This is a genomic window from Aequorivita sp. IT1282, from assembly GCF_058068205.1.
This window is the reverse complement of the sequence record NZ_JBYRHR010000006.1, coordinates 172,360-230,030: the sequence shown is the minus strand read 5'-3', so window position 1 is coordinate 230,030 and position 57,671 is coordinate 172,360. Positions and strand designations below refer to the sequence as shown.

Annotated in this window: 47 protein-coding genes and 1 tRNA gene (1 of these 48 running past the window's edge); 29 read left to right on the top strand and 19 right to left on the bottom strand. The window is 37.5% G+C overall.

What is annotated here, in order from left to right; all coding sequences use genetic code 11:
- Positions 1-935, bottom strand: partial view of a zinc-dependent metalloprotease gene (locus tag AC3RVG_RS14355; protein WP_489692159.1) — the 5' portion only. Its footprint begins 1,312 nt before the window's first position; 935 of the gene's 2,247 nt are visible here — the first part of the coding sequence; its start codon is at positions 933-935; its stop codon lies off the left edge, out of view.
- A 181-nt stretch (positions 936-1,116) separates the two neighbouring features.
- On the opposite strand from AC3RVG_RS14355, the gene lipB reads away from it, so the two are divergent.
- Positions 1,117-1,830, top strand: a complete 714-nt coding sequence (gene lipB / locus AC3RVG_RS14350) for a lipoyl(octanoyl) transferase LipB (protein WP_489692158.1) — start codon at positions 1,117-1,119, stop codon at positions 1,828-1,830.
- Between the two features lie 33 nt (positions 1,831-1,863).
- On the opposite strand, the gene AC3RVG_RS14345 is transcribed toward lipB, so the two are convergent.
- On the bottom strand, positions 1,864-2,553 hold the full coding sequence (locus tag AC3RVG_RS14345) for a TapB family protein (RefSeq protein WP_489692157.1): 690 nt from the start codon (positions 2,551-2,553) through the stop codon (positions 1,864-1,866).
- A gap of 167 nt (positions 2,554-2,720) precedes the next feature.
- On the bottom strand, positions 2,721-5,168 hold the full coding sequence (locus AC3RVG_RS14340; protein ID WP_489692156.1) for a hypothetical protein: 2,448 nt from the start codon (positions 5,166-5,168) through the stop codon (positions 2,721-2,723).
- A gap of 192 nt (positions 5,169-5,360) precedes the next feature.
- On the opposite strand from AC3RVG_RS14340, the gene AC3RVG_RS14335 reads away from it, so the two are divergent.
- Both AC3RVG_RS14335 and AC3RVG_RS14330 read left to right on the top strand, forming a co-directional pair.
- Entirely contained in the window at positions 5,361-5,591 is a 231-nt protein-coding gene (locus AC3RVG_RS14335) for a hypothetical protein (protein WP_489692155.1), read from the top strand.
- Positions 5,585-5,878 (top strand): type II toxin-antitoxin system RelE/ParE family toxin, encoded by a 294-nt coding sequence (locus tag AC3RVG_RS14330; protein WP_489692154.1) that lies wholly within the window; start codon positions 5,585-5,587, stop codon positions 5,876-5,878. Before AC3RVG_RS14335 ends, AC3RVG_RS14330 begins: the two co-directional genes overlap by 7 nt.
- A 33-nt stretch (positions 5,879-5,911) precedes the next feature.
- Here AC3RVG_RS14330 and rnhB read toward each other — a convergent pair whose 3' ends face one another.
- The gene (gene rnhB / locus AC3RVG_RS14325; protein WP_489692153.1) at positions 5,912-6,523 is read right to left on the bottom strand and encodes a ribonuclease HII; all 612 of its coding nucleotides are present in this window, start codon (positions 6,521-6,523) and stop codon (positions 5,912-5,914) included.
- 124 nt (positions 6,524-6,647) lie between these two features.
- Here rnhB and AC3RVG_RS14320 point away from each other — a divergent pair, with 124 nt between their 5' ends.
- The gene (locus AC3RVG_RS14320) at positions 6,648-8,534 is read left to right on the top strand and encodes a putative porin (RefSeq protein WP_489692152.1); all 1,887 of its coding nucleotides are present in this window, start codon (positions 6,648-6,650) and stop codon (positions 8,532-8,534) included.
- Positions 8,535-8,610: 76 nt separating this feature from the next.
- Here the strand turns inward: AC3RVG_RS14320 and AC3RVG_RS14315 are convergent, their stop codons facing one another.
- On the bottom strand, positions 8,611-9,753 hold the full coding sequence (locus AC3RVG_RS14315; protein WP_489692151.1) for an acyl-CoA dehydrogenase: 1,143 nt from the start codon (positions 9,751-9,753) through the stop codon (positions 8,611-8,613).
- A gap of 246 nt (positions 9,754-9,999) precedes the next feature.
- Here AC3RVG_RS14315 and AC3RVG_RS14310 point away from each other — a divergent pair, with 246 nt between their 5' ends.
- The 13 genes from AC3RVG_RS14310 (at position 10,000) to AC3RVG_RS14250 (ending at position 22,371) form a co-directional block, all read left to right on the top strand.
- A complete protein-coding gene (locus AC3RVG_RS14310) occupies positions 10,000-11,067 on the top strand; it encodes an anhydro-N-acetylmuramic acid kinase (RefSeq protein WP_489692150.1) in 1,068 nt (355 codons plus the stop codon).
- Positions 11,068-11,104: 37 nt separating this feature from the next.
- A complete protein-coding gene (locus tag AC3RVG_RS14305; protein ID WP_489692149.1) occupies positions 11,105-11,668 on the top strand; it encodes a DUF922 domain-containing protein in 564 nt (187 codons plus the stop codon).
- 177 nt (positions 11,669-11,845) lie between these two features.
- A complete protein-coding gene (locus AC3RVG_RS14300; RefSeq protein WP_489692148.1) occupies positions 11,846-13,072 on the top strand; it encodes a Glu/Leu/Phe/Val dehydrogenase dimerization domain-containing protein in 1,227 nt (408 codons plus the stop codon).
- 22 nt (positions 13,073-13,094) lie between these two features.
- Entirely contained in the window at positions 13,095-14,474 is a 1,380-nt protein-coding gene (nhaD, locus tag AC3RVG_RS14295; protein ID WP_489692147.1) for a sodium:proton antiporter NhaD, read from the top strand.
- A 48-nt stretch (positions 14,475-14,522) separates the two neighbouring features.
- Positions 14,523-15,221, top strand: coding sequence for a MotA/TolQ/ExbB proton channel family protein (locus tag AC3RVG_RS14290; RefSeq protein WP_489692146.1), 699 nt, complete (start codon positions 14,523-14,525; stop codon positions 15,219-15,221).
- Entirely contained in the window at positions 15,221-15,613 is a 393-nt protein-coding gene (locus AC3RVG_RS14285) for an ExbD/TolR family protein (RefSeq protein ID WP_489692145.1), read from the top strand. Before AC3RVG_RS14290 ends, AC3RVG_RS14285 begins: the two co-directional genes overlap by 1 nt.
- Before the next feature lie 93 nt (positions 15,614-15,706).
- Complete coding sequence (locus AC3RVG_RS14280; protein ID WP_489692144.1) at positions 15,707-16,525, top strand: energy transducer TonB; 819 nt, start codon at positions 15,707-15,709, stop codon at positions 16,523-16,525.
- A 62-nt stretch (positions 16,526-16,587) separates the two neighbouring features.
- On the top strand, positions 16,588-19,089 hold the full coding sequence (locus AC3RVG_RS14275) for a T9SS type A sorting domain-containing protein (RefSeq protein WP_489692143.1): 2,502 nt from the start codon (positions 16,588-16,590) through the stop codon (positions 19,087-19,089).
- A gap of 12 nt (positions 19,090-19,101) precedes the next feature.
- A complete protein-coding gene (locus tag AC3RVG_RS14270; protein ID WP_489692245.1) occupies positions 19,102-20,319 on the top strand; it encodes a bifunctional folylpolyglutamate synthase/dihydrofolate synthase in 1,218 nt (405 codons plus the stop codon).
- Positions 20,320-20,466: 147 nt separating this feature from the next.
- A tRNA-Val gene (locus AC3RVG_RS14265) sits at positions 20,467-20,544 on the top strand.
- A gap of 35 nt (positions 20,545-20,579) precedes the next feature.
- Positions 20,580-20,831 (top strand): GIY-YIG nuclease family protein, encoded by a 252-nt coding sequence (locus AC3RVG_RS14260; RefSeq protein WP_489692142.1) that lies wholly within the window; start codon positions 20,580-20,582, stop codon positions 20,829-20,831.
- 129 nt (positions 20,832-20,960) lie between these two features.
- A complete protein-coding gene (locus AC3RVG_RS14255) occupies positions 20,961-21,212 on the top strand; it encodes a GIY-YIG nuclease family protein (protein WP_489692142.1) in 252 nt (83 codons plus the stop codon).
- A gap of 178 nt (positions 21,213-21,390) precedes the next feature.
- Positions 21,391-22,371: a YitT family protein gene (locus AC3RVG_RS14250; RefSeq protein WP_489692141.1), complete on the top strand. Its 981-nt coding sequence runs from the start codon at positions 21,391-21,393 to the stop codon at positions 22,369-22,371.
- Positions 22,372-22,431: 60 nt separating this feature from the next.
- On the opposite strand, the gene AC3RVG_RS14245 is transcribed toward AC3RVG_RS14250, so the two are convergent.
- Both AC3RVG_RS14245 and gldJ read right to left on the bottom strand, forming a co-directional pair.
- Complete coding sequence (locus tag AC3RVG_RS14245) at positions 22,432-23,712, bottom strand: UDP-N-acetylmuramoyl-tripeptide--D-alanyl-D-alanine ligase (RefSeq protein WP_489692140.1); 1,281 nt, start codon at positions 23,710-23,712, stop codon at positions 22,432-22,434.
- Between the two features lie 68 nt (positions 23,713-23,780).
- Positions 23,781-25,454, bottom strand: a complete 1,674-nt coding sequence (gene gldJ / locus AC3RVG_RS14240) for a gliding motility lipoprotein GldJ (protein WP_489692244.1) — start codon at positions 25,452-25,454, stop codon at positions 23,781-23,783.
- A gap of 220 nt (positions 25,455-25,674) precedes the next feature.
- Here gldJ and porU point away from each other — a divergent pair, with 220 nt between their 5' ends.
- The 6 genes from porU (at position 25,675) to AC3RVG_RS14210 (ending at position 34,955) form a co-directional block, all read left to right on the top strand.
- Positions 25,675-29,508: a type IX secretion system sortase PorU gene (porU, locus tag AC3RVG_RS14235; protein WP_489692139.1), complete on the top strand. Its 3,834-nt coding sequence runs from the start codon at positions 25,675-25,677 to the stop codon at positions 29,506-29,508.
- A 34-nt stretch (positions 29,509-29,542) separates the two neighbouring features.
- A complete protein-coding gene (gene porV / locus AC3RVG_RS14230) occupies positions 29,543-30,703 on the top strand; it encodes a type IX secretion system outer membrane channel protein PorV (RefSeq protein WP_489692138.1) in 1,161 nt (386 codons plus the stop codon).
- Between the two features lie 87 nt (positions 30,704-30,790).
- Positions 30,791-31,273, top strand: coding sequence for a cytidine deaminase (gene cdd, locus AC3RVG_RS14225; RefSeq protein ID WP_489692137.1), 483 nt, complete (start codon positions 30,791-30,793; stop codon positions 31,271-31,273).
- Between the two features lie 259 nt (positions 31,274-31,532).
- A complete protein-coding gene (pdhA, locus tag AC3RVG_RS14220) occupies positions 31,533-32,531 on the top strand; it encodes a pyruvate dehydrogenase (acetyl-transferring) E1 component subunit alpha (protein ID WP_489692136.1) in 999 nt (332 codons plus the stop codon).
- Between the two features lie 3 nt (positions 32,532-32,534).
- A complete protein-coding gene (locus tag AC3RVG_RS14215; protein ID WP_489692135.1) occupies positions 32,535-34,220 on the top strand; it encodes a pyruvate dehydrogenase complex dihydrolipoamide acetyltransferase in 1,686 nt (561 codons plus the stop codon).
- Positions 34,221-34,274: 54 nt separating this feature from the next.
- On the top strand, positions 34,275-34,955 hold the full coding sequence (locus AC3RVG_RS14210; protein WP_489692134.1) for an SDR family NAD(P)-dependent oxidoreductase: 681 nt from the start codon (positions 34,275-34,277) through the stop codon (positions 34,953-34,955).
- On the opposite strand, the gene AC3RVG_RS14205 is transcribed toward AC3RVG_RS14210, so the two are convergent.
- Entirely contained in the window at positions 34,945-36,099 is a 1,155-nt protein-coding gene (locus AC3RVG_RS14205) for a PepSY-associated TM helix domain-containing protein (RefSeq protein WP_489692133.1), read from the bottom strand. The two genes, AC3RVG_RS14210 and AC3RVG_RS14205, sit on opposite strands and share 11 nt — an antisense overlap.
- Positions 36,100-36,196: 97 nt before the next feature.
- Positions 36,197-38,578, bottom strand: coding sequence for a TonB-dependent siderophore receptor (locus AC3RVG_RS14200; protein WP_489692132.1), 2,382 nt, complete (start codon positions 38,576-38,578; stop codon positions 36,197-36,199).
- Between the two features lie 242 nt (positions 38,579-38,820).
- Here AC3RVG_RS14200 and AC3RVG_RS14195 point away from each other — a divergent pair, with 242 nt between their 5' ends.
- From AC3RVG_RS14195 to AC3RVG_RS14185, 3 genes are all read left to right on the top strand, one after another.
- The gene (locus AC3RVG_RS14195; RefSeq protein WP_489692131.1) at positions 38,821-39,420 is read left to right on the top strand and encodes a SprT-like domain-containing protein; all 600 of its coding nucleotides are present in this window, start codon (positions 38,821-38,823) and stop codon (positions 39,418-39,420) included.
- A gap of 134 nt (positions 39,421-39,554) precedes the next feature.
- Positions 39,555-40,634, top strand: a complete 1,080-nt coding sequence (locus tag AC3RVG_RS14190) for a mannose-1-phosphate guanylyltransferase (RefSeq protein WP_489692130.1) — start codon at positions 39,555-39,557, stop codon at positions 40,632-40,634.
- Positions 40,634-42,070, top strand: coding sequence for a DUF389 domain-containing protein (locus AC3RVG_RS14185; protein WP_489692129.1), 1,437 nt, complete (start codon positions 40,634-40,636; stop codon positions 42,068-42,070). The genes AC3RVG_RS14190 and AC3RVG_RS14185 overlap by 1 nt, the downstream gene beginning before the upstream one ends.
- Before the next feature lie 6 nt (positions 42,071-42,076).
- Here AC3RVG_RS14185 and AC3RVG_RS14180 read toward each other — a convergent pair whose 3' ends face one another.
- The 4 genes from AC3RVG_RS14180 to AC3RVG_RS14165 all read right to left on the bottom strand — a co-directional run bounded on the left by AC3RVG_RS14180 (position 42,077) and on the right by AC3RVG_RS14165 (position 45,786).
- Complete coding sequence (locus AC3RVG_RS14180; RefSeq protein WP_489692128.1) at positions 42,077-42,841, bottom strand: ABC transporter ATP-binding protein; 765 nt, start codon at positions 42,839-42,841, stop codon at positions 42,077-42,079.
- Complete coding sequence (locus tag AC3RVG_RS14175; protein ID WP_489692127.1) at positions 42,838-43,578, bottom strand: MlaE family ABC transporter permease; 741 nt, start codon at positions 43,576-43,578, stop codon at positions 42,838-42,840. Before AC3RVG_RS14175 ends, AC3RVG_RS14180 begins: the two co-directional genes overlap by 4 nt.
- Positions 43,579-43,646: 68 nt before the next feature.
- A complete protein-coding gene (locus AC3RVG_RS14170; protein WP_489692126.1) occupies positions 43,647-44,753 on the bottom strand; it encodes an alkaline phosphatase in 1,107 nt (368 codons plus the stop codon).
- 169 nt (positions 44,754-44,922) lie between these two features.
- Complete coding sequence (locus tag AC3RVG_RS14165) at positions 44,923-45,786, bottom strand: glycosyltransferase family 2 protein (RefSeq protein ID WP_489692125.1); 864 nt, start codon at positions 45,784-45,786, stop codon at positions 44,923-44,925.
- A 53-nt stretch (positions 45,787-45,839) separates the two neighbouring features.
- On the opposite strand from AC3RVG_RS14165, the gene AC3RVG_RS14160 reads away from it, so the two are divergent.
- The gene (locus AC3RVG_RS14160) at positions 45,840-47,396 is read left to right on the top strand and encodes a T9SS type A sorting domain-containing protein (protein ID WP_489692124.1); all 1,557 of its coding nucleotides are present in this window, start codon (positions 45,840-45,842) and stop codon (positions 47,394-47,396) included.
- Here the strand turns inward: AC3RVG_RS14160 and AC3RVG_RS14155 are convergent, their stop codons facing one another.
- The 3 genes from AC3RVG_RS14155 to gcvP all read right to left on the bottom strand — a co-directional run bounded on the left by AC3RVG_RS14155 (position 47,397) and on the right by gcvP (position 51,989).
- Positions 47,397-47,918 carry a class I SAM-dependent methyltransferase gene (locus tag AC3RVG_RS14155; RefSeq protein ID WP_489692123.1) on the bottom strand — a complete coding sequence of 174 codons (522 nt, stop codon included), beginning with the start codon at positions 47,916-47,918 and terminating at the stop codon, positions 47,397-47,399. It lies immediately after the preceding gene.
- 42 nt (positions 47,919-47,960) lie between these two features.
- Positions 47,961-49,019, bottom strand: a complete 1,059-nt coding sequence (locus AC3RVG_RS14150; RefSeq protein ID WP_489692122.1) for a 3-oxoacyl-ACP synthase III family protein — start codon at positions 49,017-49,019, stop codon at positions 47,961-47,963.
- Between the two features lie 120 nt (positions 49,020-49,139).
- Complete coding sequence (gcvP, locus tag AC3RVG_RS14145) at positions 49,140-51,989, bottom strand: aminomethyl-transferring glycine dehydrogenase (RefSeq protein WP_489692121.1); 2,850 nt, start codon at positions 51,987-51,989, stop codon at positions 49,140-49,142.
- A gap of 131 nt (positions 51,990-52,120) precedes the next feature.
- Here gcvP and AC3RVG_RS14140 point away from each other — a divergent pair, with 131 nt between their 5' ends.
- The gene (locus AC3RVG_RS14140) at positions 52,121-52,939 is read left to right on the top strand and encodes a UbiA prenyltransferase family protein (protein ID WP_489692120.1); all 819 of its coding nucleotides are present in this window, start codon (positions 52,121-52,123) and stop codon (positions 52,937-52,939) included.
- Here AC3RVG_RS14140 and AC3RVG_RS14135 read toward each other — a convergent pair.
- Positions 52,936-53,190, bottom strand: a complete 255-nt coding sequence (locus tag AC3RVG_RS14135) for a hypothetical protein (RefSeq protein WP_489692119.1) — start codon at positions 53,188-53,190, stop codon at positions 52,936-52,938. The two genes, AC3RVG_RS14140 and AC3RVG_RS14135, sit on opposite strands and share 4 nt — an antisense overlap.
- Before the next feature lie 5 nt (positions 53,191-53,195).
- Positions 53,196-53,741, bottom strand: coding sequence for a sigma-70 family RNA polymerase sigma factor (locus tag AC3RVG_RS14130; RefSeq protein ID WP_489692118.1), 546 nt, complete (start codon positions 53,739-53,741; stop codon positions 53,196-53,198).
- 255 nt (positions 53,742-53,996) lie between these two features.
- Between AC3RVG_RS14130 and AC3RVG_RS14125 the strand changes: the two genes are divergently transcribed.
- The gene (locus tag AC3RVG_RS14125; RefSeq protein WP_489692117.1) at positions 53,997-55,457 is read left to right on the top strand and encodes a M20/M25/M40 family metallo-hydrolase; all 1,461 of its coding nucleotides are present in this window, start codon (positions 53,997-53,999) and stop codon (positions 55,455-55,457) included.
- Positions 55,458-55,616: 159 nt separating this feature from the next.
- Here the strand turns inward: AC3RVG_RS14125 and AC3RVG_RS14120 are convergent, their stop codons facing one another.
- On the bottom strand, positions 55,617-57,632 hold the full coding sequence (locus AC3RVG_RS14120; protein ID WP_489692116.1) for a M3 family metallopeptidase: 2,016 nt from the start codon (positions 57,630-57,632) through the stop codon (positions 55,617-55,619).
- Between the last annotated feature and the right edge of the window lie 39 nt (positions 57,633-57,671).

Below are 57,671 nucleotides of genomic sequence, written 5' to 3'. Positions count from 1 at the left end.
CCACCACCAGTACTAAATACGTGGCCAATATCATAATCAGCATTACCAATAAGAGCGTCGCATGTAGCTTGGTTTTGAGCCAACATAGCACCTCCGTTATTATTAGTGTAAGGATCGGTGTTAGCATCAAGGAAAATAATATCTGTATTGTTTGCAACAATAACCATAGTTAAAGAAGCATCTCTTTCATAAACTCCGTTCACACGTGTCATTGCAACGTTCATTGCAGAAAGTACAGCAGCTTTCTTTACTGCATCTGTTGCTCCTGGATCTATTCCTTGATCGTTAAGGTGAAATTGTGAATATTCCCCAGTAGATGCTAAAGCAAGTCTAAAAGTTCTAAGTATGCCGTCATCTGCATTTCTGTTATTTGCAGGCATATCCATAATTTCAGTCTCTACAGTCAAACATGCGGGGGCGTCAAGATTAGCAGGAACACTATTGATGTTATAAACTATGTAATTATTTCTATCCTGAGTATAAGGATCTATGTAAACAGTAGAATAGTTTACAGATGAAATCATAACATGAACTCCTACGCTAGAAACACTAAAACGAGCAATAGCAGAGCCATCCTCTATACCTTGCGCAACGTATGAACGTATGTTTGGGTGTTGTGCCTGAAGCGCTGGCTCCATTATAGAAGCTTCATAAACTCTGAAACGTTGTATTTCACCGTTATTTGTAGGCAACTCTATAATTACGTTTGACTGCCCACTAAATCTTTGTGGAGCGCTAAGCAATTGGCTTTTTAAAGCTGAAGTATTCAGTGAAAATAGGTTAAAGTCTTGCGGTATAGCATTGCGCAAGGCTTTTTGTCGGTTTTGCAACTCTGTGGGAGAAACTTTTGTCCACAGCGCGCTCTGAGCTTGTAGTCCGAAGCTTAAAAGCAAAAGACATACAATCAGAAATGGTTTTAAAGTACTTTTTTTCATTTGTATTGTAGTTTTTATGAATGTTTAGAACCGTAAATATAATACCCTTTAAGGAATTTAGTAAATATTTAAGATGTTAACTTTAATATATATTGCAAAATATTTCAAAAAAGCACAAAATTTATAGAACTCAATATTTTTAATCAATAGCTTTGTAGCGCCAAATAAAATCGGCATTGTATTGAATAAAAATTTGCAAATAACGGACCTCGGGCTTAGAGATTACAAAGAGATTTGGGAATATCAAGAAGCGCTATTCCAAGGCATTCTACAGATAAAAAGTAACAACAAAAAAGAAGCACTGCTGCAGGAAACGCCCAACTACTTTTTATTTGTTGAGCATCCACACGTATATACACTCGGAAAAAGCGGGCATGTTGAAAATTTGCTTATTTCAGAAGAAAAGCTAAAAGATATAAATGCTACTTTTTATAAAATAAACCGAGGTGGCGATATAACCTATCACGGTCCAGGGCAGATAGTGGGCTACCCTATTTTAGATTTGGAAAACTTCTTTACCGACATTCACAAGTATTTGCGATTATTAGAAGAAATGATTATCCTAACCCTCGCTGAATACGGATTAAAAGCAGAACGCAGCAAAGGCGAAACAGGCGTATGGCTAGATGTGGGCACTCCCTTTGCTAGAAAAATTTGCGCAATGGGCGTTCGCGCAAGCCGTTGGGTAACTATGCACGGTTTTGCCTTAAACGTAAATACCAATTTAGGTTATTTTGACAATATGATTCCCTGCGGAATAAAAGACAAAGCTGTTACTTCTTTAAATGTGGAGTTGGGTAAAGTTGAAATTTCTACGGAAGAAGTAAAAGCAAAATTAACAAAGCATTTTCTCGAACTTTTTGAAGCTGAAATAAATGAAAAAACCGAAGCTTAAGCCTCGGTTTTTGAAATTTGAACTTGTATCCTTTTATTCTGAAAACATAGTAAGAACAGTGCTAGAGGTAACCTTCCCTTTTTTATAATCTTCTTGTTTTACCATGCCCACGCCTTCTGCAATCCATTGTTTTGAGTTGCTAGTTTGGGTCATTCCCAACTTGGTACTCATGTCATAAGTTATTACAAAACAATTAAATGTACCGGCAGGGGTAGTTACATTTTCTTGGCCAATAACTTCTCTATTTGTAATTGTAACATCCATATTCATGTTTATACCGCTCATGCTAATTTTCATATTCATTTCGGCATCCGGAAGTTTCTGACCCACAGAAAGATTGTTTGGAATTTCTAAATCAATTCCGCTTATTTCATAATCCATGTTTTTAAATTGCTCCATCATCATTGGGCTAAACATCGAATTGTAGTCTATCGAGATTTTTGAACCGTCGCAGGTAACATTGTATTCAGTTTCGGCTATTAGTTTTCCTTTATCATCTTTTACAGAAGATTGCATAGTTGCAACTTCCCCTTCAGCAGTCTTCGTTTTGCTTAAAACTGTATAAGATACAACTGCTGCTATTTTTCCTTTTTTATCGTAAGATGTTATCTCAGCTTTAGTGCCTTCCTTAAACGGATAGAATTTGCTGCAACTAGATTGTGCGTTTGCCACAGGTAATACTATTGCTACTAGCAATACCGAAATGATTAATGATTTTATCATAATTATTGGTTTTAAGTTATCAAACTATCTTGTCCCAAGGCGATGTTCTAAATACAATGCATCTCTTTGTAAATAAAGAAATTACTTTACAATTTAAATTTACAAAAATTCTTCGAACTAATGTGGAAATTGTTCTGCTAGTGAATTAATATGCAGGTCGTTACGGATTAATTGATGTTATAAAAAACCACATTATTGGCTTCTCCTTTAACAACCAGACCTGTAGAACTGCCTTCGGCCATTGCTGCTGCAGAGGTTCCGTACACTGGAAAACCGTTTAAAGGGTCTCCATTTTTATCAAAAACATATACCTTTTTCTCTTGGGTTTCGGTAATGGTAACGTATGTTTTTCTATTAATATTGAAAAGCTGAGGTTTAGAATAAAGACCTAAAGGTAGTTCGGCTAATTTTCCGTTAATGCGTAAAAGGTTATCGTCCAGCGTTACTTTTGTACTTCCCAGGATTGTAAACCAATACGTACTGCCTACATCGAGTTTTAGCGATGAAATTTTTCCATCCTGCGAAATGCGCTCTTTAGTATTCTCTTTCGTAATTATCACAAAAGTGTCATCTTCATCTACAATTGGAATTTCAGAGAATTTGAAGTTTTTTGAAACCGTAATCCGCGATTTACCCACGCGACTTAAAATGTTGAGTTTGCCGTTTTCTTCAGCAATAAGTATGTAATCTTTATTGCCCATTCTTAGGTGTACCGGCGATTGTGCAATTGAGCTCTTCGCTTTATTGAAGCCAAAACCTTTAACCGTTTTACCGTTTTTATCGTACATTAAAACTTCTTTGTCTTGTACAATTACAAAGCGATAGTTTCGGTTGTTATCGTAATCAAAAACCGAGAGTGGTTGTGTAATTTTATCTTTAAATTTTATAGGAAATCCGCTCGCATCCTTTCCGTTTCGGTCCAAAATATAGAAAGCATCTTTAGTGGCAAAAGCTATCTTTTTGCTGCCAGAAATTTCAACTTCCTCTACTTTTCCTAAAATAGCCGACTCGAGTTTTTTGGTCCAAAGAATTTTCCCACTTTCCGAAATAAAATAGAGGGTATTACTCATATCCTGCGCCACCACTTTAATACCTCCGTTATTGGTTTCTATTAATTGTGGATTGCCTAATATGCTGCTTTCAAGTTTTATGTTGAATTTTTCCGAAACATTACCCGAAACACTCTTTGCAGAGGCGCCAGCTTCTTTGCAGCTTAGGGTTACGTGCGCAAAATTTCTATCGAAACTAAATTGAAGGACTGCCAGCGGAAATTTATCCAACGAAACATTTTTAATATCCGCTCTACTTTTCGAATTGAAAAAACCAGCGATAGTTTCAGAAAATTCGCCCTGCATTTTAAAAATTAATAGCGAAGACGCAGAGCTTAAACCTTTCGCAGTATTTTCAAAATACGAAGTGTTTTTTAAAGTTGCATTGTTTTGAAACGAACCTATTAATTGTTCGGCAGCGTTTTCAGTTTCGGTAAAAACGAAGAAATTGTCAAGTTGAAAAACGTAGTTTGCCTTTTCAGAATTAATAATTGGCGAAAATGTTTTTTGAAACAATTGCGGCTCACTGAAGCTGCTTATTTCAACTTCGCGAAACATGCTTTTTGAAGTTACAAAACGCGCCAAAGCATCGTTTGTTAAAGAGGCATCAATACTTTTTATAAAAATGGCGGTTTCATTATTAAGCTGAATACTTCCAACTTCACTTACAGATCCGAAAATTCCCGTTGTTTTGTCGGCTACTTTTTCACCTCTAAAAGTGCGTAAATTATTCTGAAAAGTTTCAGCATCGTTAAATGTAAAACTCAAAGCACCCAAAGCATCTGTGGGTACCAAAGCCGAAACATCGTTCTGCTGCGGCACTTGGTCTTTAAAAACGCTAAGTAATTGCGGAATGCTGTCTGTGGCGAGTGTAATTCCCGTAGCGGTAAAAGACTCGGGGGCAATAGCAACGTCCAAAACGCTCCACGAAGTAAAATCTATTTTGGTAGAATCGTTTATAACAATTTTGTTTCCGCGCATTAAAGCCGTTAGACCATTTGCAGAGGGCAGATTAAAGACTTTTTTGAAAGTTGCGTCGCGTTCGGTTTTTCCTTTTAGAATGTTTTGCAAAAGTTGTTGCGAAGACGATAATACAAACACGCTGTCGATAATTGCAGAGTAACTAATCTCTTTGTCAATCGTAATTCTCTGAAATGATTGGTCGTCAAACGTTAGCGTTTCAATGGTTTTATTTTTTATGGAATCTGATAGGAAAAGGTTCTTAGTGTGTTTTGAAATAAAAGTATATGCCGAAACGGAATCATTGATTTCATTAATACACAAAAGACTTTGCGAAGTGGGATGCAAGTTTTTAAGCAGCGACATTCTTTCGGTAAAAAAGGAATAGGGTGCAGTTTTTTCGAATTTGGAAAGCAACGAATTGGCTTTAATATCCGCCTGTAGATTTTCTAGATTTGAAATCTTAAAAACCATTGCAGCATTTTCGGGAACGAAATCCATTAAAGTGCCGGTTTTTTGAGGAGTGTTGTCGCAGCTTCCCAAAACTCCGAAAAGAATAGCAACCAAAAGTAAAAGCGTAACTGTTTTTCCTTGAATTTTTCCCATAAAACAAAAATAGCATGGAATAATGATGGTTCAATGCATTGTAGGAAATGTTTATTGACGGGTTTTCAACAGTCCCCCTCCGCCTTTGGCACCTCCCCCTGAAAAAGGGGGAGGAAAATTCTTGTCTCAAAAGAACAAGATGTTTTTAAGAATTGATTTTTCAGTATATTTATAAAATTAAAGCTGCTTATTATGAATCTGACAGACGATAAAAAATGGATACAAAAGGAGTTGGAATCTGTAACAGATCCAGCCTTTTTAGAAATTATCAAAAACATGTTAGAATACAGAAAGAAAATCTCTGAATCTGAACGCATAAGTATTGAGCAATATAATAAGGAAATTGACGAGGCCGTGGCAGCTATTGAAAGAGGTGAATTTTACACCCAAGCAGAAGTCAAAAAAATTGTGGAAAGTTGGTAAGAGTTGTTTGGCAGAAAAGAGCCCTTGCTCAGTTAAGAAAGATATTTGAATATATCCGTGAGGATTCATTAGAGTCTGCAAGAAAAGTGACAAATAGTATTCTTGACACTGCTGAAAGTCTGGGTGATAATCCTGAAAAATTCCCGCCAGATAAATACAAACTAAATAATGATGGTTCGTTTCGTGCTTTTGAAATATCCAGCTATCGCATTGCCTACCAAACTACTTCAAAAGAAATAAGGATTTTAAGAGTGCGACATATTCGAAGGGAGCCTTTGGAATTTTAAATTCAAAATTTTCAAGAATAATTTTTTCTCCATTTAGGATTTAAGTTTGCCTTCAATTGCCGGGTTTTCTGGGAGTAATCTAAAACTCTTTCGATGAAAAATAGTACTGCCGTGGTTGCGAATGGCTTCGCGGTGCTGTTTAGTGGGGTAGCCTTTATTTTGTTTCCAATTGTACTGCGGAAAATCGTTGTGAAGCGCAGTCATATATTCATCGCGATATGTTTTTGCTAAAATGGAAGCTGCGGCAATATGCAGAAATTTTCCATCGCCTTTTACAACACATTCAAAAGGTGTTTTTCCGAAAGGTTTAAAACGATTGCCGTCAATGGCAATAAATTGTGGAATGGACGTAAGCCCTTTTATGGCGCGGTGCATTCCTAAAATGGAGGCGTTTAGAATATTTATTTTGTCAATTTCATCCATCATTACGTGGACCACTTTAAAACAAATGGCTTCCCGTTCAATAATCACTTTTAACTCCAAACGTTTTTTTTCTGAAAGCTGTTTGCTATCGGTCAAAAAAGGGTGTTGAAAATTATCGGGAAGAATCACCGCGGCGGCGGTAACAGGGCCAGCCAGACAACCGCGACCTGCTTCGTCTGTACCGCATTCTAGTAAATTGGGATTGATTTTTAGCTGCAACATTTGCCAAAGTTACTAAGTTATTCAGTTATTGAAAGAGGAAGGTTGAAATGTATTCAATAACCTAAAAACTCAATATCCCTTTCAGCTAAAAAAAATATACCTTTGCCCGAAAGTTATATCACGGATGAAAAAGACACTTTTGCTATTCCTATTGTTTTGTGCCTCGACAACTGTGTTTTCGCAAACTACTCCCGCAAAAAAGGATAAGCCGCCAATTGATTACTACAAAATAATTTCGGCAGCCCGCGATACTACTTTTATAGACACTACGCTTTCTATTGCGAAAAAATACAAATTCAATTATTTAAGAAAAGATAATTTTGAATTGCTTCAGTTTTCAAACGTTGGGCAGACATATAATTCGCTTGCGTATTCTTTTGACAAATTGAATCTGAAACCGCTTTTTGTAGCGCAGTCGCATCATTTCAATTATAAAGAAATTGAGGATGTGAATTACTTCAACGTTCCAACACCTTTAACCGAGCTATATTTCAAAACAGCTTATGCACAGGGGCAGCAATTAGATGCGTTTTTTACAGTAAATACTTCGCCTCAATTTAATTTTTCAGTGGGTTATAAGGGCGTTCGTTCTCTTGGGAACTATCAACATATTTTAACGAGCACGGGTAATTTACTTTTCACTTCAAATTATCATACAAAAAGCAAGCGCTACAGTGCCCGCATACACTTAGCTGCGCAGGATATTTTAAATGAAGAAAACGGTGGATTGACGGACAATTCTTTACAGCTTTTTATAAACGATGATCCCGAATTTAGTGATCGTGGAAGACTTGATGTTAACTTTGAAAATGCCGAAAACAAACTGGAAGGGCTTCGTTTTTATGCCGATCATTATTACGAATTACTAAGCACTCGCGACAGTACGGGGTATTCCGTATTAACGATTGGGAATGTTTTGAGTTATGAAGATAAGTTTTTTAGATACAACCAAACTGCACCTTTTTCGGCATATGGGCCATCTTACGAAACTGCGAATTTGTTCACGAAAACAAAACTGGAAGATTTTAATGTAAAAGCATACGCAGATTTTAATAATTCGCTTATCGGAAAAATTACGGCTTGGGCAGGTTACAATGATTTTAATTACGGATATGATTCGGTTTTAATTTTAGATGACGAACGTATTCCCAACAGAATTAAAGGAAATATTATTGAAGCTGGCGCGGCATACGAAAAAGAATATAGAGGCTTTAAACTTAGTGGAAAAGGAGCCATAAATGTTGCCGGCGATTTTGATGGAAATTATTTGCAGGGCGCAGCATCGTACGATTTAAACGAAGATTACAATGCAAGAGCATCGCTAACAATACATTCTGTAGCGCCCAATTTTAACTTTCTTTTGTACCAAAGTGATTACCAAAATTACAATTGGAAAAACGAGTTAAACAATATAAAAACTCAGGAATTAAACTTTGAAATTAATACTAAGAAATTCGGGAATGCATCTGTTAGTTATACTGGAATTGACGATTATACGTACTTTGGGATAAAGGAAAACGATAGCACGCCATCGCCAATGCAAGCTTCGGAACGAGTTGATTATTTAAAAATAAAAGCTGCAAAAGAATTTAAGTACGGCAATTTCGGATTGGAAAATACGGTGATGTACCAACAAGTTTTAACTGGCGAAAACGTACTTAATGTTCCGCAACTCATTACACGAAATACCCTTTATTTTGAGAATCACTTATTTAAACGTGCATTGTTTTTGCAGACTGGAGTTACTTTTAAATACTTCACCAAATACAATATGAATGGGTATGATCCTGTACTTGCAGAATTTTATGTGCAGAACGATCAGGAATTGGGTGGTTTTCCGTTGGTAGATATTTTCTTTAATGCGAAAATACGGCAGACACGCATTTTCTTGGTTTATGAAAACTTTACTAATTTATTTAGCAGTGGAACAAACGATCATTTTTCAGCACCAGGTTATCCGTATCGCGACGCCGTGTTGCGCTTTGGTTTAGTTTGGGATTTCTTCCTATAAAAAAACCCGTCGCTTGGACGGGTTTAGAATTTTAATGATTACCCCTCGACTGCGCTCGGGGAGACATTTCAAAGTATTAATCTCTCAAAAGTCCTCTTGAAATAACGATTTTCTGAATTTCTGAAGTACCTTCGTAAATCTGTGTAATTTTCGCATCGCGCATAAAGCGTTCTACGTGATATTCTTTAACGAAACCATTTCCACCGTGAACCTGAACTGCTTCCACAGAAACATCCATTGCTACTTGGCTGGCGTATAATTTTGCCATTGCGCCGCTCATATCGTAATCGTTGCCTTGGTCTTTATCCCAAGCTGCTTTCATTACCAAAAGACGCGCAGCTTCAATGCTAGTGTGCATATCTGCAAGTTTAAAAGCGATAGCTTGATGGTTGCAAATTTCTGTTCCAAAAGCTTTGCGAACTTTAGAATATTCTCGTGCAAGATCGTATGCTCCACCGGCAATTCCCAAAGCTTGGGCAGCTATACCAATTCGGCCACCAGCAAGGGTTTTCATTGCGAATTTAAAACCGAATCCGTCTTCGCCAATGCGGTTTTCCTTTGGTACTTTTACGTCGTTGAATATTAAAGAATGCGTATCGCTTCCGCGGATACCCAATTTGTCTTCTTTTGGTCCAATTTCAAATCCTTCCCAGCCTTTTTCAACAATAAAAGCGTTGATTCCTTTGTGTTTTTTTTCTCTATCGGTTTGTGCAATTACTAAATAATAATCTGCAGTTCCACCGTTTGTAATCCAGTTTTTGGTGCCGTTCAGAATGTAATGGTCACCTTTATCTATAGCGGTAGTTTTTTGCGAAGTTGCATCACTACCAGCTTCTGGTTCGCTCAAGCAAAATGCGCCTAATTTCTCGCCAGTTGTAAGTTTTGTTAGGTATTTCTGTTTTTGATCTTCAGAGCCATATTTTTCAAGTCCGAAGCAAACTAATGAATTGTTTACAGAAACGATTACTGAACACGAAGCATCAACTTTGCTGAGCTCTTCCATTACCAAAACGTAACTAGTAGTGTCCATTCCGCCTCCGCCGTATTTTGGATCGACCATCATTCCTAGAAATCCGAGTTCGCCCATTTTCTTAACTTGTTCGGTAGGAAATTTTTGAAGGTTATCGCGTTCTATAACCCCCGGAAGTAATTCGGTGCGGGCAAAATCGCGTGCGGCGTCGCGAATCATTAATTGTTCTTCAGAAAGACTGAAATCCATAAGCTTGAGTTTTGAAAAAATTCGTTTTAGAGAATTGCAAAGGTACTTTAAAATTAAAGCAAAACCCAAATTCCAAATAACAAAGAAGGACCAAACCCCATCCCGATAGTTATCGGGGCCAAAAGGGATGAGAAGGTTTGAAATTTGATGCTGTCATTTTCTTGAAATTTATTTGGAATTTGTTGCGTGTATTTTGGAATTTTTTAAATCTTCTGTGTTATCTTTAAAATAATAACATTTCGAAAATTGGAAAATAACAGTTACCATATTATTGGCGTAATGAGCGGCACTTCGCTAGACGGAATTGATTTGGCAGAAATTATATTTAGCTTATCTGAAAAAAAATGGAATTTCGAAATCCTCGCAGCGGAAACAGTTCCATATTCTACCTTTTGGAAGGACGAATTGCGAGACGCTATCAATAATTCTGAAGAGCAACTAGAGCGACTCGGTTTTAAATACACCGAAAAGCTTTCCGAAGAAATTTCTAAATTCATTAAAAAACACAATATTCAAGAAATTGATGCGGTTTGTAGCCACGGGCACACAATTTTACATCAGCCAGAGAGAGGATTTACGTACCAAATTGGCAATTTGCCACGTATTTCAAAAACACTCGGACAAACGGTGGTTTGCGATTTTCGGGTACAGGATGTTGCCCTCGGCGGACAGGGGGCGCCTTTAGTTCCAATTGGCGATAAATTACTTTTTCCGGAATACGATTATTGCTTGAATTTGGGCGGTTTCGCGAATTGTTCTTTTGAAAAAAATAGAGAAAGAATCGCTTTTGATATTTGTCCTGTGAACATTGTTTTAAACAAGTACGCCGAAAAACTTGGGTTTGATTTTGATGAAAGCGGAAAAATTGCGGTTTCGGGAAAAGTAGATGAAAAGCTACTTCAAAAATTAAATTCGATTTCTTTTTACAATGAAAAACCACCGAAATCTTTGGGATTGGAGTGGGTTAAAGAACAGATATTTCCACTTTTGGATGACTTCAAAATTACTTCCGAAGACATATTGCGCACATTTACGGAGCATATTGCGATGCAACTTGCTAAACAATTTCCATCGAATGCTTCAGTATTTATAACTGGCGGAGGCGTGTATAATTCTTTTTTAATTGAAAGGTTAAAAAACCTCGCAGAGATTAAAGTAATTATTCCTTCCTCAGAAATTGTAGAATATAAAGAAGCGTTGATTTTTGGACTTTTAGGCGTTCTTAAACTTCGAGATGAGGTTAATTGTTTGGCGAGTGTTACTGGGGCTTCAAAGGATCATTCAAGTGGAAAAGTTTACAACTTATATTATTAATAGTAACTTTCGGGCTTTATTTATAATAGATTGATTTATGAAAATTTTTTGGTTTCTGCTTTTTATTACATTTCAATTATTTTCACAAAATGGGCCTGATAAGCCAGATAGGGACCTTATTATCTGGGAGCTCGATAAAAAATTAGAATGGAAAGACTTTTCTGGGGAAATCGATCCAAATTTATTCGGAAATGCACTAACAACTTACACGATTGAAATTGTGCCAGAAAATGTCATGGTGGATGAAGAGGATAATATTCGAGGATATGAAAACTTGACGGTAGTAGCAAAATTTTATAGAGATAAATCTTGGTCGGTAACACATACCGATAATTTGCTTGAACACGAGCAGTTACACTTTGATATAGCCGAGCTTTACGCCCGAAAAATTCGAAAAAAGTTTGCTGAATTAATAAATTTAGAAGAAAAGAAATTTGATACTTACGCTAATGCCTACGAAGTCTTATGGCAAGAGTGCAGACAATATCAAAAAAAATACGACTTTGAAACCAAAAATGGAATACTCGAGGACACGAATAGAATTTGGATAAACAAAATTAAACAGGAAATCGAGGTGCTTGAGGATTATAGGTGGAATTAATAATTCAAAAAATGAAATATTAGCCGAATGATTTTTGAGCTTGTAAATTTTAGAGAAAATAAATCTAAACCCCTCACAAGTTTTTTATATTTGTCGTCACTATCCGAAGTCTTGACCACGGACAGCAATCATAACCCGAAGCTTTGGCAATGGGTATTCTAAAAGACTCCATAATTAATGAAGGAATTACTTAAAAAGTACGAAGAAAAAGAACCCGAAATAGTTTTTCATTGGAACGATCCCGAAACCGAAGCCGAAGGCTGGACGGTTATCAACTCGTTACGCGGCGGTGCTGCTGGCGGTGGAACCCGTATGCGAAAAGGACTTGACATGAATGAAGTGCTTTCCCTAGCAAAAACAATGGAGGTGAAGTTTTCAGTTTCTGGCCCTGCTATTGGTGGTGCAAAATCTGGAATCAATTTCGATCCTTCCGATCCTCGTAAAAAAGGAGTTTTGGAACGATGGTTTAAAGCTGTGGCCCCTTTGTTAAAAGGATATTACGGCACGGGTGGCGACTTAAACGTAGATGAAATACACGAAGTAATTCCGTTTACCGAACAATGTGGAATTTGGCATCCGCAGGAAGGTGTTTTTAATGGTCACTTTGTTCCAACCGAAGCAGATAAAATAAACCGAATTGGCCAATTGCGTCACGGCGTTATAAAAGCATTAGAAAGTCCGCAATACTCACCAGATATTACTAGAAGATATAAAGTAGCAGATATGGTAACTGGCTTTGGCGTTGCAGAAGCTGTTAAGCATTATTACGATATTTATGGCGGTACTGTAAAAGGAAAGCGTGCAATAGTTCAAGGTTTTGGAAACGTTGGCTCTGCAGCAGCTTATTACTTATCGCAAATGGGAGCCAAGATTGTTGGTATAATTGACCGCGATGGTGGCGTTATCAACAAAGACGGTTTTTCTTTTGAAGAAATAAAACAATTTTTCCTTACAAAGGATGGAAATACGCTTGTTGCGGATAACATGATTCCTTTTGAAGAGATAAATGATAAAATATGGAAACTCGAGGCAGAGATTTTTGCACCCTGTGCCGCCTCGCGCTTAATTACAAAGGATCAGATCTCCGAAATGATTAAATCTGGATTAGAGGTTATAAGCAGTGGTGCGAATGTGCCATTTGCAGATAAAGAAATTTTCTTCGGACCTATCATGGAATACACCGATGAACGTGTAAGCCTGATTCCAGATTTTATAAGTAACTGCGGAATGGCGCGTGTTTTTGCATATTTTATGGAACGCAAAGTACTAATGACGGACGAGGCTATTTTTAACGATACCTCTATTACCATTAAAAACGCAATTCAAAATACTTACGATAATAACAGTTCTAAAACGAACATCAGCAAAACTGCTTTTGAAATAGCATTGAAACAATTGTTATAATTTTCAATATTAAGCAAACACTATGGAATCAATCATTATTTTAATTTTCGTAATTGGATACCTTTCCATTACACTGGAACATCCATTAAAACTGGATAAAACTGTACCTGCGCTTATTATGGCAGCACTTATATGGGCTGTTTTGGCTATAGGTTTTGTCAGCGGATGGTTTGATGTAATTAATACTGAAGAACAAGCATTCAGTTTTCTTACTGGAGGCGAGCTTGCCATGGAAGGCTTTGAAGGTACGCTGCTTCACCATTTAGGGAAAACAGCAGAGATACTCATTTTCCTTATTGGAGCAATGACGATAGTGGAGATTATAGATCTTCACCGTGGTTTTGAAGTATTAAAAAGCGCTGTTAAAACAAAAAGCAAGCGAAAATTATTATGGATTATAGGGATACTTGCATTTTTCCTTTCAGCAATAATAGATAACCTTACCGCTACCATTGTGCTAATTACGCTTTTGAGAAAATTGATTCACAGAAGAGAAGACAGGATTTGGTACGCATCTATGGTAGTAATTGCTGCAAACGCTGGTGGGGCTTGGTCTCCAATTGGCGATGTAACAACAACTATGTTATGGATTGCTAAGAAAGTATCTGCTGGTGGTTTGATGGAATTTGTTGTATTGCCATCTATTGTATGTTTTGTAATACCGTTCATAATTGCCAGCTATTTGCCAGCTTTCCGAGGAAATATAGCGATGGATGATAGTGAAGATAAAGAAGGAGAAGCTTTATTAAGCAGTAAAACAATGCTTTTCCTAGGTTTAGGAATGATTGTTTCCGTACCAATATTTAAAACCTTGACGCATTTGCCTCCGTATATGGGAATGATGCTTGCTTTGGGTGTGGTATGGCTTGTTTCTGAATATATCCATCCCGAAGAAGATTTCAGCAAAGAAAGAAGGCATTTATATTCTGCACACAAGGCGTTATCGCGAATTGAAATTTCGAGTATTCTATTTTTCTTAGGTATTTTAATGGCTGTTGCAGGACTCGAAAGTCTTGTTTATGGCGTTGTAAATGGTGAAGAAGTAGGAACTTTAAGATATTTAGCTGAAGTATTACAAAGCGCAATCCCCAATCAAGATGTGGTGGTAATATTGCTTGGTATATTTTCTGCTATTATAGACAACGTGCCACTAGTAGCTGCGTCTATAGGAATGTATGATATGCCAATAGACTCTGTGCTGTGGCACTTTATAGCGTATTCTGCCGGAACGGGTGGAAGTATGCTTATCATCGGCTCTGCCGCTGGTGTTGCTGCAATGGGAATGGAGCGAATAGACTTTATCTGGTACTTAAAGAAGATTGCATGGCTTGCCTTTGTAGGCTTTATTGCCGGAGCAGGTGTCTTCCTTTTATTCGAAAGAGTGTTATTTCACCACACCTAACAATTTCTGAAACCTAATACCGTTATTCACTAAAACAAAACCTTTTTTATGCTAAATTTCTTTATTCAAGAAGGTGCAGAAGTCGCACAAAATCTTGAACCAGTTTCTGAAGAAAAAACCTTATCCATAATGGATCTCCTTCTAAATGGAGGTATGGCAGGACAGATAATAATATTTGTGCTTTTCATACTTTTATTTGTTGCGGTTTACATTTATTTTGAACGTCTATTCGCCATAAAAGCGGCTTCCAAAATGGATAGCAATTTTATGAACCAAATTCGCGATCACGTAGCCAAAGGAAATATACAAGCTGCAAAAGTACTTTGCGCACAGAATAACACGCCGGTTTCACATTTAACTGAAAAAGGAATTTCACGAATTGGAAGTCCTTTGGAAGACATCAATACCGCAATTGAAAACGCAGGTCGTCTTGAAGTTTATAAACTAGAGAAAAATGTAAGTGTGCTAGCAACAATTGCCGGAGCTGCGCCTATGATTGGTTTCTTAGGAACAGTAATCGGGATGGTTTTGGCATTTCATCAATTGGCGACCAGCAGTGGTCAAGCCGAAATGGGAAGCCTTGCAGAAGGTATCTACACAGCGATGACAACCACGGTTGCTGGATTGATAGTTGGTATTATTGCATATATGGGCTACAACCATTTGGTTGTAAAAACAGATAAAGTGGTGCATCAAATGGAAGCCACAGCAGTAGATTTTCTAGACATGTTAAACGAGCCGACTTAATGAACTTAAGAGGAAGAAATAAAGTAAGTGCCGAATTTAGCATGAGTTCCATGACAGATATAGTATTTCTGTTGTTGGTATTTTTCCTGCTAACTTCGCCTGCCATAACCCCAGACGCTTTGGATTTAATACTTCCAAAGGCAAAAGGGAAGACTTCAAATGTGCAAAAAGCTTCCGTTAGTATAACTAAAGATGGAGCTTATTACGTAGACAAAGAGCGCGTAAGCGAATACAGCATTGAAAGCGAACTTAAAAAGGTGCTTGCTGGCCAAGATGAACCTACAATTATTCTTCGCGCTGAAGAAGGTGTACCAATTGAAGATGCTGTTTTTGTGATGGATATTGCAAACCGAAATAGCTTCAAAGTCGTTCTCGCCGTCAGACCTAACTAAAGTAAGCAAATTTAGAAGCAGTATGCAGTTGCTTTTGTTCACAATGGCACTGAAATTGTAAATGCCTTTAATCACTATAATAAAACTTCAGCCTTGAAAATTCTAGATACAGAATATAAACGAAAAAGTATGACTATCACGGTAATCGTGCATGTTATCATTCTTATTCTGTTGTTTTATGTAGGGATGAAATATATGGATCCGCCATTGGAGCAGGGCATAGCGATTAATTTTGGGACTACTGAAACGGGTAGTGGTGAAATTCAGCCAACAGAAAAAATTCAATCTGCACCTCAAAAAACAACATCAGAACCTATTGCACAACCTAAAACCGATATAAAGGAAGATGTTGTTACGCAAGAAAATGTAGATGCTCCCGTAATTAAAAAAGAGCAACCTAAAAAGGAACAAACGGTAACTCCAGTAAAAGAGCAGCCCAAAAAAGAAGTAAAAAAGCCAGATCCAAAACCCGATAAATCTACAACAGATGCACTTTCAAGTATTTTGAACGGGCCAAAAAGTGATGGCACGGCAAAAGGTGGCGAAGGAGATGATAAAAGTCCTGGCGACAAAGGAAGCCCCGATGGCGACCCAAATGCGAGTGCCTATTACGGAACAGGTAAAGGTTTGGACGGAGATGGCAATTATTTGTTGGGCGGAAGAAAAGCTCTTAACAAAGAAAAATTTGTGCAAGACTGTAACGAAGCGGGAACAGTGGTTGTGAGCATTGAAGTAGATAGAAACGGAAGAGTAATAAGCGCAACTCCTGGAGTACGCGGAACTACAAATAATACGCGATGTCTTTTAGAGCCTGCCAAAAGAGCTGCATTAGCAACAAAATTCAATGCTGATGATAAGGCGCCTGCAAAGCAGATTGGCAAAATTATCTATAGATTCAGTCTTTCTCAATAGCCTTTTTCTCTTTTAAAAATACCTTGAATTTTTCAGTATCTTTAAACTTCTAAAAAGATACTATGCTTCGAAATTTTACCTATCTCTTTCTTATATGCTGTTTAGCGGGTTGTAAAAATACTTCCAAAGAAAATAATGACTTTGCTTCCGAAGAAATTAAGGATGAAAAGTATCCGCACGATTTTATGTTTATGCAAAGGGCCTATCCAAACGGTGAATTAAACACTGCGGCATATTCTGAAGCAATCCGTTGGAAACAACAAGCTGCACACAAAAGTAATGCAACCGAAGTATGGCAGTTCAGCGGCCCCTTAAATGTAGGCGGTAGAATTACAGATATAGAAATTCCCTCTACCCAGCCCGAAGTGTATTATGTGGGTGCCGCTTCTGGAGGAATTTTTAAAACCATTAATGGTGGTGACGATTGGATCCCAATTTTTGACGAACAGGAAATGCTTTCCATTGGCGATATAGAAATTTCAAAAAATAACAATAATCTAATTTGGGCTGGCACGGGCGAAGTAAACGCTGGCGGAGGTTCATTGGTGTACGATGGCGATGGAATCTATAAAAGTACAGACGGAGGAACCACTTGGCAATCCAAAGGTTTGCCAGAGATTGGCAGCGTTGGTAAAATTGTTTTAGATCCAAATAACGATAATATAGCTTTTGTTGGCGCAATGGGTCCATTGTTCAAAAAAAGTACAAATCGCGGTGTTTATAAAACCACAAACGGCGGCGATAGTTGGCAGCAAGTATTGTTTGTAAGTGATTCTACGGGGGTTGTAGATATGTCAATTCATCCCACCAATGGAAATATTGTTTACGCTGCAAGTTGGGAGCGCATCAGAAGACCTAATAATAGGCAATACGGCGGAATTACTTCGGGAATTTACAGAACTACAGATGGTGGTTCTAATTGGACAGAGCTAACAAATGGACTGCCAAACTTAGCTTCACAAAAGGGAAGAATCAGTATAGATATTTCAGCATCGAACCCAGATGTACTTTATACCCGTTACGCAGATGCTTCGGGAAATATTCAAGGAGTTTATAAAACTAATAACGGTGGAGATTCTTGGACGGCCGTTAATTCTAGTCAGTTGAACAATGTAGGTTTTCATTGGTGGTTTGGCGGGATTTATGTAGATCCCACAGATGAAAATATAATTTATAATGTAGATTTCGTTGTTCAAAAATCTATAAATGGTGGTACTAGTTGGTCAAATGCTTTTTCAAATGTACACGTAGATCAACATGCGCTCGCGTTTAATGCATCGGTGCCAGGAGAAGTACTTCTCGGCAATGACGGCGGACTTTATTACAGCAGTAATGGTGGTGCTTCGTCGGTTAAAGATTTAAAGCTGCCCATTACACAATTTTATAGAATGCATGTTGATGCACAGAACGAAAATAAAATATACGGCGGAGCGCAAGATAACAGCACCAGCCGCACACAGACGGGTGGATTGACAGATTGGAGTATCATTTTTGGGGGCGACGGTTTTCAACCGCTGGTTGATCCTACAAATACAAACGTTATTTATGCGCTCGCTCAAAATGGAACTTTGGGAAAATCTACCAACAATGGCAGCTCTTTTTCCAATGCCACTTCTGGTATTTCTAGTGGCGATCGCAAAAATTGGGACACCCCAATTACTTTTGATCCATCAAATTCACAAACGCTTTATTTCGGAACAAATAAACTTTACAAAACCACGAATGCCGCTGGCTTTTGGTCGGCTATAAGTCCGGATCTCACGGATGGGCCACACGCTGGCAACCTTACATTTGGCACCATAACAACGATTAGTGTTTCGCCTTTAGACAACGAAATTATTTTTGTGGGCACAGACGATGGCAAAGCGTGGGTTACGCAGGATGGTGGTTCAAATTGGATTGATATTTCGGCAGGAGTTCCCAACAGATGGGTTACAAGAGTTTTGGCTTCGCGTGAAGATCCAAATATTGTTTACTTAACGCTTTCGGGATATCGGTTTGGTGATGAGGTGGGCCATGTGTATAAAAGCAATGATTTAGGAACTAATTGGTTCGATATTTCTGCGAGTTTGCCAGATATTCCAGTGAACGACTTGGAGCAAGACAGTTTTGGAAATCTATTTGTAGCAACAGATGTAGGTGTTTTGGCGACAAGTGATGAAGGTGTAAATTGGAGTGTTTTAGGCGAAAATTTGCCTTCGGTTGTGGTTACAGATTTGTTTATTCACGAAGATTCACAATTCCTTTTTGCCGCTACTTATGGTCGGTCAATTTATAAAATTGATATTTCAGATGATATTTTGAATTTAGATGAAAATAGTTTTTCTTCGGAAGTGAAAGTTTATCCAAATCCCGCTACGGAAATGGTGACTATTTCGCTTAAAAACACTTCAGAAAAAGCTTCATTAATAGTTTATGACGTTATGGGAAGACTTGTAAAACAACAGGCTTTTAAGGGTGAAAAAGATCTTCGTCTTTCTGTTGAAAACCTTCAGCCGGGAATCTATTATTTGAAAATTTCCGAAGGAAAAAAGCAGACCACAAAAAAACTGATTGTAAAATAAAAGAATTTAGCTATCAACTATTCAGAAACCATTGCTTGGCTTTTTGCGCAACTCCCAATGTACCAAAGGGTGGGGCAGAGCGCTTATAAAGCAGATTTGGCAGCAACGATTAGCCTTGCCAATCATTTAGATAATCCCGAGAAAAGTTTTAAAAGCGTGCACGTTGCCGGTACAAATGGCAAGGGTAGTACGAGCCATATGCTGGCTTCAGTTTTTCAGGAAGCGGGTTATAAAACGGGGCTTTACACTTCGCCACATTTAAAAGATTTTCGCGAACGGATAAAAATTAATGGCGAAATGATTTTCGAATTTTACGTTTCAGAATTTGTTTACAAACACAAGTCGTATTTTGAAAGTAATCAACTGTCTTTTTTTGAAATGACCGTGGGTTTGGCTTTTGATTTTTTCAGAAATGAAAAGGTAGATATCGCTATAATTGAAGTTGGGATGGGCGGAAGGCTGGACAGCACAAACATTATTACTCCGGAAGTGTCCGTAATTACGAATATTGGTTTAGATCACACCCAGTTTTTGGGCAGCACTTTAGACAAAGTAGCTTCAGAAAAAGCTGGGATTATAAAAGCTGGAATTCCTGTTATAATTGGCGAATCCCTTCCAGAAACTAAAGCTGTCTTTCAAAATGTTGCTTCGGAAAGAAATGCACCAATTACTTTTGCCGAAACAATGGATGTGGTTGATTATACTTCAGACTTAAAAGGCATTTATCAAAGAAAAAATATAAAAACTGTTTTAACAACTTTGAAAATTTTACAAGAAAATGGTTGGAATATTTCTGAAGAAAATATAAAAGATGGTTTATTAAATACCGTTAAAAACACTGGATTGATGGGGCGTTGGCAGGTTATAAAAGAAAATCCAAAAGTAATTTGCGATACAGGACACAATAAAGAAGGGCTGCAATTGGTAATGGCACAGCTTGGAAAAGAGGATTTTCAAAACCTTCACATTGTGCTGGGCGTTGTAAGTGATAAGGATTTGGCGTCTGTATTACCGTTGTTTCCTCAAAATGCGACTTATTATTTTTGCAAACCAAATATTCCTAGGGGCTTGGATGCTTCACTTTTACTCACTAGAGCTCGCGGATTTGGACTAGTTGGAGATGAATATATTTCAGTATCAAAAGCTTATAAGTCCGCGCTTGATGCCGCAACAGCTCAAGATTTTATTTTTATTGGGGGGAGTACTTTTGTGGTTGCAGAAGTTTTATAATTTTTTTCAAATAAATGTTTGCGGGAATTAAAAACTAGCTTATATTTGCAACCTCTAAACAATGAGGGCGATTAGCTCAGCTGGTTCAGAGCATCCCGAATTAACTTCGGGAGGTTCGGGGAAAAGTTTAAAAATATTGTTTTAAGAGGGCGATTAGCTCAGCTGGTTCAGAGCACCTCGTTTACACCGAGGGGGTCGGGGGTTCGAACCCCTCATCGCCCACCAGATTTAAAACCGAAGCTTTCGCTTCGGTTTTTTTTATGGCTTATTTTATCTACATACTATATTCTGGAACTTTAGATAGATTCTATGTTGGCGCTACAGAAAATATCTTGTTTCGGTTAAAAGAGCATCTTTGGAAGCATAAAGGATTTACGTCAAAAGCTAACGATTGGGAACTTAAATATTCCGAAAGCTTCGCGACAAAAACTGAAGCGTTCTTACGTGAAAAACAGATTAAAAAATGGAAAAGTAGAAAAATGATTGAGAGATTAATAAAATCATTGAATTAGCTCAGCTGGTTTAGAGCATCCCGAATTAACTTCGGGAGGGTCGGGGGTTCGAACCTTCCGAAGTTAATTCGGAACAGGCTCTCATCGCCCACCAGATTTAAAACCGAAGCTTTCGCTTCGGTTTTTTTTATGGCTTATTTTATCTACATACTATATTCTGGAACTTTAGATAGATTCTATGTTGGCGCTACAGAAAATATCTTGTTTCGGTTAAAAGAGCATCTTTGGAAGCATAAAGGATTTACGTCAAAAGCTAACGATTGGGAACTTAAATATTCCGAAAGCTTCGCGACAAAAACTGAAGCGTTCTTACGTGAAAAACAGATTAAAAAATGGAAAAGTAGAAAAATGATTGAGAGATTAATAAAATCATTGAATTAGCTCAGCTGGTTTAGAGCATCCCGAATTAACTTCGGGAGGGTCGGGGGTTCGAACCTTCCGAAGTAAATTCGGAACAGGCGCTCATCGCCGACCAGATTTTTTTATTTTAATACACCGCGTTTTATATTAAAAGGAATAAGTCTAACTTTGACCGCATCACTAATTAAAACCAAAATACTTGATTCCATTTATCCATAAAATTATAATCGACGTAGTAAAAAAGCGGCAAAAGAGCGGAAAATCAGCAAAAGCTTCTGAGCCTTTCGAAAAGCGCGTTAAAAATCTTGAGGTTGAAATTACGCACGAAGTCGTAGATATTTTCTATCTACTTCTCGGAGTTCTATCGGCGTCATTTGGTTTAAGAGGTTTTTTGATTCCCAGCGGTTTTATAGATGGTGGAGTTACCGGAGTTTCACTAATGGTGAATGAATTGGCGGGTATTTCATTTTCGCTACTGTTAGTGTGTTTCAACCTGCCCTTTTTAGCATTGGCTTATTTTTCCATAGGAAAAAGATTTGCCGTTAAAAGTGTTTTAGGAATAGTGCTTTTAGCGGTTGCTGTGGCTATAATGCCTTATCCAACTATTACGGACGATCAAATATTGGTCGCTGCTTTTGGAGGATTATTCCTTGGATTAGGGATTGGATTGGCAATTCGTGGAGGTGCAATAATAGATGGAACCGAAGTATTAGCCATTTTCATTAGCCGCAAAACTAGCCTTACAGTTGGGAATGTTATAATGATATTTAATGTAGCAATTTTTACTACTGCGTCTTACTTTCTTTCTACTGAAATTGCGCTGTACGCAATACTCACTTATTTCGCAGCTTCAAAAACAGTCGATTTTGTAATTGACGGTATTGAAGAATTTATGGGGATTACTATTATTTCTGAGAAAAATGACGAAATACGAATAGCTATTATTGAAAAAATGGGACGTGGATGTACTATTTTTAAAGGCGAAAATGGCTTTTCAATAAACGGCGAGCCAAGAAAACCAGTAGATATTGTTTATACTGTAATTACGCGTTTGGAAATGAGTAAGCTAAAAACTGAAGTAGATAAAATTGACGCGCAGGCTTTTATGATTATGACTTCCGTTAAAGATGCTAAAGGAGGAATGATTAAAAAGAAACCCATCAAAAAATTCGACAAGTAACGCCGAAAGAACTGTTGGTTTAGAGATATTGCCAACTATGATTTGCTTGCAGATTTTTTTTTACAATAATTCTAAAATTCTTTCTAAAGCCATTCCGCGAGAGGCTTTAATTAAGATTGTTGAATTTTTCGGCACATTAGTTTCAATCTCTTTTTTCAATTCTTCAAATGTTTCAAATTGCTTTATGTGTGAAGCATTATTTTTTGATTTATAAAAATTACTTCCTACGAAAACCGCTCTTCCGAACGGGTTTTCTCTTAAAAAGTCAACGATGTTTTGATGCTCTGTTTCGGCTTCTTTTCCCAATTCAAACATATCGCCTAAAAACATAATTTTGTTTTCGCCTTTAGCCTGTTTAAAGTTTTCTAAGGCTGCGAGCATACTTGTTGGGTTGGCATTATAGGCATCCATTAAAACAGTATTACTACCTTTATCAACCAATTGTGAGCGATTGTTGGATGGAATATAGCTTTCTATACCAGCCTTTATCTTTTCGGTTGAAACATTTAAAAAGGCGCCCATAGCGATAGCAGCAGAAAGGTTTGCGAAATTGTAGGCGCCAACTAAATTGCTTTGTATTTTAGTGCCTTCAAATTCTACTAAAAGGTGGTGCGAGCTATTTATTAATTTAATGTTGTAAGCGCTTTCAGGTGTTCCAAAAGTTATTCGAAAAATGCCTTGCGAATTTTCTATTTGCTTTGGGTCGTTGGCATTCACAAATATTTTCTTGTCGTGTTTTTTTAGATATTGATAAAGTTCAGTTTTTGCTTGAATTACTCCTTCAAGGCTTCCAAAACCTTCTAGATGTGCTTTCCCAAAATTGGTTATATACCCGTAATCTGGTTCTGCAATTTCGCTTAACATTTTTATTTCGCCTAAATGGTTGGCGCCCATTTCTACAATTCCAATTTCGGTTTCTTTGTCCATCGCTAGCAATGTTAAAGGAACTCCAATATGGTTATTTAAATTTCCTTGGGTTGCAACGGTTTTAAACTTTTGGGAAAGTACTGCGTTTATAAGCTCTTTTGAAGTAGTTTTTCCGTTACTTCCGGTGAGCGATATAATTGGAAGATTTAAAGATTCTCTGTGAAACCTAGCTAATTGTTGAAGTGTTAAAAGTACATTTTGCACTAAAATAGTTTCGCCAGTGCTTTTGTGAAACGCTTCTTCTTCTACAATTACTTTTAGCGCACCTTTATCTAATGCTTCTTGGGTAAAAAGGTTTCCGTTGAAATTTTCACCTTTAAGGGCGAAAAAGATACAGTTTCTGAATATTTTACGAGTGTCTGTGCTTACGCCGCTACTCTGCAAAAAATACTTATGTAGGGATGGTATATTCATAAAATAAATATACTAAAAAACCCTCCGAAGCTGTATGCCAAGGAGGGTTTTTTATAATTTTTGAAATTTTAATTTCTTGGGCGTTTGCCTTTTTTCGATTTTGAACCAACGCGACTCATTGCGCATCTAAACCCAATATAGTCTGTTGCCATATCTTGTGGGAAATAACGTCTTTGAGCTGGGTCTAACCAGTAATCTCTATCTCTCCAAGAACCACCTTTATAAACACGTACTTCATTGTCAACTAGTGTAGTTCTGCTTGAAGATTTATCGTATTGACGATCTAAAGAGCCTGTGCTATCTGCAAATACTTTTTGAACTGGGGAGTTGTACATTCTGTTGGCACCATTACCACCTTCACCTTCTTCATCAGCGAACGATTGGTAGTAACGTGATGAACGTTTGTCGCCATCTCGGTAATCGCGATTATCGCTTTCAGAAAAGTTGGTACGCAAATAAGTTTCATTTTCGTCAACTGGTACTTGATAAATTTCTCCAGGTAAGTTGCGAGCAATGATTTTTCCGTTGCTTAATGTGTCATAAACTATAGAGTCCATAGTAACAACTTTTACTTTTCCATCTTCGCCAATAGCATTTTTGGTGTAAACGTTTCCACGGTAATAGTTAAAGTCATTAAAGTCGTCGTCAACAATAGGGCGGTAAACATCTGCAACCCATTCGGCAACGTTTCCAGCCATATCATAAAGCCCGAAATCGTTCGGTTCATAAGATTTTACTTCTGCTGTAATATCTGCACCATCATCACTCCATCCAGCTATTCCACCGTAATCACCATCACCTTGCTTAAAGTTTGCCATTTGGTCACCGCGCGTTTTTCTTTTTCCAGAGCGGGTATATTGACCTTCCCAAGGATATTTTTTCTTACCTCTGTAGGCATTATAATTACGAAGTCCAACTAAACCAAGTGCTGCGTATTCCCACTCAGTTTCGGTAGGAAGACGGTAGGCCGGCATTAGCAATCCATCTTTACGTTGAATATATAAGTTTGTACTATCCTTACTTCTTTTAGCAATAGATTCAGATTTTTTTCCACCACGGGTAATTGAATCGTTACCACCGTAAGTTAGTGTTGGAGCGTTTAAGTATGTTTCTGTGTTAAAAGTCTGTCCTGGTTCTACATCGTAACGAGCGTTGCGAACGGTAACGCCTTCATTTTCTAACACCATTTCGTTTACACGATCTGTTCTCCAGTTACTAAATTCAACTGCTTGAATCCAACTAACACCTACTACAGGATAATCTGCATAGGCGGGATGGCGAAGATAATTATTAGTCATTACTTCGTTAAAACCTAAACGGTTTCTCCAAACAAGCGTATCGGGAATCGCACCTTCATAAATTCTTCTGAAATTTTCATTAGATGGAGGGAACACTTTTTTCAACCAATCTAGGTATTCAAGGTACATTAAGTTTGTAACCTCAGTTTCATCCATATAAAAGGATTGAACGTGTTGTTGGTTTGGCGAATTGTTCCAATCGTGCATTGGATCATCCTGAACCCTACCCATCGTAAAGGTTCCACCTTCAACAAATACAAGGCCTGGGCCCGTTTCTTGCTCTTTAGATTTTGGGTTGTATTGAAAACCACCTTCTTTGGCGTTCATTTTCCAACCAGTGGCTCGAGAACTGTCTTTGTAGTCTCTGGATTTGTTGCAACTTACTAAAAATGTGGTTGCTATTAAAGTAACTAATAACTTAAGTGTTAGGTTTTTTCTTAACATCATAGATTCAAATATGATAAAATTGGGTTCGCAATATAGTAATTAACGACAAAATCACAATAATATTTTGTTATTATTGCGCTGTAGGGTTTTAAAAGGTTTTGAGACCAATCAAGAATGCAAACGTATTAGTTTTAAAATTATTATCCTAATTCGTCAAGATAGAAAACTTTAAAAAATGTGTTATACTAAGTGTATATTTGAAGCGTTATTGGTACTAATGAGAAAAGCGATACTTCTTTTTATTTTTATAATACTTCCTTTTATAGGAATGGCTCAATCGAAAAATATAACAATAGATTGGGGAGACTCTAAACCAACGGTAAATACTATAGGCAATCCTGAAACGGCAGCTTCGTCTAAGCAAAGGGCAATAGCAGCCTTAAAGTTGCAATTAAACAAGGAGGTTGTTACTTATCAAACAAAATGGGAAGACGGCAATTTTGCCGATAAAAGCTCTGTAACGATTACCAATGTGGGTTATGGACCCATTTCTTCGGTAGAATTGAGTAAAATAGACACAGACTTAGTGCCGAATAATCTTGAATATACTATTGGAAGTTCTCGTTCTAGGGAAAAACTTTTCACAATGTTAAAGATTTCTCCAATAGTAAAAACAGGCGGCGGGTACCAAAAGGTACTTTCTATTGATGTTAACTACCGTTATTCTCCGCCTTGTACAGATTACACTCCAGAAATAACAAACTCCGTACTTGCCACGGGTGATTGGTATAAATTTAAGGTTGAAGAAACTGGAATTCATAAAATAGATAAATCGTTCCTAAGTAGTTTAGGCATGAACACTGACGGAATTAATCCAAGAAATTTAAAGGTTTTTGGTTTCGGCGGACAATCGTTGCCGTTACTTAATTCTGAAAATAAATTTTTTGATCTTCCGGAAAATGCTATTCAGGTTGTGGGCGAAGAAGACGGATCTTTTGATAGTGGCGATTATATTTTGTTTTATGGAACCAGTACAAACGGTTATGTTGAAGAAAATGATTCAAATTTAAATCCATATAGCGACGACTCTTTTTATTACGTAACTGTTAGTGGCAATGCTGGAAAACGCGTTCGGCCAATGGTGGAGCCAACTGGGACAGTTGAATTTACTATAAATGAATTTGACGATTATCAATTTCACGAGAAAGATGAAGAAAGTCCTACGAAATTGGGAAGAAAATGGTTCGGCAATCGATTCGATATTAAAAATGATCAAAGCTTCAATTTTGAATTTCCCAACATAGTTTCAAGCAAACCAATGCAGCTTACAATTAAAACTGCTGCGGCTTCCGAGAGTGTAACTACAATGGCAGTAACTGTAAACAGCACTACTTTGGACCCAATAATATTTCGCCAGTTGGGGGTAGGAGGACTTTTAGACTTGGATACTTATTACGAAGAGATACCGGCCAATGGCGAATCTGTACAAGTAGATTTAATGTATAGCAACGGTGGCAATCCATCGAGCATAGCTTATTTAGATTATATAGGTTTATGGGCTGTTAGAACACTAAGCGGTGTAGATGGTCAATTACCTTTTAGATATAATAAAGCTGCAACGCTAACAGGTGTTGGCGAGTATCAATTAACTAATGCATCGCAATATTCTCAAGTTTGGGATGTAACCGATATGCAGTTTATTACTTCAAAACAAAATGAAGGCAATGCGTCTTCTTTCGGCTTTAAGCAGACTTTAGGCGAGGTACGCGAATATGTTGCAGTTGGCACAAATAATTATTTAGTTCCACTTAAAACTGCACAATCAGTAGTTCGGAATCAAAATTTGAAGGGAACTATTTTTAAAGATGGTTCCGGAAATTTTCAAGACGTAGACTATTTAATTATTACAGCACCTTTTCTTATTCAGCCTGCATTGCGGTTGGCAACCTATCATAAAAGTTTGCAAGGTCTAAATGTGAAAGTGGTAACCACAGATAAAATTTATGAAGAATTTGGTGGTGGCCGTCAGGATATTGGTGCTATTCGGAATTTTGTTCGTTATGTATATAACAATGCCTCCACAGAAGCAAAACGCGTAAAATATCTGGGAATTATCGGGGATGCTTCCATAGATTATAAAAATAGGCTTTCAAATAACAATAATATTGTCCCAACATTTCAAACGCTTACGGGTGTAAGTATTGCACAATCATTTATGTCTGACGACTTCTTTGGAAGCATGGACGAATGTGAAGGAACTATAGGTTCTGGTAGTAGCGACATCGATTTGCTAGATATTGCAATGGGTAGAATACTCGCAGACAATGTTTCTATGGCCAATGCCATGGTAGATAAAATAATAAAATATACATCGGAAAGTTCTTATGGTAATTGGAGAACTAATTTTGTACTTATTTCAGATGATATTGATAAAGAAAACGAGGAGCAACTGGAGTTAAAATTGGATGCTTTGGGCGATGAGATTTCAATTGAAAAGCCGTTTATAAACGTAAAGAAAATTCATGCAGATGCCTATCAACAAGAAGCTTCGGCGGGAGGAAGTCGCTATCCAGAGGTTAATAAGGCTATTATAAGCGCCTTTGATGTTGGGGCAATAATCATTGATTATTTTGGTCACGGGGGCGAAGATGGCCTTGCTGCAGAATATATCTATACTAAAGAAACCGCCCAAAACTTCAAGAATAAAGATAACTTGCCTTGTGTTATTACCGTTACTTGCGAGTTCACAAAATTTGATAATCCGCTGCGAATCACTGCGGGAGAATTAACTTATCAAAACAAAGAAGGGGGTGCTATTTCTTTAGTTACTACAACACGAGCAATTTATATTTCTACTGGGGTAACATTCAATCAGCTCCTCGCAAACAACCTTTTCGGATACAATATGGATGTGCCAAATACACCGGCAGAAGGGTTGCGACTTTCCAAACAAGAAATAGATAGCGATTTAAGACGTGTGGTTTTCTACGTAGGCGATCCTGCAATGCATCTCGCTTTTCCTAAAAAAAGTATTCGTCTTACAATGTTAAATGATTTGCCTATTGGTCAGTCCACAGATACACTTAAGGCTCTAAGTAAAATAAAACTTGCAGGCGAAGTTGTAAATGAAGCGGGCATGCTAATGGCAGACTACAATGGTATACTTGAAGCAAAGGTGTTCGATAAAAACGTAATGCGTCAAACATTAGACAACGATAACTTCAACTTTATAATGGATTTCACCACCTTGGGCGAAGTGCTATTTAATGGGAAGGCAACCGTTTCTAAAGGTCTTTTTGAATTCGAATTTGTAGTTCCTCGAGATATTCAAATACCCGTGGGTAAAGGACGGGTTAGTCTATATGCAAAAAGAGATAACGTGCTTGAAGATCAAGCTGGAGTAAATTTAGACTTGAACGTTGGCGGATTAAATGAAAATGCACCCGAAGACAACGAAGGTCCATTAATTAAACTATATATGAACGATGAAAGTTTTGTTTCGGGCGGAATTACAGATGATTCCCCAATGTTACTCGCAAAACTTGAAGATTCTAATGGTATTAATACCGCTAGTGGTATTGGTCATGATATTGTAGCTATTTTGGACGGTGATGAATCCAATCCATTTGTATTAAATGAATTTTACCAAGCCGATGTTGATGATTATTCAAAAGGGCAGACTACTTTTAAATTCCGCGATCTTGAAGATGGATTGCATACCCTAACCTTAAAAACTTGGGATGTTTATAATAACTCATCTACTGCCGAAATTCAATTTATAGTTGCAGGTAGCGATAAACTAGAAATTACACGCGTACTCAATTACCCGAACCCATTTGTGAACTATACTCAGTTTTGGTTTAACCACAACAGACCAGATGAGACCTTAGATGTACAAGTTCAAGTGTTCACTGTAACCGGAAAAGTGGTTTGGACCAAAAACGCTACCTTGCCACCATCCGGCAGTTATTTATGTCGCGAAATTACGTGGGACGGACGTGATGATTTTGGCGATCGTATCGGAAAAGGTGTGTATGTGTACAAGATTACAGTTAAAACTGCGTTAACAAATCAGCGGGTTGAAAAATTTGAGAAACTCGTTATTCTATAAAAATTAAAATTATATTTGCTCAAAATTATTTAATATGAAGAAATTACTTATTCCAATTTTGTTAGGCCTTGTAGCGTTTAAATCTGTAGCACAAGAAGATAATACAGGAATCGAGAATCGAGTTATAACTACAGGTGTTCCTTTTGTACTAATTGCTGCCGACCCTCGTGCCGCCGGTATGGGAGATATAGGGGTTGTTACCTCTGCAGATGCTTTTTCACAACAATGGAACCCAGCAAAATACGCTTTTTCACTTTCAAAACAAGGCGTTGGTGTTACATACACACCTTACTTAAGCAAATTGGTGAACGATATATTTTTGGGTAACATTACCTATTATAATAGATTAACCGAGCGTAGTGCTGTTGGAGCAAGTTTCCGATATTTCAGCAATGGAGAAATAGAATTACGCCAAACTGCAGATGAAGAGCCTTTGTTGGTTAAACCAAACGAATTGCTTTTTGATGTATCCTACTCACTTAGACTTAGTGAGCGTTTCGCAATGGCTGTTGCAGGTCGTTATATACGTTCAGATTTAAAACTTCAAACCGCAGTGGCAGATGCGTCTGCAGCAAGTACTTTTGCGGTAGATATTGCAGGGTATTACCAAAGTGAAGAAATACCTTATGACGATTTTGACGGTCGTTGGAGAATGGGTTTCAATATTTCTAACATAGGTCCAAAATTAAAGTATGACGAAGTTGGTTCAGAAAGTAGCCTTCCAACAAACCTTGGTTTAGGTGGTGGATTCGATTTCATATTAGACGAATACAACAAAGTTGGAGTTTCTACTCAGGTTAACAAACTATTAGTGCCTACTCCAAGCGATTCAAACAACGACGGATCTATAAACAATCAAGATGATTACTACAACGAAAGTTTCTTCGGTGGAATGTTCTCTTCATTTAATGATGCACCCGACGGTTTCAGCGAAGAATTAAAAGAATTTACTTGGGCTTTAGGTGCTGAATACTGGTACCAAGATGTATTTGCTTTCCGTGCTGGGTATTTCAACGAAAGTGACGATAAAGGAAGTAGAAAGTTTATGTCCTTTGGTGCAGGTTTCCGTTACACCGCAATAAATATTGATATCTCTTACTTATTCTCAACCTCAAAATTAGCAAACAGCCCATTAGACGGTACCCTTCGTTTTGGTTTGACGTTTAATTTTGGAGATGAGTACGACGAATATTAATAAAAAAGTTTAATAGTTGAGTGTTTAAAAATTTAGAGACTTTAAAAGGAATTCTATTTTTGAACAACTAAACTCATCATTTAAGAAGTGAAAAAACAAAAAATTGAAATCGATTTGGTGGTTTTTGAAGATATTTCAGAACTTCCAAAAGACATTCATGAATTAATGATTAAGGCGCAGCAAGCACGTGAAAACGCTTATGCGCCTTATTCACGTTTTAAGGTGGGTGCTGCTATAAAGCTATCTTCTGGTGAAATTCCAATCGGCAGTAACCAAGAAAATGCAGCTTATCCTTCGGGTCTTTGTGCGGAACGCGTTGCTATATTTCATACGGGAGCTCTTTTTCCTAATGAAGAAATTAAAGCAATGGCTATTTCTGCCAGTTCATCCAGTCAAATGCTAACAGAACCTATTGGTCCGTGTGGCGCTTGTAGGCAATCCATGGCAGAATATGAGCAAAAGCAAAATTCACCAATCGCCATTTACTTTATGGGCGAAACAGGAAAAATTGTAAAAGTTGCTTCGGTTATGGATTTACTACCGCTTGGCTTTGATGCTAAATACCTCTAAAATAAAAAAGCACCAAATTCTAAAACACATCTAATAAATTTCAAATTATAATTGGCAACTCTTCCTTCAAGTGGACTTGTCATTTAATTGAATTTTCACTTTTCATTTTTGTGATTTATTTGGAATTTGGTTTTTGATATTTGAAGTTTATTTAAGATTTGGTTTTTGGGATTTGTAATTTGTATTTTCTACTTATAAAGTGCTACTTTTGTTATCCGTTTAATAAATTTTCCCCTTGGGAAAAACTTATCGCAGATAGATGAAGAAAATCACCAAAAAAACGTACCTCGATTGGTACGAAAACATGCTCTTTTGGCGCAAATTTGAAGATAAATTAGCCCAAGTTTATATCAATCAAAAAGTAAGAGGTTTTCTACACCTCTACAACGGTCAGGAGGCTGTCTTAGCAGGTGCATTGCACGCTATGGACCTCACCAAAGACCGAATGATTACAGCATATCGAAATCACGTACAACCTATCGGGATGGGTGTGGATCCTAAAAAAGTAATGGCAGAGCTTTATGGAAAAAGCACCGGAACCTCTCAAGGTTTGGGTGGCTCCATGCATATTTTTTCTAAGGAACATCGTTTTTATGGTGGGCACGGTATTGTGGGTGGACAAATTCCACTTGGTGCTGGCTTGGCATTTGCCGATAAGTATTTTGATAGAGACGCTGTAACGCTAACATATATGGGAGATGGCGCAACACGTCAAGGTTCACTTCACGAAACTTTTAACCTTGCAATGCTTTGGAAACTTCCAGTAGTATTCTGTGTTGAAAACAATGGTTACGCAATGGGAACTTCCGTAGCGCGAACTGCAAACCACACAGATATCTGGAAACTTGGTTTAGGGTACGAAATGCCTTGTAAGCCAGTTGATGCAATGAAACCAGAAGTGGTTGCAAAGGAAATGGACGAAGCAATTAAACGTGCGCGTCGTGGCGATGGCCCAACATTTTTAGAATTGCGTACCTACCGTTACCGCGGTCACTCAATGAGTGATGCGCAACATTATCGTACCAAAGAAGAAGTTGCCAAAAAACAGGAAGAAGATCCAATTACATATGTGCTTCACCAGATTTATGAAAATAAATGGGCAACCGAAGCTGAGATAAAAAAAATTGACAAAAAAGTAAAAGCTATGGTAGAGGAATGCGAGAAATTCGCAGATGAATCTCCATACCCAGATAAGAACCTGATGTTCGATGCTGTTTACGAACAGGAAAATTACCCGTTTATATCAGATAAATTATAAGAAATGGCAGAAGTAATAAACATGCCGCGTTTGAGCGACACCATGGAAGAAGGAACGGTAGCAAGCTGGCTTAAAAAAGTGGGCGATACTGTGAAGGAAGGCGATATTCTAGCCGAAATTGAAACTGATAAAGCCACAATGGAGTTCGAATCTTTTCATGAAGGAACGCTGCTTTATATAGGAATTAGTGAAGGCGAAACCGCAGCTGTTGATAAACTTTTGGCGATTATTGGAGAGAAAGACGAGGATATATCAGATTTAATCGGTGGCAAATCTTCAGATAAAAAGGAGGATAAAACTGAAGCTAAGGATGATGACAATGAGGAAGCTTCCGAAGATGATTCGGAAGAGAAATCTGATAGTTCTTCTAATTCAGATGAGGGGTCATCGAGCGATGCCGAGTTGCCCGATGGTGTTGAAATTATAACGATGCCACGTTTAAGCGATACAATGACTGAGGGAACAGTCGCATCTTGGCTTAAAAAAGAAGGCGATAAAGTAGAAGAAGGCGATATTCTTGCCGAAATCGAAACCGATAAAGCAACGATGGAATTTGAATCATTCTATACCGGAACGCTTTTAAAAATAGGCATAGGCGAAGGCGAATCTGCTCTCGTTGATGCAGTACTTGCAATTATTGGCCCTAAAGGAACTGATGTTTCTGGAATAGTTGAAAACTTAAAAAAGGGCGGAAAATCTTCAGATAAAAAAGAAACCGCTGCCGCTAAATCTGCGGCTGACAAAAAAGAATCTAGCGCTAAAGCTACGGAGGATAAGGGCTCTGCTCCAACGAAAACTACGGAGAGCAAAGGCAATTCATCATCTTCACAAACTACAAATGAAGGTCGCATTTTCGTTTCGCCTTTGGCTAAAAAATTGGCTGAAGAGAAAGGAATCAATTTACGCCAAGTGCGCGGAAGTGGAGAAAACGGCCGCATTGTAAAAAGCGATATTGAAAATTACCAACCTGCTGCAGGTGGTGGGCAAGCTTACACTCCAGTAGGAACTGAAAGCTTTGAGGAAGTGAAAAATTCTCAAATGCGAAAAACTATTGCCAAACGTTTGGCGGAATCTAAATTCACCGCGCCAGAATATTATTTAACGGTTGAGTTAGATATGGATTACGCAATTGCCGCTCGCGAAGCAATAAATGCCGACCCAGATGTTAAAATATCTTTCAACGATATGGTTATAAAAGCCTGTGCAATGGCATTGCGCAAACATCCGCAAGTAAATAGCCAATGGACGCCAGAAGCTACAAGAATAGCGAAGCATATTCATATTGGTGTTGCTGTTGCTGTGGACGAAGGTTTGCTGGTTCCTGTACTTAAATTTGCAGACCAAATGACATTTTCTCAAATTGGCGGGCAAGTAAAAGAACTTGCCGGAAAAGCGCGTAATAAAAAAATAACTCCGCAGGAAATGGAGGGTAGTACGTTTACAGTTTCCAACCTTGGAATGTTTGGTATTACAGAATTTACTTCAATAATAAATCAGCCTAACTCTGCAATCTTATCTGTTGGTACAATCGTTCAAAAACCGGTTGTAAAAAATGGGCAGATTGCAGTTGGCAATACAATGATGGTAACTTTAGCTTGCGACCACCGAACAGTGGACGGAGCAACAGGTGCTAAATTCCTTCAAACATTAAGACAGTATATCGAGAATCCTGTGACGATGTTTGTATAACCTATTTCTTCGGTAGGCGCGCGATTAATCGTGCGCCTACCAAATTTTAAAAACATGAAAAACGTTATAATTACAGGCACTTCCCGTGGTATCGGTTTCGAAATGGTAAAGCTATTTTCAGAAGCTGGACACCATGTTTTAGCACTTTCACGAAATTCAAAACCGATTTCAGATTTAAAACTGAAAAACGTAACAGCACTGGAATTTGACATTGCAGATGAATCTGAAATAATTAAACTTAGTTCGTATCTTCAAAAAACAATGCAGTCTGTTGACGTTTTAATAAATAACGCTGGATATTTAGTAAATAAACCTTTTGCCGAAATTACTTCCGAAGAATTTAAAAGTAGCTATGACGTAAATGTTTTTGGCCCTGCATCATTAATAAGAACTACGCTTCCATTTATGAAAAAAGATGGACACGTCGTGAACATTAGCAGTATGGGCGGTATTCAAGGCAGTGTAAAATTCCCCGGACTTAGCGCGTATAGCAGCAGCAAAGGTGCAATCATAACTTTAACCGAATTACTAGCCGAAGAATTTAAAGAAACGGGTCCATCATTCAACGTTTTGGCTTTAGGATCTGTGCAAACTGAAATGCTTGCGGAAGCCTTCCCAGGATTTAATGCACCACTTTCAGCCACTGAAATGGCAAAATACATTCTCGATTTTTCCCTTACGGGGAATAAGTTTTACAACGGAAAAATACTGCAAATTTCAAGTACTACACCTTAATTTTTCTTTGTTTTTTCGGTTTTTTCTTCAATTTATTTAGCCAAATAATCACTCCAGTTATAGGTAGACTTGTTGCGATTAAGCAGGAAATAAAATAAATGGTTTTTGAAAACCAGCCGAAAATGGTTCCCATATGTATGGCTTTTATGGAACTCGCAATTTGAACATTCAATGGTTTTTCTGAAAAAATTTCTTTTGAAATCACAGTACCGTCTCGATCAATTTTTAACTCGTCTGTTGCAGTTTGGAAAAAATCTTGATCGTGGTATTTTCTAACGCTAAATATTTCTGTTTCAGCTTTTGGTATTTGTAATACAGTAGTGCCTTTAAATTGTAATTCTTGTTGGGTGATGTTTAATATTTCGGCAAAATCTACAATCGTTTTATCTGGCGCAACATAAGATTCTATTTTTTGTCCGCCACTGCGACCGGCAAAAACTTCTGTGCCTAGCACGGCACTTCCCGCATCTTTATACCATTCAAAAGACCAAAACAAACCTGTAAGCGACATTATAGTTAAAAATATAGCGGTATAAAATCCTAGCGTAACGTGTAGGTCGTGGTTAAGACGTTTCCATTTTGCGCGCCACGCAACTTTTAATCCAGGTTTTAGATGTTTCCATTTCAGTTTTTTTAATTTTTTCTTTGGAAACCATAGCACAATTCCGGTGATGGAAAGTATTAAAAAGATTATGGTTGCCACGCCAACGATGGGTCTTCCAATAGAAATATCTAATAATAACCAACGGTGCATTTTAAACATCGTCATAAAAAAGCCGTCGAGCACATTGGGAGCTTTTTTTGTATAAGTTCCCTGGTATTGATCCATAAAAAAGGTTGTGCCGCGCCTATCTTCTTTACTCGTTTTTACCGAAAATTCGTATGGCTTTGAGGTTTCAGGACTTATCGTTAAACGCATTACTTCGCCTTCAGCAGCTAATTTATTTGTTAAATCTTCTATTGGAAGAAGCTGCGCTGTTGGAGTAACGCTTATTTCTTCGGCAAAAATATTTTTTATCTCTTCTTCAAAAGTAAGAACCGTTCCTGTTAGACAGATTATTAGCAGTATGATGCCACTGCCTATTCCAAGCCAAAGGTGCACGTCGTTTATAAATTTCCGAAGGGTGTATTTTTTATTTTTCATAATTTATTTTTAATAAAACCTTAGGTTGCCAGGAGTTTCTATTACAACTAAAAGGCACAACCTAGGTCGTGCCTTTTTCAACTAACAACTCAAACAATCAAAAATTATAGCGTAGCACTCCAGCAAAGTTTCGTGGATCGGTTTGGTTTATATAGCTAGTTCTATATGCGTTGTAACCTATTTTATCGAACACATTATTCAGTAAAAATTGAACGCTCCAATTTTGATTGAATTTATATTCCGCTTGCAAATTCAACAAAGTATAGGCTTCTACATCAAACGGTTCTTGGCCTGGTACAATTCCTTCGTGTGTTACTGGTCCTGAAGACCAATCGTTAATTGGGCGCTCTCCAGTATAATATGCACCCGCTCCAACTGAAAGCCCTTCCAATGCATTATTTCTGAAAGAATAATTGGCGTATGCGTTAAATGTATGCTTTGGCGTATTTAAGGGGGCCGAACCGTATACGTAGGAGGTGTGTTCTTTGTATTGCGCATCGATATATGCGTAGCCCCCAATTAATTCTAGGTTTTCTAACGGACGTCCGGTAAGTTCTACTTCTATTCCTTGACGCTGGTCGTTACCACCTTGGGCATAGTAGAGAATATTTGTCCAAGTTTCGTCATAAACAGGAAGGTTTATGTTTTCATTATTTATTTTATAAAGCGTTAAATTGAATCGTAAACGGTCGTTGAGCCAAGTAGTTTTAAAACCAGTTTCCAATTGATCGTAGCGCTCATTGCCTAATTCTTCGCCATTTTGACCTAAACGGGAAGCTGAACGCGGGTAGGAACTGTTAGTGTACGAAACAAAAATATTTATATTTTTAATTGGTGAAACGATTATACCTCCCAACGGATTAAAGGCGTCGCTGCGCGTATTTTCGACATCTGCAATTGTTTCAGTTGAACTGTAACGCGCTCCCAAAAATGTTTTAAGCCAACCATTCCACGAAATAACATCCTGCGCCACAAAGCCCAAAGAATTTGTTTTTCCACCGTTTAAACTAGCTTCACCAAGTGTTACGTTTGGTAAGCGGTGTTCAATATTTTGAAATACATTTATAGTATCCAAAACACCAGCAGATTGGCTGGTAGTGCTATAATCTGATGAACGGTAATCGAATCCAACTTGGAAGGTGTGTTTAATCGAGCCTGTATAAACATCATCTCCAATTAAATCAAACTGTAGTACGCTATTGTTATCGTCACGCGTAGAAGTTGAATAACTGCGCTGGCGTACATTGTATAATGGAACATCGTTTTCAACAATAGTTTTACTTAGTCCTGCGCCTTTATCATTTAACTTTAAAGAAGAACTGTAGAAGGCACCTTTTAAAGTTAATTTATCGCTTAATTCGTGATCCATTCTAATGGCATAAGTGGTGTTTTGCGTTATGGAACGGTCATTCTCGAACCCTAAAAACTGCGAATGGGGAAGATCGTAAATTGCGTTTACATCATTTTCTGCCAAGTTTACCGTTCCCAAATCTGGGGTTCGGCTGTCGTAATAATGATCTAATTCGAGGGTTACTTTTGTCTTTTCATTTATTTTCCATTCAAAAGAAGGATTAAAGTAGAAACTTTCTTTTCCCACGAAATCTCTAAAACTATCGGCTCTTTCTAAAGCGCCGTTTATACGGAAAGCAATATTTTTTTCTTTATTCAGTGGGCCATAAACATCGAAAGTTGGTCTTACTTGTCCGAAGCTCCCACCGCGAATACTCACACTTCCGCCGGTAGTGTATTTGGGTGTTTTTGTAACAATATTTATAATTCCACCCGGGCTTCCTAAATCTGTTGCAACCCCTTGGGTTATTGAAGCCGTTCCTTTTAAAACTTGAATATTATCTACGCCTTGCATATCGGTTAGAATACCCACACCGCGAAAATCTGAATGTATTCTCACCCCATTTTTCAGAATAGGAATCCCTCTAAACCCTCGTGACGACATACTTTCACGTTTGTTTCCGTAAGTTGCAAAAGTGTAAACCCCGGGAACATTTTTAGTAGCTTCTGAAATGCTTAAGGCGCCTTGATCTTCAATTAATTTTTCAGAAAGTACAGAGATACTTTGAATTTGCTCATAGGTTTTTAACGGTAGGCGAGTAAGCGTTTCAATCTTATCTGGACGGTCGTTGCGGTTTCCGAAAACTTCAACTTGGTCCAGTTCATTGTCTAAACTAAGTTGAAATCGAAGTCCGCTTAAGGTAGTTTCATTCGGATTAATTATGATAGTGGCAGGTTTAAAACCTACGGCACTCGCCGTTAATTGCCACTGCCCATGAGGGATGTTGTAAATTGTAAAAGTTCCGTTTTCGTCTGCGGCTCCGCCTTTTTTAAGTTCGGAAATGTAAACACTTGCAAAAGGCACTGGATTATTGTCTATATCGTTTACTGTTCCAGTTATCTGAGCTACTTCTTGTGCAAAAGTTATTTGAACACAAAAGATGAAAAGTAGTGTTGGTATAAATTTCATTTTATATCTATTTTTATTTGGATTGATTTTAAATAAGGTGCAAATCTATTATGATTTTGTTAATTTTCAAAGACTATTTAGAATTGATTTAAATAAAAAATTATAAATGATTGAAATAAAAAGGAGTAGGTGGAGTTTATTTTTGAATTGCTTATATTTTCTTTACTAAATCCACCTGCTTTTAATGTATACTCGGTATTTTTGAGCAGCAAAAAGAGGACGGTAACCCTCATTTCAGATATATGACACAAATTCTTGAAAAATATATTCCACAGGCTTCGGTGACCTCGGCTTTTGACTTGATAAAAACTCATAATGTTCATCTAAAAATTGTAAATGAGCGTGTTACTCGACACGGCGACTACCGAAAAATGGCCAATGGGCAGCATCAAATTACCGTAAATGCATCGTTGAATAAATACCGATTTTTAATTACACTAGTTCACGAAATAGCGCATTTGGAAGCTTTCACAAAATATGGGCACACTATAAAACCGCACGGGTTGGAATGGAAGCGTACTTTTCAGTTATTAATGCTGCCGTATTTACGGCCAGAAGTTTTTCCAAATCAATTATTGCCTTTGTTGGCACGGCATTTTAAAAACCCGAAAGCTTCTAGTGACACAGACGCAGCATTGGCGCTTGCACTAAAGCAGTTTGACCCCGAGAACGATAAAAATTATATCTTTGAGATTCCTCATGGCGCGCATTTTAGATTGTACAATGGTAAAATCTTTAAACGCGGGAACCAGCGAGTGAAACGGTTTGAATGTGTAGAGGTTTCTACAGGTAGAATCTATCTTTTTAATCCGAATGCAGAAGTGGAATTCTTAAGTCAATAAGTAGATGAGTCGATGAGTTTATTAGTTGAAAGATTTGTAAAAATCGGACTAAAGACAAACGGTACTTAAGTAAAACAGGACGCAGGAAACTGCGATAAATTAATTAAAAGATACCTGCCTACGCAGGCATTCCTATGAACAAAAATTATTACGCAGTAATTATGGCCGGTGGAATTGGTTCTCGATTCTGGCCAATGAGCACCCAAGAATTTCCAAAGCAATTTCACGATATGTTGGGGACGGGGCAGACGTTGCTACAAAAAACGTTTTCACGGCTCAACAAAATTATTCCTTCAGAAAACATTCACATTCTTACTAACGACAAGTATCTGGATATTACGTTGGAACAACTTCCCGAAATTTCAGTCAAACAAGTGGTTTTAGAACCTGCGATGCGAAATACTGCGCCTTGTATTCTGCTTTCTGCATTAAAAATTAAAAAGGAAAATCCCAACGCATTAATGTTAGTGGCGCCCAGCGATCATTGGATTGAAGATGAAGACGCTTTTGCGAATGATATTCAAGCTTGTTTTGATGCTGCCCAACGTGAAGATATTTTGCTAACCTTAGGCATTGAGCCAACTTTTCCAAATACTGGTTACGGATATATTGAAAGTGATAAAAACGCGGCTTCCGAAATAAAACCGGTGAAGCAATTCCGCGAAAAACCTGATTATAACACTGCCAAAGAGTTTTTAGCTGCAGGCAATTTTCTTTGGAATGCTGGTATTTTCATTTGGAGCGTAAAGAGCATTGTTGCTTCTTTTGAAAATCATTTGGCTGAAATGAATTCTTTATTTTCAAAAGGGATGACTTCCTTAAATACTTCCGAAGAAAATAAATGGATTGAAAATAACTATCCCGAAGCAGAGAATATTTCGATTGATTATGGAATTTTGGAGAAGGCGAAAAATGTTTTCGTAAAAAAAGCGACTTTCGATTGGAACGATTTAGGCACTTGGGGTGCGCTTTACGATAGATTAGAAAAAGTTGAAGATCAAAATGCAGTTGTAAATGCTGAAACTCTTTTAAAGAATTCAAGCAATAATATGATTTTTACCGATTCGAAAAAACTTGTTGTTTTAGACGGCATTGAAGACTATATTGTAGTGGATAAAGAAGACGTTCTTTTGTTGTTTCCGAAGAAAAAGGAGCAGGAAATTAAGGAACTTCTGAAGGAGGTTTCAACAAAATTCGGCAAAAAATATTTGTAATGGCTACAACGGAAAATAATAAGGATATTAAAATAACTCCGAATGATGAGGAATTTGAAGCTGTAAAACTAAATACGTGGCAGAGCATCAAAAAATTCCTAATAGAGCTTTTTGATATTAGATCAGATTCAGACCGAGATGCTACTATTGAAGCTGTAAAGAAAGATATTTCTTTTAAGGGGCATACGGCGTGGATTCTTATTTTTTCAATCTTTGTGGCATCTATTGGACTTAATGTAAGTAGTGCAGCTGTGGTTATTGGAGCGATGCTTATCTCGCCATTAATGGGGCCAATCGTGGGTATTGGACTTTCCGTAGCAATTAATGATGTAGACACATTAAAACGCTCGCTTATTAATCTGGGAGTGATGGTGTTTTTAAGTGTTCTTACTGCTTTTCTATACTTTAAACTTTCACCTTTAACCGAAGAAACCCCGGAGCTTCTGGCCAGAACCTATCCTACTATTTTGGATGTGCTTATTGCAATTTTTGGTGGTTTGGGATTAATTGTCGCAAAAACAAAAAGTGGAACCATTGCTAGTGTAATATTCGGTGTGGCTATTGCTACCGCCTTAATGCCGCCACTTTGTACCGTGGGCTACGGTTTGGCTGTCGGTAATGCTTCGTATGCTGGAGGGGCTCTTTATTTGTTTTCTATCAACGCGGTATTTATTGCGCTTTCCACATTTATAGTTTCAAAAATATTACGATTTCCATTAGTGCGTTACGCCAATAGCAAGCGTAGAAGACGAACCGCACAAGTAGCATCGTTGATTGCTATTGCTGTAATGGTGCCTAGTGTTTGGTTGTTTCTTAAATTATTAGATCAGCAGGTTTTCGAAAATAAAACGAAAGATTTCGTAAAGAATGTAATTAATTATGAAGGTGCCGAAGTAGTAAAATTTACGCAAGATTATAAGTCGAAAAATATTGATGTGTATTTAATCGGACTTCCGGTGCCACAGAATAAAATTAATGATTGGTTGAAAGAATTGGAAGCAACCGAAAATTTAGAAGGAACTCAGTTGCGTATTTATCAGGGTGCCGATCAAAGTGGAGAAATGGCAGCGAAGCTTTCTGGTGAAATAAAGGCTGGAATTTTGGAAGATTTATATGTGAAGAATGAGCAAATTATTCAAAATAAGGATGAAAAAATTCGGTTTTTGGAAAACGAAGTAGCAAATTTAAAGGTTCAAAATGTACCTTTTAAACAGTTAAGCGAAGAGATTAAAATTAACTACGACAATATTGAAACTTTTAGCTATTCAAATAAAATAACCACGAATTTTAAAACTACAGATACGCTTCCTGTAATTAATGTGCGGTGGAAAAAGAACGTGCCTTCTAAGGAACGAAAAGCAGATTTAAAAAAGATTGAAGCTTGGTTGAAATATAAAATGAAGCTCGATACGCTTCAGGTTTCAGAATATCCTTAATACAGATTAGCCCTGTTTTAACTGTACTAAACGTATCTTTTTAAAGAGGTCTGAAGAATACACAAAACTGGTTACATCTTCGTTATCGGTTTTAAAAATCTCGTCGTTATCGCCTTGCCACACAAGTTTGCCTTGTTTCAGTAAAACCACTTTCTCACCAATTTCCATTACAGAGTTCATATCGTGTGTAACCACGACGGTTGTAATATCGTATTCGTGCGTAATTTCTTGAATAAGTGTATCTATTAATGTAGCCGTTTTAGGATCGAGACCAGAATTAGGTTCATCACAAAAAAGGAATTTTGGTTTATTCACAATTGCACGTGCAATAGAAACTCGCTTCTGCATTCCCCCAGATATTTCTGCCGGAAATTTTTTATTTACATTTTCAAGGTTAACGCGTTTTAGAACTTCGTTCACCCTATCCAGCATATCAGACTTTTTCTGTTTTGTGAACATACGCAACGGAAACATTACATTCTCTTCAATATTCATAGAATCGAATAGTGCGCCACCCTGAAAAAGCATTCCTATTTCTTCACGTAGCTTGCGTTGCTGCTCGTCATCCATATCTTGAATGGCATCCTCGTCGTAATAAATACGACCTTGCTCGGGCTTAAAAAGGCCTATTAGACATTTAAGCAAAACAGTTTTTCCACTACCACTCTGGCCTATAATGAGGTTGGTTTTTCCTTTATCAAATTCCGTGGTTATTCCTTTCAGAATTTCTTCATCCCCAAAACTTTTATGTACGTTTTCTACTTTTATCATGAGCTTAAAAGGAGTTGGGTTATTATATAGTTAGATGCAATAATTAGAACACTTGTCCACACGAATGAATTGGTGCTTGCCTTACCCACTTCTAATGCGCCACCTTTCATATTAAAGCCTTGCCAAGAAGGTACGGTTGCAAGAATAAATGCAAATACAAAGGTCTTAAAAAAGGCGTAAAACAGTTGATACGGTATAAAATCTTGCTGAACGCCTTCAATAAATGCAGCAGAGCTTGTAAAACCTCCATAAACACCAGCCACCCAACCGCCAAAAACACCGAGAAACATGGAAAGAATGATAACAAAGGGGTAAAACATTAAAGCTACTATTTTTGGGAAAACTAGGTAGTTTAGACTATTAATTCCCATTACTTCCAGCGCGTCAATTTGTTCTGTAACTCGCATAGAGCCTATGCTGGAGGTAATAAATGAACCAACTTTTCCGGCCATAATTATGGAAATGAAAGTAGGAGCAAATTCTAAAATAACAGACTGTCGTGTTGCAAAACCAATCAAACTATCTGGAATGATAGGATTATCCATGTTTAAAGCTGTCTGAATTGCCACAACCCCGCCTACAAAAAAGGAAATAAAGGCAACAATCCCTAAGGAACTAATGATAAGATCATTGATTTCCTTAAAAATAAGGTGCTTTAAAACAGATGTTTTAGTGAAACCACTAAACACCTTTTTAAGCATCAAAAAATAAGATCCAATATCTTGTATATATTTCATATAACCGCTAGCTATGGCTAAAATACTAAAATTAGAGCACTGATAATTGAAAAAGCTTTTTTTGGCTTTTATTTATCAAAAAGGCGCATCATTTTGTAATACACTTCAATGCTCTCAAAAATTCCATTGAATACGGAAGCGCCCGGACCCTCAGCAAAAACGGGCACCATCGTTCCTGAATGACCAGTGGTAGAAAAGGAAGGTTTTATTTTGTTGTAATCACTACCATCAGATGCCAGCGTGAAACCGCCAGTTTCATGGTCTGCGGTTACAATTACAAGTGTTTCTCCATTTTCTTTAGCGAAGTCCAAAGCAACGCCTAAGGTTTTGTCAAAATCCAATAATTCTTGGATTAAATAATCGGCATCGTTGTTATGTCCGCCCCAATCTATCTGGCTTCCTTCTACCATTAAGAAAAAACCATTTTCGTTTTTGGAGAGTTTTTCCAAAGCTAATTTTGTTGCCATTGGAAGAAAATCGCCACGGCCTTCACTCATTTTCGGCATTGCATCTTCAGCAAGTAAAATAAGTTCGTTTTTCTCGCTTGGCGTTTTTGGAAGTTGGTCTGTAATAACTTCATAACCGTTAGCTCGCATTGTAGCTAATAAGTCTTTTCCGTCTTTTCTGTTGTTGAAGTATTTTAACCCACCGCCAGCGAAAAAATTAACGCCAGAATTTGGCGCGAATTCGGTGATTTCCTCATACATTCTTCGGCTTTTTACGTGCGAATAAAAACTTGCCGGCGTGGCGTGCTGAATGGAAGAAGTTGAAATTATCCCCGTAGCAAAGCCTCGTTTTGATAGTTGTTCAACAATTGTTGGTACTTGTATTGTGTCTTTGTCAACTCCAATTGCTCCGTTAAACGTTTTAATGCCAGTTGAAAAAACAGTGGCTCCAGCTGCAGAATCTGTAACCAAAGCGCTGGCAGAAGATGTTTTGCTTAGTCCGATAGTACTAAAACGCTCAAAATTTGGTTTACCATCTTTGTAGTAAATAGCTGTAGAAACTTGGCTCAATCCCATGCCATCTCCAATTAAAAGTATGATGTTTTTAGGTTTTTTTACTTCCGAAGAAATTGTAGTAACCGTATTGTCTTTTACTTGAACAGAAACACAAGAAGTTGAAAGTAGCGCAAAAGAAAGGAGAATTGAGAGGATAGAAAGTTTGAATTTCATTGATAAAATTTTGCGAGCAAAAATAACGAATTAAACTGCGATTAAATGTTAAGGAGATGTTGTTGTAACTAAAAGTTTCAGGTTTCAAGATTGAAAATTGCGGACTTAATTTTCCTTCGTGAATCTCAGTGCTTTGTGCAATAACCCCACGAATCTAAGGCTGAAAAAATTATGATTGAATACCGAATTTCTTTCGAATATTTCTCCAGCGCAGTTTTCTAATAAACTCGCCTTCTTTTTCTGAAACAATAAAACCCCTATTTCCTTTGTCTTTTTTAGCTTTTTGATACCCTTTCATATAATCTACAAAAAACTGAAAACTATTTTTTTTGGCAGCGAGTTTTGCTGAAGCGATAAAAGTGAGCCAAAACCCGTAGCGCATTTTATAAAATGCTTCGCCTTGTTTGTATTTGGAGGCTTTTGTGTAAACCTTGCCCGTAGGTTTTAGATGTTTTACGTGAAGTGAAGTATCAGTTTTTACATCCCAGCCGTGATATTTAGCGAGAAGCTCGTCTACGGTATCCCAACCAATTGATTTTTTGAGACCGCCAATTTCTTCAAAACATTGTTTCCGGTATAATTTTATTGGGCCACGGACTTTTGTTTTTTCTGAGATGGCTTCAAACTCCCAGCCGTTCTCTCTTTCAATATAAAGGTTGCCGCCGGCAATGCCTACTTTATCATCGGAAGTGAATAAAGCTAACACTTTTTCAAAATAATCTACCGGTAAAATAAGATCTGCATCAAATTTGCCAATGAGGTCAAAATTGGCGTCAAGAGTTTCAAAACCTTTGTAGAAAGCGTTGACTACTTTACCTCCGGGTTCGTGAAGCGCTTCAGAATTAAGAAAAACGCTTTCAATAAAAGAATATTTTTCTGAAAATTGATTAATGACATTTTGAGTACCATCCATTGAAGCGTCGTTTACCACGATTACTTTATTTGGAAGAAGAGTTTGCTCAACAATGGACTGGAGTAATGTTCCAATAAATGCTTCTTCATTATGGGCAGGTATGATAATATAAATCTTCATTTAGTAAAAATATTATATATTTATTGATATTGTATAAATTTAAAATTTCTGTTATGCACAAAATATTATTTTTTTTGGCGCTTATCCTGTTTAATTCAATCAACGCACAGGTTTATGATGTTGTTATTTATGAAAAAATTGGATTTGAAATTGGAGGTTTTACGGGTAGTTTAGATATAGAGGATTGGTTTGGGTATTCTGTTGAAGGAATTGGTGATTTAAATGGTGACGGAATCAATGATGTGGCTATATCTGCGATTAAGGATGATGATGGCGGATTTAATCATGGAGCTGTTTATATTCTTTTCCTAAATATTGAAGGTTCTGTAAATACTTATCAAAAAATTAGTGGTGTAGAAGGTGGTTTTGAGGGGCAGTTAGATGAATGGGATATTTTCGGAACCTCTATATCATATTTAGGAGATATAAATAATGATGGATTAATAGAAATAGGTGTCGGTGCAGAATATGATGGAGATGGGGGTTATTGGCATGGAGCTGCTTGGATTCTATCCTTAAATAATGATGGAACTGTAAATTCTCACGTTAAAATTAGTGATACTGAAGGTGGATTTAACGCGCCACTAGGTGATGAGGATGTGTTTGGGACGGATATTGAAGCTATTGGAGATTTAGATGGCGATGGAATTCAGGATATCGCGGTTTCGGCTAGAAGAGATCCTGACGGTGGGTCGGATAGGGGTGCAGTTTATATCCTCTTTCTTAATGCTAATTTAACGGTAAAAAATTATCAAAAAATAAGTGATACGCAAGGTGGTTTAAATGGCGCCTTAGAAGAGGGTGATTATTTTGGGGGATCAATTGCGAATATTGGAGACATTAATGGCGATGGAATTATTGATTTGGCCGTGGGTGCTTATCGTGATAATGACGGAGGCTATAGTAGAGGTGCGGTTTATATCTTGTTTATGAATACAGACGGCACGGTCAATAACTTGCAAAAAATTAGCGATACTGATGGAGATTTTGATACTGAATTCAATGACGAAATGTTTTTTGGAAAGTCAATTGATTTGATGGGAGATTTAAATGGTGATGAACTGACTGAAATAGTCGTTGGCGCAAGAGGTTATCGTGAGAACGGGGCGCTTAATTTTGGAGCTTTTTATATTCTTAATCTGAATTTTGACGGTACTGTAAATAGCTATGTGAAGTATACGGAAGGGCTTCAGCATTTTGATGGTGATATTGAGGAAGGAGATTCATTTGGTTTTAGCGTAAGTAATGTTGGGAGGCTTTCAGAACAAAGCAGCATAGCTGTGGGTGCCTATTCTGATAATGAAGGAGGTTCTGAAAAGGGAAGCGCTTGGATTTTACAGCTTGGAGCTATTCTGTCTATTGAAGAAATAGATAATAAATTAAACAACTTTTTTCTTTACCCTAATCCATTTAAAAACTCCTTTAGTCTTAACAGTTTAGCTGATGTTACCCATATTCAAATATTTGATATAAACGGAAGATTGGTTGTTACTTATGATAATTTGAGTAATAACCTTTTTAATGTCTCTTATCTGCCAATTGGTAATTATGTGGTAAGAATTTCTTTAGAAAACGGAAATTCAAAAAGTTTTAAACTAATAAAACAATAGTTACAATTTCTCAGCGTAAACCAAATAATATCTGGGTGTAAATCTGCGTAGAATTGGGCGAATTCCTAATTTGTTTACGGGATTGGTGAATTTTTCACTTTTCACAATTCGCCAGCCAGCTTTTTCGAGCAACCAATCAAATTGCCAATCTTCAAATTCGTGATAGTGGCGATCCCACTTATCTGTTTTACTTCTGTAGGCATTAGTAAACCACAGTTTTAGCGGAATAGAAGCGACCAATTTTTTTGCTTCAATATCCTTCAAAACATTGAAAGGAGAAACTAAATGTTCAAAAATTTCAAAGGCAGTTACTACTTCGTAATCATTTGTTTTAACAACTTCGGTTTCAAGATCAAGATCTTGTCCTTTAGTATTTGTAACGTTAAAACCTTCTTTTAAAAGTATTTCAGAAAACGGATTAGTAACCCCTAAATCCAAGATTTTTTCATCTTTGGAAATAACGTCGTTCAGAAAATTTAGGGTGTGATTGTATCGCTTCTTCGGAAATCTATCTTCGTACATTTTCTTTAATTCAGAATTCAGAATTCATAATTCTGGATTATTTCAAACTTTATAAACGATGGCATTAATATTCATTCCTGCGCCTACACTTGCAAAAATAACAACGTCGCCTTTTTGGATTGAATGGCCTTTTAACTCACCGTTTAATACCAGATCGTAAAGAGTTGGTACCGTAGCTACACTGCTATTACCAAGTTTATTTATGCTCATAGGCATAATTTTATCGGGTGCAGTTTTACCGTATAGTTTATAAAAACGGTTAACGATAGCCTCGTCCATTTTTTCGTTGGCTTGGTGGATAAAGATTTTTTTCACTTCATCTATTCCCAAACCACTTTTTTCAAGGCATGTTTTCATTGCATCGGGCACGTGGCTTAGAGCGAATTCATAAATCTTACGGCCATACATTTTTATGTATCGGCGATTGTCTTTTTTCTCTAGATTGTTGCTTTCGCCAAAATATATAAAATGAGCTTCGTCAAACGCATAAGTTGCGCTTACGTGAGAAAGAATACCTCCTTCTTCTTCGGAAGCTTCCACAATCGCAGCACCTGCACCGTCGCTATATATCATAGAATCACGATCGTGTGGATCTACCACGCGAGAAAGTGCTTCGGCGCCAATTACCAAGCATCTTTTAGCGATACCTGATTTTATAAAGGCGTTGGCTTGTATCATGCTTTCTATCCAACCAGGACATCCAAAAAGCATGTCGTAACCTACACAACTTGGGTTTTTAATTTGAAGTTTATGTTTTACACGAGTTGCAATGCTGGGTACCGTATCGCTCTGTACAGAACCGTGTTTTACATCGCCATAGTTGTGAGCAACTATTATATAATCTAATTCTTCTTTGTTGACACCTGCACTTTTGATTGCATTTTCTGCTGCAAAAGCTGCAATGTCTGAAGTATTTAGATTATTAGGTAGGTACCTACGTTCGGCTATACCCGTTATAGCTTTGAACTTTTCAATGATAGTTTCATTTTCTTGACCAAAGCGAGTGCCGTCATCATTGTAAAAATGATGCTTCCCGAAATGTTCATTCTTCGCAATTTCGCTCGGAATATAACTTCCTATGCCTGTTATCTTGACATTCATATTGTTGAAAAGTTTGGTTAAAAGTACGGAAAATTCGGTAATCAGTGTTCAGTGTTCAGAAATCAGTACTTAATTGTGCTTTATACTGACTTCTGAATACTGTGTTTTGAACACTTATTTTTAAGCTTCCATATATGCTTCAATCGGTGCGCAAGTGCAAACTAAATTTCTATCACCAAAAGCGTCATCTACGCGACGTATGGTTGGCCAAAATTTATTTTCAGTAACATATTCCAGCGGAAATGCTGCGTCTTGTCTGCTATACGGAAATTTCCAATCATCTGTTGTAAGCATTTGCAAAGTGTGAGGCGAATTCTTCAAAACGTTGTTTGGTTCGTCTTTATCTGCAGCTTCAATTTCTTTTCTAATGGAAATCATTGCGTCACAAAATTGATCTAAAGCCATTTTGCTTTCGCTTTCTGTAGGCTCAATCATCAAAGTTCCAGCGATAGGGAAAGAAACCGTTGGGGAGTGAAAACCATAATCCATTAAACGTTTTGCAATGTCTGTAACTTCAATTCCTTTTGCTTTAAACGGGCGGCAATCCACAATCATTTCGTGAGCAGCACGACCGCGTTCTCCAGCATAAAGAACTTCATAATGACCGTTAAGTCTTTCTTTAATATAGTTGGCATTTAATATTGCGTGTTGCGTAGCTTTCTTTAAACCATTTACACCAAGCATGCAGATATATGCATAGCTAATCAAGCAAACCAATGAGCTTCCATAAGGCGCTGCAGAAATTGCTGAAATAGCTTTTTCTCCTCCAGTTTTTATTACTGGGTTTGAAGGTAAAAAAGGAACTAACTGCTCTGCAACACAAATAGGGCCTACACCTGGACCACCACCACCGTGAGGTATGGCAAATGTTTTGTGAAGGTTTAAGTGGCATACGTCTGCTCCAATAGCGCCAGGATGTGTTAATCCAACCTGTGCGTTCATGTTTGCACCATCCATATAAACTTGTCCGCCGTTTTCGTGAATAATACTTGTTATTTCGCGAATTGCAGACTCATATACCCCGTGAGTTGAAGGATAGGTAACCATCAAACAGGCAAGGTTGTCTTTGTGTTTTATCGCTTTTTCGCGAAGATCGTCAACATCAATATTGCCTTCCTCGTTGGCTTTTGTAACTACCACTTTCATTCCGGCCATTACAGCACTTGCAGGGTTTGTTCCGTGAGCTGAAGATGGAATCAAGCAAATTTTTCTATGATTGTCACCGCGAGATTCGTGATAAGCGCGAATAACCATCAAACCAGCAAATTCACCTTGTGCACCACTATTTGGTTGCAAAGAGGTGCCAGCGAAACCTGTAATTTCAGTAAGTTGTTTTTCTAGTTTCTTTAAAACTATTTGGTATCCTTCAGCTTGTTCTATTGGAACGAATGGGTGCATATTTCCCCACATCGGGTCGCTTAAAGGAAGCATTTCTGCAGCAGCATTCAATTTCATAGTACAAGAACCTAAAGAAATCATAGAGTGGTTCAATGAAAGATCTTTGCGCTCCAGTTTTTTGATGTAGCGCATCATATCGGTTTCACTATGGTACTTATTGAAAACCTCCTGTTGTAAAAATTCTGTTTTACGAGCAATTTCTTCTGGAATTTTATTGCCAGTTTCTAACTCAGTAATTTTTTGAAAATCTCCTTTATTAGCTTCTGAAAAGATTGCGACTATTTTATTGAGATCTTTTATAGTAGTAGTTTCATTTATAGAAATTGAAACTGTTTCGTCATCTGGATAGTAGAAGTTTACTTCCTTGGCTTCAGCCAAAAACTTAATTTTGGTAGCATCTGTTTTTATGGCGATAGTATCAAAATAGGTATCGTTTATTTGCTCGAAACCTAATTTTTCCAAAGCATTTGCAAGAGTTAAGGCTCCTGTATGTACTTTGTTTGCAATATATTTTAGGCCTTCTGGCCCGTGATAAACAGCGTACATTCCAGCCATAACAGCCAACAAAACCTGTGCAGTACAAATGTTTGAAGTTGCTTTATCGCGCTTTATGTGTTGCTCACGAGTTTGAAGCGCCATACGTAACGCTCTATTTCCGTCAGTATCCTTGGTTATACCAATGATTCTTCCTGGAATACTTCTTTTATATTCATCTTTTGTGGCGAAGAAAGCCGCGTGCGGACCTCCATAACCTAAAGGAATACCAAAACGTTGGGTGGTTCCTACAACTACATCTACACCAAAATGACCTGGAGACTCAAGCATTACAAGGCTCAAAATATCTGCAGCAACGGCAACTTTAATTTGGTTGTCGTTCGCTTTTTCAATGAAGCTTTTATAGTTATAAACTTTTCCGGTCTTACTTGGATATTGAAGTAAAGCACCGAAAAATCCTTCTGAAAAGTCAAAATCTTCGTGATTGCCAATTACCAATTCAATATCTAAAGGCTCCGCACGAGTGTGCAATAAAGAAAGGGTTTGAGGAAGTATTTCTTCAGAAACGAAGAATTTTAAAGCATTGTTCTTTTTCTTTTCCTTGTCGCGTACGTTTAGCAGCAACGCCATTGCTTCCGCAGCTGCAGTAGATTCGTCTAAAAGGGAAGCATTTGCAAGTTCCATTCCAGTTAAATCGCTAATTACGGTTTGGAAATTTAATAAAGCTTCTAGCCTTCCTTGCGCAATTTCTGCCTGATACGGGGTGTAAGCCGTGTACCATCCTGGGTTTTCAAGAACGTTTCTTTGAATTACGGGAGGTGTATTGGATTGGTGATAGCCCAAACCAATATATGTTTTAAAAATTTTATTTTTTGTAGAGAGCTCGGTGATGTGCTCTAAATACTCTTGTTCGCTCATCGCCGTGTCCAAGTTTAATGCTTTTTTCAGCAAAATATCATCTGGAACGGTTTCGAAAATAAGTTGATCTAGCGAGCTTACACCAATGGTTGAAAGCATTTCGGGAAGATCATTTTCCCGGGGTCCTATATGTCTTAAAGCAAAAGAATCTGTATTCATTAAAGTGCGATTGAAATTTAGCTGGCAAAATTACAATTTTTAACGTGAAATAGCTTCTTTTTTAAAGGTTTGAAATCTATATTTATCAACTAATTAGTGAGGTTGCTAACACATTGCTTAATTTTAATATTATGAAATTTCTAAAGGGTGTTTTTGCATTTTACATAAACAGCAGTATACACGTTGCCTTGGCTGTTGTATCGCTTCTAATAATAACTGTTTTAGAATTTAAATTGAAATTTTCAAGCCACTTAATTGGCTTTGTTTTTTTGGCTTCTTTAACTGGATATAATTTTGTGAAATACGCCAAGGTAGCTGGCTTGCACCACCGAACTTTGACAAATTCCTTAAAAACAATTCAGGTATTTTCCGCAGTGTGTTTTGTTTTGCTAGTGTACTTTGCGTATCAGCTTCCCATAAAAGTATTGCTGATAACGGTTTGTTTTGGAATGGCGACCTTCTTATACGCTGTTCCGTTTGTAAGAAGTAAAAACCTTAGAAATTTTTCGGGTTTAAAAATTTTCATTGTGGCTTTTGTCTGGGCGGGTGTGACCGTAATTTTGCCCTTTGTAGCATCCGAAGTGCCAATTTCGGCAGATGTGTTTTTAACTTTTATGCAGCGAATTCTAATAGTAGTGGCGCTTATTTTACCTTTTGAAATACGCGATGTACCTTATGATGGGTTAAACCTTAAAACCTTGCCGCAGCAGTTTGGCGTGAGAAACACAAAATTATTGGGACAATTTATTTTGCTTTTCTGCCTAGTTTTCGAATTTTTTAAGGCGTATTCAGAAGTGGCTTACCTTATAAGTCTTCTAATTTTTTGCGTGATTTTAGGATGGTTATTGGTAATATCAAAAACGATGCAGAATCGTTATTTCGCCTCTTTTTGGATAGAGGGATTACCTATATTGTGGTTGGTTATTTTTCTGCTTTTTGAGCAATTTTAAGAGTGTTGCTCCTTAATAATTTTCTCTTTTATTTGTGTTTTTAAAAGCTGTTTGCTTTCTGGGCAAAGCGTCTTTAAATTCGCCGATTGTATTGTATCGGTGAGTTTTTTATTATTCTTTGAATAGCCACGGCATCTTTTACATATAAAAATATGCATCATTAGCATTAGTTTAGCAATTGGCCCAGCTTCATTATACTGAGATTTATCGCACACTTCTGCGGCTTCGTTACATTTTAAAAAAAACTTCATTTGCATTAATACCAATTTTTCTCCAAGCACTCAGCTAAAGTCTTTCGTGCTCGGTGGATTATTACCCATAGGTTAGACGGTGTTATGTTGTATTCTTTACAAATAGCTTCAGTATCAAAATTATCAACGGTTTTCATTTTAAAAATCGTTGCTTGTTTTTCAGGAAGTTGGCCCAAACATTCAAAAATTGCTAAGCCCAACTCCTCGTTTTCCATTTGATCTTCGGCGGTTTTATCAAAAGGATCTGCGGCGTTTTCTTCCAGCCAATCCCCTTCAGAGTCTTCGTTTTTGTACGAAATATGTACCTCTGCCTTTCCTTTTTTCGAATTTGTCTTTCGGTAGTGATCTATAATTTTTCTTTTTAAGATTGAAATCAGCCAAGTGCGTTCGGTGGCTTCACCCTTAAAATTCTTTTTCGATTTAAGTCCTGCAAAAAAGGTTTCTGAAATCAAATCTTGAGCAACAATAGGGTCGTTTACCCGAACAATTGTGTAATTGTAAAGGTAATCGGCATATTTATCTACCCATTTATCGGGATCTAATAATTCCACAGTAGTGTTTTTAAACCTATTTCAAAAATAGGTAAGTTCTTTAATATATACGGAACTCACTAAAATTTAGTTTGAAGTGTTTTTAGCAATTGCGAAATTACACCTTTCTATTAGAACTTTTGGGCAGTTTTTTCTTGATATAAACACTGATATTATGCAGAATGCAAACAGGTTGGAATAGTTAAACTTTCGAAATTCACTATTAAATTGCACAGTTATTATATTTTTACTGAAATTAATTTTATAAACATCCCAATGAAAAAATTTACTTTAGGCGTACTTGTGTATCTATTATTTACAGTAATGGCTAGTGCCCAAGCCAGCCCCCATGCAGGTATTAAATCTACGTATGCCACTATGAATGCTGAGGATGCTACTTACATCAAAGAACTTTTCCCAAGTGAGATTACAATTTTTGAGAGTAAATACACTCAGGCTGCCGTGCTTCTTTCGGAAGAAGTAATCCATAAAATTCACGATAATGTAAAAACTCATGGGCCGGGATATATCTTCAGGGCCTCCAAGGAAAAAGCGATTCAAGCTTTAGACCGCGTACCTCGCAGAAATCCTCTCGTTAATTTTACGATTACCGAAGATGCATTTGTAAATGAATGTCTTAACCTTGTGGATGGAGTAAATATTGAAAACGATATTTTAGATCTTCAGAATTATGGTACGCGATATCACACGCGTTCGCAAGCTGTTCAAGCGGTTTTAGACCAACAGGCAAAATGGGATGCGATGATTTTGGCATCAGGAAGAACTGACGTGCATACTAGAATATTCAACCACTCAAACACTCCAATGCCTTCGGTTATTTTGACGATGGATGGTGCTAATACTCCTGACGAATTTGTAATTATTGGTGGGCATATCGATTCCACAGCTAATCCTAATAATAATGATGCGCCTGGAGCTGATGATAATGCCTCTGGTATTGCTTCGCTAAACGAAATGGTACGCGTGCTTTTAGAAAAGAATTTTGTGCCAAGCCGTACCGTTGAGGTAATGGCTTTTGCAGCTGAGGAAGTTGGACTTGTAGGTTCTGCTGAAATTGCGGAAGAATATGCAAATAATGGCGTAAATGTTTTGGCTTTTGTTCAGTTTGATATGACGGGTTATAAAGGATCTAACAGTGATATTTATATTACTACCGATTCTTACAATAGCGCATCATTAAATAATTATTTAACTGAATTGATGGATCATTACAATGTCTCGGGAGCGCATAATTTTAGCTATAATTTCACCGAATGTGGTTATGGTTGTTCAGATCACGCAAGTTGGGCAGATAATGGTTATGAAGCTGCTTTCCCTTTTGAGGCAGACTTTGGCGATCACAACTTCAACATTCACAGTTCTGATGATACGTATTCGTTTTTCAATACTCCAGATCACAGTGTAAAGTTTGCCAAGCTCGGATTAGAATTTCTGATTGAAGCGGCTAAGCCACAAACACTTTCTGTAGACGACTTTTCTGAAAATGCAATTCGTGTTTTTGTAAAAGACAAAACGTTGAATTATCGTTTAAACAATACAGTTTCGAACGTAAAAGAAGTTGCTGTTTACAACGTAGCCGGACAAAGAATAATTTCTGAAGAAATGAACAGCGAAACCGGAAGTGTGCAGCTTCAACAATTTGCACAAGGTTTTTATATTGCGAAGTTCACTTTAGAAAACGGCCACGCATTTACGAAGAAGTTTATACTGAATTAGTATTCAATCGAGTCTTTCGTCTCCGCTTAAGATAAGCTATACTTAGGTCGAAACCTACAAAAAAGGGACCTCTCGACTGCGCTCAAGACCTCTCGACTGCGCTCGAGGTGACATTGAAAAAGACCCCAAAGGTTTCAAAAACCTTTGGGGTCTTTTTATTTATAACAATCCCGCGCGTTTTAAAAGCGCTTCTGGATCAGGTTTTTGTCCGCGGAATTTAATGTAAAGCTCCATCGGGTCCATAGTTCCGCCCTGCGAAAGCACGAAACTTTTAAAACGATCTGCTACTTTTTTATTGAAAATACCTTCTTGTTTAAAAAGTGCGAAAGCATCTGCATCTAGCACCTCAGCCCATTTGTAGCTGTAATAACCCGCAGAATACCCGCCTTGGAAAATATGCGAAAACGCAGTGCTCATGCAATTTTCTTTAACATCTGGGTAAAGTTGGGTGTCGTCAAAAGCAGCAACTTCAAAAGCTTTTAAATCCTTGATTCCCGAAGGATCACTTCCGTGCCAAGCCATATCGAGCATTCCAAAACTTAGCTGGCGCAGCGTTGCCATTCCTTCATGGAAGGTTGCAGAATCCTTTATTTTATCTACGTATTCCATTGGGATTACTTCGCCTGTTTTGTAATGTGTGGCAAAAAGCTCCAAAGTTTCTTTTTCATAACACCAGTTCTCTAAAATCTGACTCGGTAATTCAACAAAATCCCAGTAAACGCTAGTGCCAGAAAGGCTAGGATAGTGGGTGTTTGCTAACATACCGTGCAACGCGTGACCAAATTCGTGGAATAAAGTTGTTACTTCATTAAAAGTCAATAACGAAGGTTTGCTTGCCGTAGGCTTGGTGAAATTACAAACGATTGAAATATGCGGACGCTCATTTTCACCACCCTTCATTTGTTGTGGTTTATATGAAGTCATCCAAGCGCCATTACGTTTTCCAGCACGTGGGTGGAAGTCTGCGTAAAAGATGGCAACTAATTCGCCTGCGTCGTCTTTTACCTCATAGGTTTTTACATCTGCGTGGTATTTATCTATGTTTTGCACCTCTTCAAAATGAAGTCCGTATAATTTTTCGGCAACCGTGAAAACGCCATTAATTACATTCTTTAATTCGAAATATGGCTTCAGTTTTTCATCATTGAGATTGAAGAGTTTCTGTTTTAGTTTTTCAGAATAGTAAGCGCCGTCCCATTTTTCTAAATGATCGATGTTGTCCAATTCCTTTGCGAAAGTGGTTAATTCTGCAAACTCTTTTTTGGCGGCGGGTTTTGCTTTTTCGAGCAATTCATTTAAAAACGACTTTACCTTTTCGGGTGTTTCGGCCATTCGTTCTTCAAGTACAAAGTGCGCGTGACTTTTATATCCCAGCAGATTTGCACGTTGGTGACGAAGGTTTGCAATCTGCAAAACATTTTGCTGGTTGTCTAATTCGTCATTATTAAAACCTTTAGCGCCAAAGGCGATTGCCAATTTTTTACGCAATTCGCGATTGTCGGCATAGGTTAAAAACGGAACGTAACTTGGATAATCTAAAGTGAAAACCCAACCTTCTTTTCCTTTCTCTTCGGCGGTTTGGGCAGCAGCTTCGATTACACCTTCGGGAAGTCCGGAGAGATCTTTTTCGGCTGTAATTTGAAGTTCGAATTTATTGGTTTCAGCTAAAATATTTTCACCAAAAGTGAGGCTCAATTTTGAAAGCTCCGTATCAATTTTGCGCAATTGTGTTTTCTTTTCTTCGGAAAGATTGGCGCCGTTTCGTGAAAAAGCTTTGTATTTTTTGTCGAGCAGCATCTGCTGTTCTTCGGAAAAATTTAGTGAGTCCTTCTGATTGTAAACCGTTTTTATTCTTTCAAACAAAGCCTCGTTTAGCAATATATCGTTACTGAATTCAGTAAGCATTGGCGAAACTTCCTGCGCTATTTTTTGAATTTCGTCATTAGTTTCGGCGCTGTTGAGGTTGAAGAAAATACTCGTAGCTCGATCTAATTGTTCGCCAGTATTTTCCAAAGCTTCCACGGTATTTTTAAAAGTAGCTACTTCCGTATTTGAAGTTATAGCATCTATTTCTTCCCTAGTTTTTTCAATCAATTGACTGATTGCTGGGAGGAAATGTGCGTTTTCTATTTTGGAAAAAGGGGCGGTGTTAAAGGGTTGTAATAGGGGATTCATTAAAGATATTAGATTTTAGACGTTAGACGTTAGACGTTA

Bases quoted from the DNA above. Each gene is read 5' to 3' on its own strand.
- AC3RVG_RS14200 (WP_489692132.1), bottom strand. From the start codon at position 38,578: ATGAAATTTATACCAACACTACTTTTCATCTTTTGTGTTCAAATAACT.
- AC3RVG_RS14165 (WP_489692125.1), bottom strand. From the start codon at position 45,786: ATGAAGATTTATATTATCATACCTGCCCATAATGAAGAAGCATTTATT.
- pdhA (WP_489692136.1), top strand. From the start codon at position 31,533: ATGAAGAAAATCACCAAAAAAACGTACCTCGATTGGTACGAAAACATG.
- AC3RVG_RS14340 (WP_489692156.1), bottom strand. From the start codon at position 5,168: ATGGGAAAAATTCAAGGAAAAACAGTTACGCTTTTACTTTTGGTTGCT.
- AC3RVG_RS14190 (WP_489692130.1), top strand. From the start codon at position 39,555: ATGAACAAAAATTATTACGCAGTAATTATGGCCGGTGGAATTGGTTCT.
- AC3RVG_RS14305 (WP_489692149.1), top strand. From the start codon at position 11,105: ATGAAAATTTTTTGGTTTCTGCTTTTTATTACATTTCAATTATTTTCA.
- AC3RVG_RS14285 (WP_489692145.1), top strand. From the start codon at position 15,221: ATGAACTTAAGAGGAAGAAATAAAGTAAGTGCCGAATTTAGCATGAGT.
- AC3RVG_RS14290 (WP_489692146.1), top strand. From the start codon at position 14,523: ATGCTAAATTTCTTTATTCAAGAAGGTGCAGAAGTCGCACAAAATCTT.
- AC3RVG_RS14180 (WP_489692128.1), bottom strand. From the start codon at position 42,841: ATGATAAAAGTAGAAAACGTACATAAAAGTTTTGGGGATGAAGAAATT.
- gldJ (WP_489692244.1), bottom strand. From the start codon at position 25,454: ATGTTAAGAAAAAACCTAACACTTAAGTTATTAGTTACTTTAATAGCA.
- AC3RVG_RS14245 (WP_489692140.1), bottom strand. From the start codon at position 23,712: ATGAATATACCATCCCTACATAAGTATTTTTTGCAGAGTAGCGGCGTA.
- rnhB (WP_489692153.1), bottom strand. From the start codon at position 6,523: ATGTTGCAGCTAAAAATCAATCCCAATTTACTAGAATGCGGTACAGAC.
- AC3RVG_RS14255 (WP_489692142.1), top strand. From the start codon at position 20,961: ATGGCTTATTTTATCTACATACTATATTCTGGAACTTTAGATAGATTC.
- AC3RVG_RS14140 (WP_489692120.1), top strand. From the start codon at position 52,121: ATGAAATTTCTAAAGGGTGTTTTTGCATTTTACATAAACAGCAGTATA.
- porU (WP_489692139.1), top strand. From the start codon at position 25,675: ATGAGAAAAGCGATACTTCTTTTTATTTTTATAATACTTCCTTTTATA.
- AC3RVG_RS14125 (WP_489692117.1), top strand. From the start codon at position 53,997: ATGAAAAAATTTACTTTAGGCGTACTTGTGTATCTATTATTTACAGTA.
- AC3RVG_RS14135 (WP_489692119.1), bottom strand. From the start codon at position 53,190: ATGAAGTTTTTTTTAAAATGTAACGAAGCCGCAGAAGTGTGCGATAAA.
- AC3RVG_RS14185 (WP_489692129.1), top strand. From the start codon at position 40,634: ATGGCTACAACGGAAAATAATAAGGATATTAAAATAACTCCGAATGAT.
- AC3RVG_RS14120 (WP_489692116.1), bottom strand. From the start codon at position 57,632: ATGAATCCCCTATTACAACCCTTTAACACCGCCCCTTTTTCCAAAATA.
- AC3RVG_RS14345 (WP_489692157.1), bottom strand. From the start codon at position 2,553: ATGATAAAATCATTAATCATTTCGGTATTGCTAGTAGCAATAGTATTA.
- porV (WP_489692138.1), top strand. From the start codon at position 29,543: ATGAAGAAATTACTTATTCCAATTTTGTTAGGCCTTGTAGCGTTTAAA.
- AC3RVG_RS14150 (WP_489692122.1), bottom strand. From the start codon at position 49,019: ATGAATGTCAAGATAACAGGCATAGGAAGTTATATTCCGAGCGAAATT.
- AC3RVG_RS14260 (WP_489692142.1), top strand. From the start codon at position 20,580: ATGGCTTATTTTATCTACATACTATATTCTGGAACTTTAGATAGATTC.
- gcvP (WP_489692121.1), bottom strand. From the start codon at position 51,989: ATGAATACAGATTCTTTTGCTTTAAGACATATAGGACCCCGGGAAAAT.
- AC3RVG_RS14195 (WP_489692131.1), top strand. From the start codon at position 38,821: ATGACACAAATTCTTGAAAAATATATTCCACAGGCTTCGGTGACCTCG.
- AC3RVG_RS14215 (WP_489692135.1), top strand. From the start codon at position 32,535: ATGGCAGAAGTAATAAACATGCCGCGTTTGAGCGACACCATGGAAGAA.
- AC3RVG_RS14335 (WP_489692155.1), top strand. From the start codon at position 5,361: ATGAATCTGACAGACGATAAAAAATGGATACAAAAGGAGTTGGAATCT.
- AC3RVG_RS14175 (WP_489692127.1), bottom strand. From the start codon at position 43,578: ATGAAATATATACAAGATATTGGATCTTATTTTTTGATGCTTAAAAAG.
- AC3RVG_RS14275 (WP_489692143.1), top strand. From the start codon at position 16,588: ATGCTTCGAAATTTTACCTATCTCTTTCTTATATGCTGTTTAGCGGGT.
- nhaD (WP_489692147.1), top strand. From the start codon at position 13,095: ATGGAATCAATCATTATTTTAATTTTCGTAATTGGATACCTTTCCATT.
- AC3RVG_RS14210 (WP_489692134.1), top strand. From the start codon at position 34,275: ATGAAAAACGTTATAATTACAGGCACTTCCCGTGGTATCGGTTTCGAA.
- AC3RVG_RS14315 (WP_489692151.1), bottom strand. From the start codon at position 9,753: ATGGATTTCAGTCTTTCTGAAGAACAATTAATGATTCGCGACGCCGCA.
- AC3RVG_RS14300 (WP_489692148.1), top strand. From the start codon at position 11,846: ATGAAGGAATTACTTAAAAAGTACGAAGAAAAAGAACCCGAAATAGTT.
- AC3RVG_RS14320 (WP_489692152.1), top strand. From the start codon at position 6,648: ATGAAAAAGACACTTTTGCTATTCCTATTGTTTTGTGCCTCGACAACT.
- AC3RVG_RS14160 (WP_489692124.1), top strand. From the start codon at position 45,840: ATGCACAAAATATTATTTTTTTTGGCGCTTATCCTGTTTAATTCAATC.
- AC3RVG_RS14205 (WP_489692133.1), bottom strand. From the start codon at position 36,099: ATGAAAAATAAAAAATACACCCTTCGGAAATTTATAAACGACGTGCAC.
- AC3RVG_RS14155 (WP_489692123.1), bottom strand. From the start codon at position 47,918: ATGTACGAAGATAGATTTCCGAAGAAGCGATACAATCACACCCTAAAT.
- AC3RVG_RS14170 (WP_489692126.1), bottom strand. From the start codon at position 44,753: ATGAAATTCAAACTTTCTATCCTCTCAATTCTCCTTTCTTTTGCGCTA.